This window comes from Pedobacter rhizosphaerae, from assembly GCF_900111155.1.
Taxonomy (GTDB): domain Bacteria; phylum Bacteroidota; class Bacteroidia; order Sphingobacteriales; family Sphingobacteriaceae; genus Pedobacter; species Pedobacter rhizosphaerae.
The window spans coordinates 1-40,962 of record NZ_FOGG01000042.1; the positions used below are offsets into that span (position 1 = coordinate 1).

Annotated in this window: 34 protein-coding genes and 1 pseudogene; 34 read left to right on the top strand and 1 reads right to left on the bottom strand. The window is 40.1% G+C overall.

Annotated elements, in window-relative coordinates; translation table 11 throughout:
• The 33 genes and pseudogenes from BMX11_RS21315 to BMX11_RS21485 all read left to right on the top strand — a co-directional run.
• Nucleotides 1-617: pseudogene (locus BMX11_RS21315) on the top strand (hypothetical protein); the annotation flags it as partial.
• A 19-nt stretch (nucleotides 618-636) separates the two neighbouring features.
• Nucleotides 637-810 carry a hypothetical protein gene (locus BMX11_RS24440; RefSeq protein WP_175474638.1) on the top strand — a complete coding sequence of 58 codons (174 nt, stop codon included), beginning with the start codon at nucleotides 637-639 and terminating at the stop codon, nucleotides 808-810.
• Between the two features lie 85 nt (nucleotides 811-895).
• Complete coding sequence (locus BMX11_RS21320) at nucleotides 896-1,588, top strand: hypothetical protein (RefSeq protein WP_090888632.1); 693 nt, start codon at nucleotides 896-898, stop codon at nucleotides 1,586-1,588.
• A 10-nt stretch (nucleotides 1,589-1,598) separates the two neighbouring features.
• A complete protein-coding gene (locus BMX11_RS21325; protein WP_090888635.1) occupies nucleotides 1,599-2,069 on the top strand; it encodes a hypothetical protein in 471 nt (156 codons plus the stop codon).
• Nucleotides 2,070-3,167: 1,098 nt separating this feature from the next.
• Nucleotides 3,168-4,172 carry a hypothetical protein gene (locus tag BMX11_RS21335; protein WP_090888640.1) on the top strand — a complete coding sequence of 335 codons (1,005 nt, stop codon included), beginning with the start codon at nucleotides 3,168-3,170 and terminating at the stop codon, nucleotides 4,170-4,172.
• Entirely contained in the window at nucleotides 4,172-5,341 is a 1,170-nt protein-coding gene (locus BMX11_RS21340; RefSeq protein ID WP_090888643.1) for a hypothetical protein, read from the top strand. Before BMX11_RS21335 ends, BMX11_RS21340 begins: the two co-directional genes overlap by 1 nt.
• Entirely contained in the window at nucleotides 5,342-6,253 is a 912-nt protein-coding gene (locus BMX11_RS21345; RefSeq protein WP_090888646.1) for a hypothetical protein, read from the top strand.
• Nucleotides 6,254-7,186, top strand: coding sequence for a hypothetical protein (locus tag BMX11_RS21350; RefSeq protein WP_090888649.1), 933 nt, complete (start codon nucleotides 6,254-6,256; stop codon nucleotides 7,184-7,186).
• 17 nt (nucleotides 7,187-7,203) lie between these two features.
• Complete coding sequence (locus BMX11_RS21355; RefSeq protein ID WP_090888652.1) at nucleotides 7,204-8,160, top strand: hypothetical protein; 957 nt, start codon at nucleotides 7,204-7,206, stop codon at nucleotides 8,158-8,160.
• Between the two features lies 1 nt (nucleotide 8,161).
• Nucleotides 8,162-8,902 (top strand): hypothetical protein, encoded by a 741-nt coding sequence (locus BMX11_RS21360; protein WP_090888655.1) that lies wholly within the window; start codon nucleotides 8,162-8,164, stop codon nucleotides 8,900-8,902.
• A 4-nt stretch (nucleotides 8,903-8,906) separates the two neighbouring features.
• Nucleotides 8,907-9,212: a hypothetical protein gene (locus BMX11_RS24580; RefSeq protein WP_217643895.1), complete on the top strand. Its 306-nt coding sequence runs from the start codon at nucleotides 8,907-8,909 to the stop codon at nucleotides 9,210-9,212.
• A 22-nt stretch (nucleotides 9,213-9,234) separates the two neighbouring features.
• Nucleotides 9,235-9,879, top strand: coding sequence for a hypothetical protein (locus tag BMX11_RS21365; RefSeq protein WP_217643896.1), 645 nt, complete (start codon nucleotides 9,235-9,237; stop codon nucleotides 9,877-9,879).
• 188 nt (nucleotides 9,880-10,067) lie between these two features.
• Nucleotides 10,068-11,042 (top strand): hypothetical protein, encoded by a 975-nt coding sequence (locus tag BMX11_RS21370; protein WP_090888658.1) that lies wholly within the window; start codon nucleotides 10,068-10,070, stop codon nucleotides 11,040-11,042.
• On the top strand, nucleotides 11,043-12,281 hold the full coding sequence (locus tag BMX11_RS21375) for a hypothetical protein (RefSeq protein ID WP_090888661.1): 1,239 nt from the start codon (nucleotides 11,043-11,045) through the stop codon (nucleotides 12,279-12,281).
• Nucleotides 12,281-12,634: a PulJ/GspJ family protein gene (locus BMX11_RS21380; RefSeq protein ID WP_139180248.1), complete on the top strand. Its 354-nt coding sequence runs from the start codon at nucleotides 12,281-12,283 to the stop codon at nucleotides 12,632-12,634. The genes BMX11_RS21375 and BMX11_RS21380 overlap by 1 nt, the downstream gene beginning before the upstream one ends.
• Complete coding sequence (locus tag BMX11_RS21385; protein ID WP_090888666.1) at nucleotides 12,624-13,091, top strand: hypothetical protein; 468 nt, start codon at nucleotides 12,624-12,626, stop codon at nucleotides 13,089-13,091. The genes BMX11_RS21380 and BMX11_RS21385 overlap by 11 nt, the downstream gene beginning before the upstream one ends.
• 2 nt (nucleotides 13,092-13,093) lie before the next feature.
• Nucleotides 13,094-14,233 carry a type II secretion system F family protein gene (locus tag BMX11_RS21390; RefSeq protein WP_090888669.1) on the top strand — a complete coding sequence of 380 codons (1,140 nt, stop codon included), beginning with the start codon at nucleotides 13,094-13,096 and terminating at the stop codon, nucleotides 14,231-14,233.
• Between the two features lie 512 nt (nucleotides 14,234-14,745).
• A complete protein-coding gene (locus tag BMX11_RS21400; RefSeq protein WP_139180249.1) occupies nucleotides 14,746-17,634 on the top strand; it encodes a hypothetical protein in 2,889 nt (962 codons plus the stop codon).
• Nucleotides 17,635-17,637: 3 nt separating this feature from the next.
• Nucleotides 17,638-17,964 carry a hypothetical protein gene (locus BMX11_RS21405; protein ID WP_090888679.1) on the top strand — a complete coding sequence of 109 codons (327 nt, stop codon included), beginning with the start codon at nucleotides 17,638-17,640 and terminating at the stop codon, nucleotides 17,962-17,964.
• Nucleotides 17,965-18,030: 66 nt separating this feature from the next.
• Complete coding sequence (locus BMX11_RS21410; protein WP_090888682.1) at nucleotides 18,031-21,483, top strand: DUF6443 domain-containing protein; 3,453 nt, start codon at nucleotides 18,031-18,033, stop codon at nucleotides 21,481-21,483.
• 9 nt (nucleotides 21,484-21,492) lie between these two features.
• Nucleotides 21,493-22,062 carry a hypothetical protein gene (locus tag BMX11_RS21415; RefSeq protein WP_217643897.1) on the top strand — a complete coding sequence of 190 codons (570 nt, stop codon included), beginning with the start codon at nucleotides 21,493-21,495 and terminating at the stop codon, nucleotides 22,060-22,062.
• A gap of 208 nt (nucleotides 22,063-22,270) precedes the next feature.
• Complete coding sequence (locus tag BMX11_RS21425; RefSeq protein WP_090888685.1) at nucleotides 22,271-22,603, top strand: hypothetical protein; 333 nt, start codon at nucleotides 22,271-22,273, stop codon at nucleotides 22,601-22,603.
• A gap of 826 nt (nucleotides 22,604-23,429) precedes the next feature.
• A complete protein-coding gene (locus BMX11_RS21430; RefSeq protein ID WP_090888687.1) occupies nucleotides 23,430-24,242 on the top strand; it encodes a hypothetical protein in 813 nt (270 codons plus the stop codon).
• 333 nt (nucleotides 24,243-24,575) lie between these two features.
• The gene (locus BMX11_RS21440; protein ID WP_090888692.1) at nucleotides 24,576-24,992 is read left to right on the top strand and encodes a type IV pilin protein; all 417 of its coding nucleotides are present in this window, start codon (nucleotides 24,576-24,578) and stop codon (nucleotides 24,990-24,992) included.
• Entirely contained in the window at nucleotides 24,992-25,513 is a 522-nt protein-coding gene (locus BMX11_RS21445; protein WP_090888695.1) for a hypothetical protein, read from the top strand. The genes BMX11_RS21440 and BMX11_RS21445 overlap by 1 nt, the downstream gene beginning before the upstream one ends.
• Before the next feature lies 1 nt (nucleotide 25,514).
• Complete coding sequence (locus tag BMX11_RS21450; protein ID WP_090888698.1) at nucleotides 25,515-26,936, top strand: GspE/PulE family protein; 1,422 nt, start codon at nucleotides 25,515-25,517, stop codon at nucleotides 26,934-26,936.
• The gene (locus BMX11_RS21455; protein ID WP_245738735.1) at nucleotides 26,937-28,889 is read left to right on the top strand and encodes a type II secretion system protein GspD; all 1,953 of its coding nucleotides are present in this window, start codon (nucleotides 26,937-26,939) and stop codon (nucleotides 28,887-28,889) included.
• Nucleotide 28,890: 1 nt separating this feature from the next.
• Nucleotides 28,891-30,081, top strand: coding sequence for a hypothetical protein (locus BMX11_RS21460; protein ID WP_090888700.1), 1,191 nt, complete (start codon nucleotides 28,891-28,893; stop codon nucleotides 30,079-30,081).
• The gene (locus BMX11_RS21465; protein WP_090888703.1) at nucleotides 30,081-30,620 is read left to right on the top strand and encodes a hypothetical protein; all 540 of its coding nucleotides are present in this window, start codon (nucleotides 30,081-30,083) and stop codon (nucleotides 30,618-30,620) included. Before BMX11_RS21460 ends, BMX11_RS21465 begins: the two co-directional genes overlap by 1 nt.
• A 332-nt stretch (nucleotides 30,621-30,952) precedes the next feature.
• Nucleotides 30,953-31,705 (top strand): hypothetical protein, encoded by a 753-nt coding sequence (locus BMX11_RS21470; protein WP_090888706.1) that lies wholly within the window; start codon nucleotides 30,953-30,955, stop codon nucleotides 31,703-31,705.
• Between the two features lie 133 nt (nucleotides 31,706-31,838).
• A complete protein-coding gene (locus BMX11_RS21475) occupies nucleotides 31,839-35,645 on the top strand; it encodes a DUF5977 domain-containing protein (RefSeq protein ID WP_090888708.1) in 3,807 nt (1,268 codons plus the stop codon).
• A 9-nt stretch (nucleotides 35,646-35,654) separates the two neighbouring features.
• Nucleotides 35,655-39,125: a DUF6443 domain-containing protein gene (locus tag BMX11_RS21480; protein WP_090888711.1), complete on the top strand. Its 3,471-nt coding sequence runs from the start codon at nucleotides 35,655-35,657 to the stop codon at nucleotides 39,123-39,125.
• Nucleotides 39,126-39,134: 9 nt separating this feature from the next.
• Entirely contained in the window at nucleotides 39,135-39,707 is a 573-nt protein-coding gene (locus BMX11_RS21485; protein ID WP_090888714.1) for a hypothetical protein, read from the top strand.
• Between the two features lie 49 nt (nucleotides 39,708-39,756).
• On the opposite strand, the gene BMX11_RS21490 is transcribed toward BMX11_RS21485, so the two are convergent.
• Nucleotides 39,757-40,092 carry a helix-turn-helix domain-containing protein gene (locus BMX11_RS21490; protein WP_090888716.1) on the bottom strand — a complete coding sequence of 112 codons (336 nt, stop codon included), beginning with the start codon at nucleotides 40,090-40,092 and terminating at the stop codon, nucleotides 39,757-39,759.
• Between the two features lie 147 nt (nucleotides 40,093-40,239).
• Here BMX11_RS21490 and BMX11_RS21495 point away from each other — a divergent pair.
• Nucleotides 40,240-40,962: hypothetical protein (locus BMX11_RS21495; protein ID WP_217643898.1), on the top strand; the 723-nt coding region annotated here is incomplete at its 3' end.

A 40,962-nucleotide genomic window follows, 5' to 3' on the forward strand; every position in this document is an offset into this window, starting at 1 on the left:
ATTATGGTTATGATAAGCTGAACCGTTTAAGCAATTCTGGTAAAACGACTGGAGCGATGACAGAGAATCTAAATTATGATGTGATGGGGAATATCTGGCAGTTGAAGCGTGACGGATCGGCTCTAAATCAATATCATTATTCGGGTAACCGCTTAAGCTCGGTAGATAATGTGGCTAACAATTACCAGTACGATACCAATGGCAATGCCACAACAGACGGCCGCAATGGTATGGTGTTAACCTATAATTATCTTAACCTTCCGGCTACAGCGAACGGTAATGGTACCAGTGTGGCTTATACATACGATGCCACAGGGCAGAAGCTGAATAAGAGCGCTCTTCGCAATGGAATTACTACCAGCCGTGATTATATTGAGGGGATTGAATATAAAAACAATGCGATTGAATTAATCCATACCGAAGAAGGTGTAGCACAAAGTAATGGGGATAACAGTTACACCTACCACTATAATCTTAGCGATCATCTCGGAAATGTGAGATATACGTTTGATATTTATGGTGGGATTGTGAGGCGTTTACAGGCTGATGATTATTCATTAGTATTCTATTGTTTTTTATTGGTATTCATGTGCTCGGCACAGCCTCGGTTACTATGAGTTTGGTAAAAAAGTTTCATTGGTTGCTGGGAATAATCAATATCTTTATAACGGCAAGGAGTTACAGGATGAGCTGGGTGAGCAGTATGACTATTCATCTGGACTTTATATTTTTAATGGTATTCATGAGCTCGGCGCAGCCTCGGTTATGGGGCTAGGTTCTATGATCCAGTTATTGGGAGGTGGAACGTAATAGATATGCTTGCTGAACTAGCACCAAGCCTAACTCCATTCAGATATTGTTTTAATAATCAGTTAATTACACCCATACTTTTGGGTTGTGGGAAAGAACTGCCAATGGTTACACTACAGATAATAAAGAAGATATAGAGCGATTTTTTGATATGATGCAAATAAAAAACCATTCTTTAAAAAATAACCCTAGTATGTCCCAGATGTCAAGTTTCATTGATGGAGAGATGAAGACTGGGGGATTGGGAACATTGAGCGATGGCAGTGAATTAGCAAAAGGGTTTACGATAACTGGTCAAAAAGACTTCTATGGAGGTAATCATTGGGTAACAGATCAAAAATCCTATTATAGCTTTTGGCATAGTGTTCAGGGAGATTTGACACCAGATGCACTTGATACTAGAACATTAAATCAACAATGGGGAGGATGGTTAGGTAAAATGTCCTATCCTGGTGGTGATAATCCGAAAAAATATAATGGAAAGGATGATTATTCTTATAAGCCTGGCAATATTGTAGAATATCCAGGTATGATGCATGATTTGAAATATGATAAAATGGGTATAACTGGATTTAAAGGGTTAGCGACAAGTACAAAGGCAATAAATGCCGATTATACATTTGTTGCACAAGAATTGGCATTGTCGTTAAGTCCAGGGCTAAGTCTAAAACAAAGAGCACGGGCTTATATTTTAGGTACGGGCTTGGGCTTGGTTGCCTTGCCTAAAACCTTAAATGCCTTAATGCCGCTAAAAGCCCTAACCTTATTACCTCGTTAATCTTTTACATATGAAATTTAAGATTTTTATTATAATTGCTATTCTTTTTTATTCCTGCAATATGATTGGTGCAGGCACGCATGGCTTATTAAAAGGATACCGTTATTCAATATCGAAAAAAGAATTGGAAACAGCTGTAATAAAGGTGATTGAAAAAAATCCAAACATTTATCGTGATACCATTGATAAAGATTATTATAATGATGGCATAACTTACCTGACAATAAAAATTAAAAATAAGGATATAGAAAATGAATATACCTTTAGATATTATGGAGACCAAGAAGATTGGAAAAATTCTACGTATTCGGAAATATTTATTTGTTATGCTTATGATAAGTATGGAAAAGGTGGTAGCGAGGGAAAGGGAAATTTTACTAAAGAACAAGAAAAAGGGTTGATTGATGCTTTTGAAATGTTCTTTATAGATCAATTAGATAGAGAGTTAAATCTTAACCATATTCAAGATACAGGCCAATAGCGGACTGTTCTCCCCCCTCTAGCACAATTATGTTCTAGCTCATAGCCTCCCGCTTGTGCTTAAAATAAACTCCAATCTGGTTGTAGCGTTTCCAATGCTATTAAGTTAAGCAAAATGGTGTCTGAGCTTCCCGATATGAAATCGGGACAAGTAGTCGAAGACCTTCGTAACAAGTCGAAAACTAAAATGAATTGCCCTTCGACAGGCTCAGGATGACAATCCATTTTATTTTTCTCCTTAAGTTAATAGCATTGGTAGCGTCTCGCTACGACCATTTTTATTTCTCTATTCCAAAATCTTCTTAGTTGAATAGTACTCCAACAGTCAAAATATTTAATACTGTTACGATAAGCTGAACCGTTTAAACACTTCTGGTAAAATCAATGGATCGATGACAGAGAACCTGAATTATGATGTGATGGGGAATATCTGGCAGTTGATGTGTTGGATCGAAACTAAATTAATTTCCCTGTTTTCAGTAGATCAAATCATCACCCACATTTTATCCACAGCCTTTAATACATATTATCCCAAACCTGGATTTGTCTATCAATTCGTATTGCGGGTTGTTTAAAAAAAAGTCCATAAAAAGTAGAACAAGAAAGATGGAAATGCCTAATTTTACGTCAGATATTGTTGGGAAAAGCAGCGTTCGTCCTGGAAAAATAACTGTTCATCAAAAAAACTTTTATTTATAAGATTAACACTGTAGATTAATTCCTGATTTATCTAAACCAAACGCAAAGAAATGAATACATTATTAACGCTCTTATCATCCATGCTATGCGCTATTATTTTTAGTAGCCGCAATATATTCGACCCTATTTCAAAGTATAGTGTAATAAGCGATTAGTCGCTACTTTAAACTACATCCCTAATTTAGAATAAGCCGTTGGTCATTATTCTTCAACACCATTATGTTTAAAATCTGTCTGATTCTTTGCCAATAAGATCAGTGCAGCTGAGTTTTATGATAGGAAGTATATCTCTTTCTTTTGAGCATCTATTGTATCAATTATAGTTGTTTTTAGGCAGAGTCAGATTATCATGACAGGATAAAGCACTATGAAAACGATAAAACTTTAAATAAAGAATATTATGAAAAAAATATTAACGCTATTAGTTTTAGCGGCGAGCTGCGGGATTGTATCTGCGCAGAATAAATTAGAATCGACAGGGAATGTGGGGATAGGGACGCTGACTCCAACCGCTAAGCTGAGTTTTAATAATTTAAATGACGGTTCCAACGGAGCTGATGGCATTACCTGGTATGATAATAATCCACTGATTTATGGGATTTATCGTACTCCTGGTGCCTGGGTGGCGCCAGGGTATCAGCAGCTTAAAATGAGTTGGGATACAGGGATTGTTTTAGATCCAGGAACACTTTATCAAAATAGCTACGTGGATATTCAGGGAAATGGCCTAAGAGTAACTAGCGGTAATGTGGGTATTGGTACTGCTAATCCTAACTCTACATTAGATGTTACAGGCGTTTTTCATGTAGTAAGCCCAGCACTTAGTCAATATACCGGAGGCCAAGGTACTTACATCGGTTGGAACAAATCCGGAGGAGGAGGTGAGGTTAACTTTGTTAATAGCATTGGGGGTGGAAACATCTCCGGTTTTGCTTTTGATGACACTAGTGACGGGGTAACTTTTAATAGGTTAATGACTATTCATGGAAATGGTAATGTGGGAATAGGTATTGCTGCACCCCAAGAGAAGCTGGCTGTTAACGGGCATATTAGAGCCCGGGAGATTAAAGTAGAAGCGACCAACTGGCCTGATTATGTTTTCAGACCTGAATACCAACTCCCAACTTTATCACAGATAGAACAGCAAATTAATGTTAATGGCCATTTACCCGACATGCCTTCTGCAAAAGAGGTGGAAAAGAATGGTGTGGCTTTGGGTGACATGAATAAACTTTTACTGAAAAAGGTAGAAGAATTAACGCTTCATCTCATTGTGAAGGAAAAAGTAATTAATCAGACTGGCAAACAATTAAAAGCTCAGGGTGATAAAATTGATAGGCTGGAGAAAGCACATGCTGCGCTACTCGATAAAATGGATTTATTAATCAAACTCCAAACCAAATAATGAAAAGAAATATTCTTATTGTAGGTGCTTTATTTATAAGTACTGTAGCTTTCTCTCAAACACCGGTTTTTAATTATAATGGTGCAGCCGATGTTATCTTTAGCTACCCACCAAGGGGATCTGGTGGAAGGGCATTTGTGCATGATGACAGCAACATTTTAACGCTCAATTATGGGGGTGATTTTACCGGTGGTGTGCGCATTGGTCCGAATTTTCATGTAGCTCCAGACGGTTCTTTAAGAGCGGGAAATGCACCGTATTCTGCCAACAGTAAAAACTCCTTTAATTCGTATAATTCCGGGCAAGGCGCAGGCCTGGCTACAGGTTGGATTACTGCAGATTTTGGAAGTGCTGATAATGCTTCCGACCGTCTGGTATTTGGGGTTGGATATGGTGGAAAAGCAGTGATCGGCACACATAACTACAATTTGAATTCCTGGGGTGGAGATCTCTTGATTTCTCCGGACGGAGGAAATGTTGGGATTGGAACTCATTCGGCCAGTTCTAAGTTATATGTTGCAGGACAAACAAGTAGTTTTAATTCTGCATTTGGCCAGATTGATCACATTACCAGTACTAAAAACTACGCTAATTTCAGCTCAAACAATCACGGAACATTACTGATTTCTTCTAACCTGTATTTTAAGGATAATGACGATTTAAAGATTGCTAATACGCACCCAACTATGGCAGGTGCCGGAATTCTTATTCCAGGAAATCAACGTGCTAATCAGGGTGGAATGATTTTCTATACCAGTATGCCAGCTTCGGTGATGGAGGATCAGGCATTTTCTGGTATTGCCGCTATGGCCATTAAACCCAGTGGTGATATAGGAATTGGTACGGTGACACCAAAAGAGAAGCTTTCTGTAAACGGCAAAATCCGTGCGCATGAAATTAAGGTAGAAACCGATAAATGGCCAGATTATGTGTTTATGCCGGAATACAAACTGCCAATTTTGTCTGAAGTAGAAAAACAGATAAAAGCCAATGGCCATTTACCCAATATGCCTTCTGCAAAAGAGGTAGAAACTAATGGATTGGCAGTAGGCGAAATGGTAAAGTTACAACAACAGAAAATAGAAGAACTCACGCTCTATCTTATCGAACAAAACAAGCAAATGACCGAAATGAAGAAGGAGATTGAGAAATTAAAAAAGCAGAAATAAATGAAATTAAGAATAATATGCGCACTGTTTTTAGGGCTGATATTTCTTCGGGTAGAAGCACAAACTGCTATTGCAATCTCGGTAGGTGGCGATGCCGATAAATTTTATCCGGTAACTTTTAGCGATCCGAACTGGAATTATAATAAACATACAACAATGAGCATAGGGCGTTCCAGTATACATGGAGATCAGATGTGGGTTGGAAGTATGATGGCTGACTTTACGTATCACACTTCTAACTGGGGTAATGTGTCTAATTTCTTAGATGTAAATCTTTATACTGTTTCGGGGAAGGAATTAATTGCAGGATGGGTAGACGCTACCAGCTCTAATGCATCGAACAATATTATAGTTTGGTTAAAGGGAGGAGGGCTAACTTATCACATCAGCAGCGCTGCTAATATCACCGCCACTGTTTATGATGGTGTTCAAAATGCCTTGCCATTTCAGGAAATCAATGGTCCTGCCAGAACTTACCTTACCGCAGTACAGGATTATGTAAACGTTTATGGATTAAATTATTCGGGGTCTGCTTTCTTTAATGGAGGGGGAAGCAATTTCATAAATGGCAATTTAGGGATTGGAATCCATAATCCCGCAGAAAAGCTAGCCGTTAATGGCAACATCAGGGCTAAGGAGGTTAAAGTAGAAGCTGCCAACTGGCCTGATTATGTGTTCAGGCCTGACTATGAACTGCCTTCGCTTTCTGTAATCGAAAAACAGATTAAAGCCAATGGGCATCTGTCAGAAATGCCTTCTGCGAAAGAGGTGGAAGCAAATGGCGTGAAGTTAGGTGAGTTGAATAAACTGTTGCTTAAGAAGGTAGAAGAACTTACACTTCATCTTATCGAACAAAACAAGCAAATGACCGAAATGAAGAAGGAGATTGAGAAATTAAAAAAGCAGAAATAAATGAAATTAAGAATAATATGCGCACTGTTTTTAGGGCTGATATTTCTTCGGGTAGAAGCACAAACTGCTATTGCAATCTCGGTAGGTGGCGATGCCGATAAGTTTTATCCGGTAACTTTTAGCGACCCAAACTGGGATCTTAATAAACCTACTACCATCAGTATTGGGCGATCGAATGTACACGAAGATCAGGTTTGGATTGGAAGTGTGATGGCGGATTTTACTTACCATACAAGTAACTGGGGGCATTCATCTGACTTTTTAGATGTCAATCTTTATACGGCTATCGGTGCGAGATTTGTTATTGCTGGATGGGCCAGGTCTTATACGATGCGCAATATTATAGTTTGGTTAAAGGGAGGGGGCTTAACTTATCATATCAACAGTCCTGCCAGCGTTGCCGTTACCGTTTACGATGGTGTTCAAAATGCTTTACCATTTCAGGAAATCAGTGGGCCAGCCAGAACTTACCTCACCGCAGTACAGGATTATGTAAACATATATGGATTAAACCATTCGGGTTCTGCGTACTTTATGGGTGGGGGAAGCAATTTCATAAATGGCAATTTAGGGATTGGAATCCAAAATCCCGCAGAAAAGCTAGCCGTTAATGGCAACATCAGGGCTAAGGAGGTTAGAGTAGAGGCTGCTAACTGGCCTGATTATGTGTTTCAGCCTGAATATGATTTACCCACACTTTCTGAGATCGAAAAACAGATTAAAGCCAATGGTCACCTTCCAGAAATGCCTTCTGCGAAAGAGGTAGAAACCAATGGTGTAGCATTGGGTGAAATGAACAAAATTTTACTTAAAAAAATTGAGGAACTGACTTTGCATTTAATAGAAAAAGATAAAGAAATGAAGCAGCAAACTGCAGCAATGATGGACCTTAAAAAAGATGTAGAAGCATTAAATCATCTCATCAGGAAGTAAAATAAGTTATAATTAAAATGAAAATCAAATTCTCACTCTCTGTACTGCTTTTTTTTCTGGCTACAGCATGCAGCAGGGCACAAATCATCTTTTTAGATGAAAATAAAAATTTAACCCGCGTTGCAGAAACGGTCTTACTTGCTGACCAAACCGCGCAAGATGGTCAATGTATATTCAGGCCTGCAAGTGCTGTCTCCAGTACCATGTGGTATGGGCCATATTTGCCTTTATCAGCCGGGCAATATCTGGTAAGCTTCAGGTTAAAAGTTGCCTCCAATGCTTCTACTGCTGCAGTGCTGAGTGTTGATATTGTATCGGCTTCGGGTGCTGAAACTTATGGAGGTATGTGGATAGCTCCAAATATGTTCAAAAATAGCAATAGCTGGGAGTTGTTCACCATTCCGGTTACGATACCAAATGGCATTACGAATCTGGAAGTACGCGGCATTACCTTCCAAACGGGCATAACAGATGTATCATTAGATTATGTGCAGATTAGTCCCGCAGGAATAAATGGTATTTACACTTCAGACTTTACTTTAACCAATAAAGGCGATTTGGGATTGGGAACAATGTCGCCTAAAGAAAAGCTATCTGTAAACGGTAAAATCCGTGCGCATGAGGTAAAAGTAGAAACGGCAAACTGGCCAGATTATGTGTTTAAGCCTGAATATGATTTACCCACACTTTCAGAAATCGAGAAGCTGATTAAAGCCATGGACCATCTTCCAGAAATACCTTCCGCTAAAGAGGTAGAAATCAATGGCGTAGCGTTGGGCGAAATGAATAAGCTATTGCTGAAAAAAGTAGAAGAGCTGACACTGCATTTAATTGAGAAAGACAAGCAACTTTCTTCGCTAAAATCAGAAGTAGCGGTAGCTAAACACACCGCTGCGGAAAACACCGCCATTCAAAATCAAAAAATAAAAGCACTTGCTGAGGCGATGAATCAATTAATGTTAAAATCTAAATAATATGATCTCAAAAAGAATGCTGCAGCTCTTTGTTGCAGGTTTGTTATTTTCCAGAGCAGCATTGGCACAACAACAGGAAGTCAATTTTGTAGACCAAAATATCAATTTTTCTGCAGCTCCCAGAACTACTATAAACCCCATGTCGATGAAGTTATGGGATAATTATCAGAACGGAGGCCCCGCTAATTTTGGTACGGTACTGGAAATTTATGGCAAATACGCCCATCAAACCAGTCAACTCCATTTTGGTGGCTGGGATAACTCTAAAATTCGCTATCGGGAGGCTTTTTATGCTCAAAATACCTGGTCTGATTGGATGACTTTACTGGATTCTAAAAATAACCTAGAATCTGCGGGACTTTTAATGATTTCCGGGCAGGGAAATCATTATATCAAAGAAGGTAATGTTGGGATTGGTACTATAACTCCTCGTGAAAAACTTTCTGTTAATGGTAAAATCCGTGCGCATGAAATTAAAGTGGAAGCCAGTGGCTGGCCGGATTATGTATTTCAGACTGATTATAAATTACCCACACTCATTGAGCTGGAAAAATACATTAAAAACAATAAACATTTGCCCGGTATGCCTACAGCGAAGCAAGTGGAAAGCGATGGTGCAGCATTAGGAGAAACAGTAAAGCAGTTGCTAAAAAATCAGGAACAGTTAACCCTATATATTATTGAGCAGCAAAAGCAAATAGAGGCTTTGAAGCAAATGCTAAACGAAAAAGATAAAAAATAACGCTATGAAAAGAAATAAATTTATCGCGATTGTTGGGATCGTATTGTGCTTTTTATCAGTAAATTTTTACGAAGCCGAAGCATCATCCTTCCCGGATGTTTATACTACTAGCGTTACTTTCCCGGCAGGATACAATATAGGTGATTACGTAGAGTTTGTGGCGGTGTCTCCAACCAATGCAGGTGCTTCTGGAAACTATGAGATTGCGATAAGCTATACGCGCCCGGATATAGCAGCCGCTGCGATTCATTTGGCAGCCGTTTCACACGCTAATCCCGACGGCTGGAAAGAGTTAGGAAGAAATAAATAATAACCAATACGTTGACGGTTATATGAATTTTACAGTGGATTGTAATCCCCAATACAACAGTGTGAAGTTTAGAATCAGAGCTATCGGAACAAGGGGTGTAACTACTATTCCATTAACGGTTAATATTGCCATTACCTCTAGAAACTTCAACTCAGGATTTGCCGCATTGAACAATTGGGGTAATGATACCTCAGTCACAAAATTTCTGCCAATGACTAACGATTGGGATTTATACGTTGGGGCACTTACTTCGCTTGATGGTGCTTCTTTAGCAATTAAAGCGCTCCAAAATGGAAATGTAGGTATCGGTACTGCTACACCTAAAGAGAAACTATCCGTAAACGGTAAAATCCGTGCGCATGAAGTGAAGGTGGAAACAGCAAACTGGCCCGATTATGTTTTTCAGCCGGGCTATGATTTACTTCCCCTTTTAGAGATAGAAAAGCAGGTTAAAGCCACTGGACACCTGCCTGATATGCCTTCAGCACGGGAGGTAGAAAACAATGGATTGGAATTAGGGGAGATGAATAAACTCCTGCTAAAAAAGATAGAAGAACTGACCTTGCATTTGATTGAGCTTAAAAAAGAAAATAACCTACAACAGCAACAATTAGAGCAGGTAAACAAAAATTATAAAGTCATACTTAAAGTTAATGGAAAGCATTAAGAATTAATTGCAACATATTAAACTTTAGATTTTCGTTGCTTTTAAACATTAAGGAGTTAAGGAACATTAAGTTTCAGGCTGGTTTGTCTTTCAGTTTTTAGCTGCCAAGGAGTAAAGGAAATTAAGGATAAAATGAATACTAAATCTCCTCTGATTTAAAGAGGAACGCTTACACCAAACAAAATAAAATGAAAAGGATTCTATTATTAATCGCGCTCAGCGTATCTACAGCAATGGCTTGGGCACAGGTAACCAATCTGGCACCTGGAGAGTATAAAAATGTAGTTGTACCCAATTATAATTACAATGGGGATTACACCCGCAATCTGATCTTGTTGCACGAAATGTACAATGACCAACTTCTGGGAGTAAATTATACCATTGGTACGTTAACGGCGTTGAGGGGATATGAAGCTGCATGGAATAGGTATAATGTGGCAACGATCAATACAGCTGCTTCCTATGCTTCTACATCAGGCAGTATATCATCGGTTTACAACAGTGAGGGTGCATGGAAATTAAAAACCTGCTTTTTCAATAGTAAAAAATATCTGGCTGTTGAAGTACCCTATCATCCATCGGTTCATAATCATGGCTATAAATTTACAGGCTGGACTACTTCGACAGGAGAAAATCTTCTGGCGGTTTCCTATGAAGTAAACGGGCAACCCACTAACCAGAATGTGCTAACCAACATCCAGGATTTTGTTCCAACGAATAATGAAACTCTCGCTGTGAACGAGTTTCATATCCTTGGCAATGTAGGAATAGGTACAACTACTCCTAAAGAAAAACTATCAGTGAACGGTAAAGTAAGAGCACATGAGGTTAAAGTGGAGATTGGCAACTGGCCGGATTATGTATTTAAACCTGAATATAAGCTCCAATCGCTTGCGGCGATAGAAAAGGAAATTAAAGCCAAGGGGCATCTTCCGGGAATGCCTTCGGCTGATGAAATTGAAAGTAACGGTTTGGCCTTGGGGGAAGTGGTAAAACTACAACAGGAAAAGATAGAAGAACTGACACTTCATTTAATTGAAAAGGAGAAGGAGATTGAACGCTTGAAGCAAATGGAGCAGCGTATAAATAAATTGGAATCCGCCTTAACAGGTGAGTATCCGTCAACGATTGAAAAAGCTCCAACAAAAAAGCAGAAAAAATAAATGCTCAAAGCAGGTGCACTATATTTTGCTATTGTAATGGCTTTTTTCATTGCGGTTATTTCTGCGGCCATAATTTTGCTCGCAGCACATTATCGCAATAGCTATTTAAAAGAGTTGCGGTTTAATCGTTTACAGCAGAACCGCGATTCGGCCATTCTGTATGCACTGAATACGCCCGCTCCTGTAGCTGGCGATACCTTGAAAATCGATTTGTATGCAGATGAAATGGATAGTGTAGAAATTAACCGGGAAAGCTGGGGAATTTTAAATTTAACGCAAGTGAAGGCTTTTATTGAGCAAGATACGTTAAAAAGTATTTTTTTCACCGGTACAGATACCCATAAAGATTCGCTGAGTTTATACCTTAGCGATGAAGACAGGCCGCTATCGGTAAGTGGAAAAACCAAAATTGTTGGTGATGTACAGGTGCCCAAAGCGGGCGTAAGACAATCGTACGCAGAAGGTAAGCCTTATGAGGGGGATCAACTGATTTATGGTAAAATAAGCGATAGTAAGCGTACGTTGGATGCTTTAGATGAAGCGCTGATTAAAAAGTTAACCACTCATTTAGAATTGCCTTTAGACGCTCTGCCGGTTTACCCGCGGCAAAATCTTCTGGTTTCTTTCGGGCAAGCCAGCCGGGCGTATAAACTGCCTGTAAATACACAACTTACACAACATTTGGTAGGTAAGATTATACTCTATGCCGATACCACCGTTACCATTACAGCACAGTCGCAGTTAAACGGCGTGATTATTTATGCGCCAGCTATTATGGTAGAGGAGGGGTTTGAAGGCAATTGTCAGTTGTTTGCTACCGATTCTATTATCGTTGCACCGAAAGTAAAGCTCCAGTATCCGTCTGTTTTGGGGCTAATTGCTTCGGAGAAAACAGTAGATCAGGCCAAAATCAGTATCGGGAAGGGAAGCCTGGTAAAAGGCATGGTTTTCAGTTCTGAAAAGAAACGCTCCGCAATGCAAACCCTCATAGCCCTTGGCGAAAAGACAAGGGTGGTAGGAGAGGTTTACAGTACAGGTTTGGTAAAGTTGGGTAAAGAGACACAGATTATTGGCAAAGTTTCCTGCAACCGTTTCATGATGCAAACGCCGGCCACCCTATACGAAAATTTTTTAATTGACGTACGGATAGACCGGAAGGCGAGAAGTAAATATTACCTCAGTTCGAAGCTGTTTAAGACTGAGCAGGCACAAAACCGGATTTTACAATGGCTAAATTAATGAAGAAGAAAATACCCGCTTCAACAGTGATTGAGGTGCTGATTGCGATGGTGATTATCCTGGTAGTTTTTGCCATTGCCATGGGGCTTTTTAGCAATGTGCTGAGCAGTGGGGTATCGTACAGAAAGGTACAGGCTCAAAACCAGCTTCAGGTACTCAGCCAGGAAGTGATTAACAAAGGTTATGTAGAAAATACAGCGGTGGTGGTAGATAGTATCGATTATCAGTTGAGTACCGAAACAACTGAAAACCCCAGTCTATCCAGCCTTAAAATTAAAGCCAGCCAACACGGGAAATTGCTGGGAGAGGTAAAATGTCTATTTAAAACTAAGGAGGGCACAAATGAAAATTAAGGCTTATACTTTGCTAGAGGTGACCATTGCCATGTTGCTGTCGGCCATATGCATTAGCGTATGTTTTACCGCTTACGGATTGATGAATGATTATTACAGCGTATTCAGGAAAAAGAACAAAGCTACCGATACTGCACTTACATTAAAACATGTGCTGGATAAAGATTTTTTGAAAGCCCGGTATGTGCTAAAAACACCCAATGGTTTAAGCCTGCAGCAGGATAGTTTGGAAATCAGCTATCAGTTTGATCCGCATGTAGTGCTGCGTAAGTTTAGCGATTTGCCTGCTGATAGTTTCCCTTTAGATACCCAGGATTTGTTATGTGCCTTTGAACAGCAGGACGTTGTTGAAGCCGATACGATCGATCTGCTTCAGTTTAAGGTTGCCATAGGCGATGGGGTAAAAGTTCCTTACCAGATCAATAAAGTTTACAGTGCTCAAGATCTTTTAAAATAATTATGTCTACAATCGATATTTCTTCCTATAAGCCGAAAAAGAAAAGCCCTGAAAAGGGGAGTGGTAAAACGGCTCTCGATTTTTTAAACCAGGATATTTCTTTTGGCGACGGGCAGCTGCCGGATAAAAAGAAGGAGAGCTTTTACAATGAGCTGGGTACCTTGATCCGTTCAGGCATTGATATTAAGAGTGCCCTTGAGCTTACGGCCAGTTCTTTTACTCAAACCAAGGATGTGGCGCTTTTTGCTTCCATCCAAAAGGAGGTTATTGCCGGGAAGTCTTTATCTGAAACGCTGGCTACCCAGGATAAATTTAGCCGTTATGAATATTACAGCATCCAGATTGGGGAAGAAACCGGGAAGCTGGGAGAAGTATTGGGCGAACTGGGTAAGTACTACAAAGCCAAAATCAGCCAACGGCGCAAAATTATCTCGGCCATTACTTACCCCATTTTAGTGCTTTCTACTTCTTTTGCGGCCATTTTCTTCATGATTAAATTTGTGGTACCCATGTTTGCCGATGTGTTTAAGCGCTTTGGCGGTAAACTGCCTTACATCACTTCATTAATCATCAGTTTCTCTGATTGGTTCGACCGCTACATTTACCTGTTGCTGGTTTTATTAATTGGGCTTATTACTTTTTACCTGCTCAGCAAAAAAACGCCCTGGTTTAAACGGGCCAGTGCCTTGGCACTGCTGAAGATCCCGTTGGTAGGTGATATTGCCAAAAAAATATACCTGGCCCGTTTTGCCAATACTATGCGCTTGCTTACCGAAACCAATACCCCTTTATTACAGGCTTTGGGCATGGTAAAGCAGATGATTACTTTTTATCCCATTGAGCAATCTTTGGCCCTGGCCGAGAAGGATATTTTATTGGGTAGCAGCCTTTCGGCCTCGCTGGCTAAGCATCCATTTTACCCGGCTAAATTTATCCAGATGATTAAAATTGCCGAAGAGGTTAATAAACTGGCCTATTTCTTCGAACAACTGGCCGATCAGTATACAGAAGAAGTAGAGTATAAAACTACGGCCATTAGCGGCATGCTGGAGCCACTAATCATTATCTTTTTGGGCTTAACCGTAGGCCTGATTTTGATTGCGATGTATTTACCGATGTTTCAGATGAGTAATACTTTTTAAGAAATAATAAGGAAACTGAGTATGAAAGTGGATTTATCACTATTAAAACGGATACAGGAAGGTATTTCACAAGAACGAACGGGTTCGCCCGATTTATTTGCTGAAAAGTTGGAAATATCGCGGAGACATTTGTATGTGAATATTGATTACCTGAAATCAGAATTCGATGCACCTATTGTGTATTCACGCGCTAGAGAGACATTCTACTTTACAGAGGAGTGGGAGTTTTATGTAGGAGATTTAAGTCGTATTAAGATAAGGCTTTCTAAAGTGATCTTGGAATCAATTAATAAGAATCTCAGTGCAATGTGAATTTATTGGAATTTTGTGCGGCTCTACTCTAGGTTTATGCACTAAGGTAATTTCCCTTTTTAGTTAAATCACCTTAGTGGTTGTTGTTAAAATGTTTTAGTAACCATGATAGGAAATTTCATTTTTTTTTGACTTTTTTATTCCGTGCAGATACTGTGCATGGAATTTTTTTAGATTACGAGAGAATTAACGTTCACTATATGCTAAAATATTTTCAACAATATTACCCAAATAAACGCCATTATTCTTTTATAACCAGTGTTTTGGTTCGTATATCATTAATCGCTTTTTTATACTGCGGCCCATTAATCGCTTTTGGCCAACAGGAACTTCCAGATCAAATTCCTCCATCGCCAATGACAATGCAATTTCAAAAATACGGTGATTATCCTGTAAGTCAGTATACTGGTATACCGGATATTAGAGTACCCATTTATACCATCCAGGAAGGAGATATTAACATCCCTATTTATTTAAGCTTCCATGCGTCTGGACTTGTTTTGGATGAGGGTCTTGGATTTGTGGGCACAGGTTGGACTCTTCAGACAGGAGGACTAATGTCTAGAACCATTAACGGTATACCTGATGATCTAGTGGGGATATATCCACTTCTTATCCCAGATTTTACTTGGGATTATGAGAGCAGACATGCGGAATTGAAAGATACATATGAAAACAGGTTGAATGATCATGAGCTAGATTTATATAGCTATAATGCATTGGGGCGTTCTGGGAAGTTTCTACCATCGGCAGGTTACTTGGATAGCACTATTGCATCTCAAGGTAACTCGTTTATGCTTCGAGAGGATAATATCAGATTGAGCACTATGGGTTTTACAGACGAAAATGGTATTTCCTGTTTGTTTGGTGGAAGTGGAAGAGAAGAATACCAAGATTGCATCATTCCCAGATGGCCGGGACCAACCTCTATGGTCTCAACCTGGCACCTCGCTTCTGTAACATCTTCAAGATATCCGGGTATGGGAGTGTCCTACCAGTATCAACGTGGCCCAGATCAATCAAACAGGGCTGGATGGGAATATAGGTTAGATGATCAATATATGCAAATGTATGATGGAGACTTCGCTGTTGATATCTCAAATTATTATCCTTATTCACTTCCTTCAAGTAACCATAGAATCCAGACATCTTCCTTCAGGCAGTATGAAACCCGAGTGCCTCAGAAAATTACTTTCTCATCTGGTTACTTACTTTTTTATGTTGATGGTGCCAGACAATTAACTAAGATAGAAATATATAATAAATACAACCAATTACAACGTACAGTAGAACTTGATGCGGTAAATTTCCCGAATAACTACAGAAGGAAATTAAGAGCTGTTATCTTCAAGGATGCTTTAGGATTGGAACAAGAGCGCTACAAATTTAATTATTTTGCAGAGAATTCAGGTATAGGGGGGGGGAAGGATCATTGGGGATTTTACAATGCTACTCCAGATAATGGTGACTATGTTATCGGTGTTCCGAATTTTGCTTATCAGTTCTATAGTCTAGGAAATTTCCATGGCGGAAACCTCTATTACTTCGGAGGCGGAGCTACACGAGAACCCAACCCATCCGCTGCACAAACCTACATGTTACAGCAGATTACTTTCCCCACTGGTGGTTTCACAAAGTTTGAGTATGAAGGAAATATTGATGCAGCATCACGTCCGGTTGGAGGTCTGAGAATAAAAAAAATATCAAGTTATATAGCAGAGGGGGAGATAGCACACCAAAAGATGTTTTCTTATGAACCTGGCCTTCCTGAGGTCTTAACAAACTCTGAACTCTATATGGAACATGCTGTAACTCTGCTAGGAGATAATTTTTACGAAGGGCGCAGAACTAAGCTCTACGAAGATGCTCCGGTTTCACTTTCTCCTAAAGGAGCACCTATCGGATATCCCCGCGTTACAGAAACAGAGGGAGATGTTATAACCAAGTATTATTTCGATAATGGAAGTGCCTACACCTACGAGAGAATGAATAATCCATATTTTTCTGTACCCGGAGAGTCGACACCATTATTTAAACTTATTGCAAACAATTATCAGCCTTGGAATTTTGGAAATTTGATTGGGAAAGATATTAGTTCACCTGGTTACGAACGAAAAGAATCTTATAATTATCAAGATTCTATTCGCAAGACTGTGCATGATCTTGTGATCAATCAACATATTTTCCCAATGTGGTATCCTGGTACCTCGGGTGCAAGTAATCAAAATACTTATGAAAATAGCTTTATCGCAAATCATTCAGCAAGTCTTTTCACCTTTGCCAACCGCTACCATCATTCGGCTATTAAGCGGCAAACTAGCATGAGCGTAAGTGAAAAATGGGCTAATGGTGCAGAGATAAAGTTTACCGAAGATTATGAGTATGGTAATCCTCAATATCCTTTACAGAAAACCGCAGTTATCAAGAAAGATAGCAGAGGTGATATTGTTAAGACGAATTACAAATATGCTTATGATTTTATCTCTGACCCAATCTATCAACAACTTGCTGATTATAATCGCATTGCTATACCCATTGAGGAAACCAATAAAAACGTGACGCAAAACAAAGAACTCAATAAGGTTAATAGAGATTTCGCACTTTTTAATGGAACTTCGTCAAATCCTGGAGTAGCTCAGCTGAGTGCCATCAGGCAATCTCATGCAGCAGCTCCATCTGTAAAAGAAATAACAGTTGATCGTTATGATAATCTTGGCCATATTCTTCAACAAACAGATAAGAGTGGTTTAATTACCAGCTTTATTTATGGTTATGACCAATTCTTGCCTGTTGCTAAAATAATTGGAGCAGACTATAATACCGCTATTGCACTGGTTAACCAAAGCCTTTTAAACAACAGCACAACATCGGAGACCGATATGCGTAATCACCTTTCCATTCTAAGAAATACACTTAGTGCTGCTCAGGTAAGCACTTACACTTACAAACCGGGAATTGGCATGGGAAGTTCGACTGATCCGCGCGGACAAACGGTTACTTACGAATATGATAATTACCAACGACTAAAGTTCATCAAAGATCATGATGGGAATATTGTCAAAGCTTTTGATTACCACATTAAACCATAACACATGAATAAAACGCTCGTTATAACGATACTTAGCTTCGTTTTTTACTTTGTTCATACCCATTCCGTTTCTGCACAAATCCCTGATTCGTTAAGGTATAGAGCACAGCAAGGACAATACCGTTTACTTCTCCGCACGGATATCCTCACGGCTCGTAAAGTTGCAGAAATTGAGGGGAGATACAGAGATAGTATCTCGCTTGTTTTAGAAAGATTGGATCTTGATGCTCCGGCAAAACACAGCTTAATGATAGGTTTAGATAGTATGCGGGTAGAAAAGCTAAAGCGCATATTAACCACAGCCCAACTTGGCCGGCTACTAAAAAACTAATTACATTTTTAACTAATCAGTTGAAATTAGAAGAATGATTGATGAGTTAAAGAACAATTACCTTTCATGAAAAGATATCTGAACAATTTATGCATCCCATTTATACTATTCAGTTTAATAGGCTTCCCGGCATCTGCCCAGCTAGTGCTAACTACTTATACCGGGCAAACCGAAATCACCGCTCCAACGAGTGTCACACTTCGCGACCCTATACATATTGTGCCAACACCTGGCACTTCAGTGCGTATTTATACCACTGGAGTGAATACTATTCCCTGTGCAGCTGTAATTAGTGGAGCCAGTAGTAACCAGAATTACATCAGTACAAAAGTATTCAAACGTGCAGGCTTTTTTTCTGCTGAAGAGGTGAACAAGACGGGGTTAAATGTATGCGAGGTAAACCAAACCATTCAATATTTTGATGGTCTTGGTCGGCCAGTACAGACTGTTCAAGTGCAAGGAAGTCCTGAATTTAATGATATCATCCTCCCCATAACTTATGATGCCTTTGGCCGGGAAGCAGTGAAGTATGATATTTATACTCAAAGTAGTAATGGAGGGGGATTTAGACCAAATGCTTTGACAGAACAAGATAATTTTTACGCTAGTCCACCGCAAGGAGTGAAGCAAAATGATTGGCCGCTTGCTATTAGTGAATTTGAAAATAGCCCTCTAAATAGAGTCAGACAACAAGGTTTTTCTGGAACAGATTGGCAAATAGGTAGTGGCCATACGGTCAGAACAATATATAGCACAAATGTGGTTTCAGAGGTTAAACTGTGGAGAACTAATACCGGTGGTGCTTCATCGGTTGAACATTACTCAGCTGGGAGGCTTTATAAAACTACAGTTCGCGATGAAAACTGGGTAGCAAGTGCACCTAAAACAGGAACAACAGAAGAGTTTAAAGATTTGGCTGGGCGTACTGTACTAAAGAAAATTTGGGAGAGTGAAACCAACAGTCTCAGTACCTATTATGTTTATGATGATTTAGGTAATTTGGCCTATGTGTTACCACCCGCGGTAAATGAGGGAACAGACCGACTGCCGAGCTTTATCAACAGTTTCACGGAAGCTGATGATGTTTTTAAAAATTTTATTTATGGATATCACTTTGACAATCGAAATAGGCCCGTTGAGAAAAAGGTACCAGGAAAAGATTGGGAATTTTTAGTCTATAATCATGCGGATCAAATAGTTCTGACTCAGGATAAAATCATGAGGAATTCTGGACAGTGGCAGTTTAGTAAATACGATGCCTTTGGCCGTGTAATTATTACTGGGCTTTACACTGATTCGAGAGCCCGTTTTACAATACAAAATGAAGTCAACGACCTTCCTAATGACCCATTATATAAAGCATGGGAGGTTCGCAATAATAATAACAGTACAGGTACTGGTACAGGTTATAGCAATACTGCTTTTCCTACCACAGCGACATATTATCATGGATTTAACTATTATGACGACTATTTCTTTTATAACAATACTTTTGGGCTTCCATCGCTGCCGCAGGTAGGAAGTGAGCGGACCAAAACGTTATTAACAGGGACCAGGACTACTGTACTGGGTACCGGCACAATGCTCCTCACAACAAACTACTATGATGCGGATGGTAGGATCATCCATTCGAAAAGCGAGAACCACCTGAACGGCACGAATGCGGGAACCGATGTTGTGAATAACGAGTGGAATTTTGATGGCAGCTTAAAAACCAGTAGTCGGGTACATGTGGCCAATGGTGTTTCTACTACCATTGCCAACGAATATGTTTATGACCATGTAGGGAGGAAAAAGGCGACGAAATCTAAAATCAATAGTGGTGATTGGGTAACGCTGAGTAATTTAAGCTACAATGAGATTGGTCAGTTAATTAGTAAAGGCCAGCACAGTACCGATGGCGTTAATTTCTTGCAAAGCATAGGCTATACTTATAATGAGCGGGGCTGGTTAACAGGACAAAACAGTGGATTGTTTAACTTCAGCTTGGGTTACAATAGTGGGAGTACTCCCCAATATAACGGGAACATTTCTACACAAAGCTATACCAATGGTGGTGCAGCTAATGCCTTCAGCTACAGTTACGATAAGTTGAACAGGCTAATAGTGTCAAGTGCCGGCAACGGATTAGGAGAGAACATCACCTATGATGTTATGGGTAACATTAAGAGTCTTTACAGGGACAATTGGGGTACTAATGATTATCACATCGATCAGTACCAGGGTAACCAGCTGAAGTCAATCAGCGGGTTTACCAACGGTAGTTATGTGTATAATGAAAACGGCAATTTAATCAGTGACGGGCCGAATGGCAATTCCATTAGTTACAACTACCTGAACCTTCCCCAACAGGTGAGTGGGAACCAGAATGTAACTTACACCTATGATGCAACGGGGAATAAACTGAAGAAAGTAAGTAGCAGTACAGGCACAACAGATTATGTAGGTGGGATTGTTTACCATGGTAGCGGAATCATCGATTTCATACAGACAGAAGAGGGGATAGCGCGTAATAGCGGTGGAGCTTATAGTTATGAATATAACCAAATGGATCATTTGGGGAATGTACGCCTAAGTTTTAAGAAGAATCCGGTATCTCAAGCTTTAGAGCCTTTGCAGCGTGATGATTACTATGCATTTGGGCTGAGAAAAGTTGCAATTGGGGGGACAAATAAATATCTTTACAATGGCAAGGAGTTGCAGGAGGAATTGGGTCAGTATGACTATGGCGCAAGGTTCTATGATCCGGTGATAGCTCGTTTTACAAGTGTGGATCCCCATGCAGCCAGCTATCCAAGTCTTTCGGGCTATAGTGCCTTTGCAAACAATCCTATTAATGTCATCGACCCGGATGGCCGGGATATCATAGGGGTTACAAAGAAAGACGCACAGAATTTCAGGGACGATGTCTATAAGGTTTTAGCGGATGATAGGTTTGCAGGGGTGCGGTCATTGATAAGCGTTAAGGGAAGCAAGTTCAATAAGGTAGATGGGGACGCCCTTGCTAAAGCAATGGGTGGCATTACTATGAGTGCTGATGAAAAGGCTTACGTTGATATGGTTACCAATACCATCAATTCAAAGACTATTCATAAGGTTGAATATATAAATATTTCGGATGATGTGTCTTTAGAAGGGGGGAATGCGGTTAGTGACCATTTTAAGAATAATAAATTCCCTTCTCCGTTAACACCTGACGGAACACTTAAAGCAGCAACGTTATCAATCTTTGGAGGAGAAGGCTTTAATGTCCCTACTGAAAAAGGTTCCCATTCTATGATTATATCTGGAGTTGCTGGGGGCAATACAGAAAGGGCTGTTACGTCTGGCCACGAAGTATTTGGACACGGTATCCCTTCGGCAAGGAGAGAAGGTAATGAAAACAACAATAATAATGCAATAAGAACTGACAACTTAATCCGAAGAATTTTAGGCCTGCCACAACGAGATGGTAAAGACCACGCAGGAGGTCCGCAGGGGCAGATAACTGACCCTCGAAAATTACCATATACCCAATAGCACTACGAGATGAAAGCAATATATTCAATAGTTTTAGTCCTATGCTTTTCAATTGTATGTAAAGCACAGCAAGATTGGAGGACAGTATCGGACAGTATGGGAATGGTTAGCAGGGCTAAGGCGGATAAAGTTCTGCAGCGTTTTGATACAATCCAGGCTCCAAAGCTATTATACTCTTTAGATGATAGATATTTTTACCTGATTATTAAAGGTACGCCCTGTTATAAAGAGTATTATGCTGTTTTGGATAGCTTAGGGGAGATAGCCTATTTGCGACTTGTAAAAGCTGAACAGAAAACCAGAAAGCAACAAAAGCAATACAGGAAGTTATTGTCAGAAGCAGAACCTATTTTTGACTTAAATAGGTATCGAACTAATTCTATGACGGAAATGCCTGATGCCCAATATACGAGTGGAAAATATTCTTATTTTGTAGTAAAAGATATAGATGGTAAAAGATATGGAGAGTATCGATTGCCGGCTGTCACGTCGCCAGCTCCGATTAACGGAAGCCTTTGGGTTTATTTAATCAGACGAATATCAGAAGAAGCTGCCAAGCAATATAAAGCCACCGATTAGATGGCTTTTGTTGTCTTACATAGTACCAATCTTGGCGGATTTGATAAAGTAGTCTACAGTTGTGAGGAGGCACTTCCTTTCTTTTTCTGGCAGTACGGAAATATCCTGGAAGCGCCTGAGCATTGCCGGGTCTTTAAATAAATTGGCCTGGTCATTCCCCCTCTAGCGCATAGTTAACAGTGGAAAAAGTGGTTTTGATTTCGGCGAGATGAGCAGAAACGCAGCTTATATCAGGGATGAATTTAATTCATTAATTGGCAGGTGTAAGGACGGTGCTTCACATAATCGTTTAAACAAACATTTAATTGAAGTATTTAAATCGATATCCTCAGCGCAAATGGGTATTAAAAGATTAATAGGTGGGGATATTTCTTTGATTAGCGGATTTGAATTTAATGGTGCTACTGCTGTTAAAGACTTGCTTTACATGTTGCCAACGATTAGCTTAACTGCTGGCGGTTTACAGCTCAGTTTGCCACGAAGAGAAATCGCAGTATGGTTTATGCGGCCCCCTCTGGCGCAAGTATGTTCTAGCGCATAGCGTCCCGCTTGTGCTTAAAATAAACTCCAATCTGATCGTAGCATCTCGCTACGACCATTTTTATTTCTTTATTTCAAAATTTTCTTAGTTGAAGACTTATTCCAACAGTCAAAATATTTAATACTGTTATGATAAGCTGAACCGTTTGAGCACTTCTGGTAAAACGACTGGAGCGGTGACAGACAACCTGAATTACGATTTGATGGGGAATATTAAAACTCTCTACAGGGATAATTGGGGGATTAATAATTATCCCCCTTCTAGCGCAAGCGTGCCGCTTGTGATTTAGTTAAATAATCGTTCAGCATATCATAAATGGTATGCTGAACTTTTTGTAAGCTAATTAGATTATTGTTGTATTTTGGTTTGCTATTTAGGCACAAGCGAGACGCTTGCGCCAGAGAGGGGCTTAGGAAAGGGCAGTTATGTTTGAACGGCAGTCAGCAAGGTGCCCCCCTCTACCGGCCGTCATTCCCTCGCAGGAGGGAATCTTAAAGCAGGGTAAAAAATGTCCCTTATATTGATTTGTATGAAATAAATTATTCCTCAGGTTTGACAATACATTTTAGGTTCTCCTTTTGCGATCAATATAATTACTGATACAATGGATAATGTATCTTATGGATTCAGTTAATATTATTGATCCATCAGTTATGGTGATTATCTCTACGGATTAAACCTGCACTTGATGTGGATATGACGTGGATTTGAGGTGGACTTGACCTGAAGATTACCAGAGGCTTAAATCTCATGGCTATTGGGGAATGTTATGGAAAAAACATATATTTAATCCATCATCCCAGACTTGCACTAATATACAAAAATTATGGCTACATCAAATGGGATTATTTCACTTTCAGGCAAGTTGGGCGACTTAATTTTTTATCAGACTGATAAAGGAGTGTTGGTTCGGCAGAAGCAAGCAAAACACAAGCTTTCTGATAACAGTAAAAAAAGCAGTACAGATTTCGGCGAGGCGAGCAAGAATGCTACTTATATTAGGAATGCATTAAAGCCTTTAATTACCTGGTATAAAGATGGTGCTGCACATAATCGTTTAAACAAGCGTTTAGTTGAAGTATTTAAAACGATATCCTCAGTGCAAATGGGTATTAAAAGATTAATAGGTGGGGATATTTCTTTGATTAGCGGATTTGAATTTAATGGTGCTACAACAGTTACAAACTTGCTATATAAGCTGCCAGCGATTAACTTAACAGCTGCTGGATTAAGGCTCAGTTTATCCCGAACAGAAATTGCTACATGGTGTAAGTATCCTCCAAAAGCTACCGGGCTGGTACTGCAATCTATGGTATTTCGTTTCCAATTGCGGGGTAGTAAATATGATGTATGGCAGATCCAGGATTTGTCGGTTTGTTTGGATAAATTAATCTATCCAGGTGCTGCATTAGATGTACCCATGGAGCATAGGGGTGAGTGGGCGTTATTTTTATGCTTAGGCGTATATTATAAAGAAGGTGAGCATAAAATCGCAGATCGGAGGTATTTTGCCTGTGGGATTACCCATGCCTGGCATGTAAAGGATGGCAAAAAGCTTTCGTTTACGCCTCGGGTTAAGGAAACTGTGGTTTGTAACCCAGCAACATCGGGTTTGACTTGGGAAGTTAATGCCGAATAGTTTGTATGTGTATTGAATTTGTTTTACTGGATAACCTTTCTGATTTATTCTTTTTTCCATGGCAACCATCAGTAATTTTAATTACCTCATTAACCGAGAAGGATGGCATTTGTAAAAACTCCAAACATAAAATCATTTCTTGGGAAACAATGAATCAACTAGAAGCCAAACTAGATCTACTGCTGAAGTAATGGGTTAAGTAGTTGGTGTTGAAGAAGAGACTGGGGAAAAAATGTTTAAAAAAATCAAGTAACATGCTATGTGAACTTGTGTAAAATGTAGTAAACTTGTAAAGCCAAAAATACCTGGCGAATCCAAACAAATACGCTTTCAATGAAAAAAAGTCTACGTTACGGGGTAGCGGCCTATACGCTTACCGAAGTGCTGATTGTAATGGTTATTATAGGCATTTTAATTCTATTGGCACTTCCTAATTTAATGCCGTTAATTACCAAGGCCAAAACTACCGAAGCGAAGTTACAGTTAGAACATTTAGGGAAACTGGAGCAGAGCTATTTCTACGAGCATTCTAAATACAGTAATGATTTAGTTGAGTTGGGTTTTATTCAGGAGAAATTAACCACAGATGGCAAGGATGGAAAGGCCAATTATAAAGTAGAAATTACTACGGCTACCAATACTACCTTTACGGCTAAGGCAACTGCGGTTACCGATTTTGACGGAGATGGAACTTATAATGTTTGGCAGATTGATCAGGATAAAAACCTGAAGGAAATTGTAGCCGACTAATGTGGATTATCGGTTTTGTCGTGATGGTATTGCTTGGATTTACCGGATATCAGGATTTTAAATTCAGGGCGGTATACTGGTGGATTTTTCCACTGCTTTTAATGGGATTGAGCTGCCTGGCCATCCAAACTATCGGTTGGAACGCCGTTTTTCGTCACAGCTATCAAAACCTGGCTTTCCTGTTAATTCAGATGCTGTTTTTAACGGTGTATTTTTCGCTGAAAAACAAGGCGTTGCTGAATATTTTTGATGGATATTTAGGATTAGGTGATTTATTGTTCCTGCTGTGTATTTCAGTCTACTTCTCGTTTGGGAATTACATCGTTTTTTATATACTGAGCTTATTGGTGGTTATCTTGTTTAGCTTGGCAGCCAGGCAGGTTTTTAAGGTAACAGAACAGAAAATTCCTTTGGCGGGTTATCAGGCTATACTACTCTTCATCCTCTTGTTAGCGGATCAATTCAGTCCGGCTTTTAGCCTGGTATCTGATGAGTGGTTGATAAGTTATATAGGGGCTTAGGATGGAAATAAAGACTGAAATATTACATGTTGTTCCTAAAGATACTGCCTTGCACTATCGCATTATCCCTTTTGCTAAAAATGAGCAGGGCCTGGAATTGTATTGTGATGTGGATACGGATGATGAGCAGTTAAGCGACGAATTACAGGTGGTGCTGGGTTATGAGGTTAACCTGCATAAGAAAGATAATGCAGAAATTAGCAGATTGCTTTCTACCTATTACCTTGGAGATGCCCATGTTGATCAATCGGAAACAGTAGTATCTGAAATTTCTTCAGGGGGTGATTTTTTAAATACTTTGATTGAAGAAGCGAAGAAGTTAAAAAGTAGTGATATTCATATCGAAACTTTCGAGCAGAAATCCAGGGTACGGATTCGGATTGATGGTATGATGATTGAACGTTACCAGATCATTAAGGAAGATTATCCTTCATTGGTGAATAAGATCAAGATTATGGCCAACCTGGACATTGCCGAAAAGCGCCTGCCCCAAGACGGTAGGATTCAGTACCGATCGGCCAAGCAGAGCGCTTTCGATATCAGGGTTTCGGTTTTGCCTACCCTACATGGAGAAAAGATTGTGCTTCGTTTGTTAAATAACAACAGCACAGATATTGACCTGAATACTTTGGGGCTTTCTGAGGAGGATATGTTTAATTATATGCAGGGTGTTCAAAGACCCAATGGCATTATTCTCATCAGCGGACCAACAGGATCTGGAAAAACGACTACTTTATACGCAACCCTAAAGCTGTTAAATAAAAGTACACGGAACATTTTAACGATTGAGGATCCAATTGAATATACCTTAGAAGGGATAAACCAGGTACAACTGAAAGAGAGTATTGGTTTAGGCTTTGCCTCTGCCCTGCGTACTTTTTTACGTCAGGATCCGGATGTGATTATGGTGGGGGAGATCAGGGATCCAGAGACGGCTAACATGGCTATCAGGGCTGCTTTAACAGGTCACCTGGTGCTATCTACTATTCATACCAATTCTGCCTGGGGTACGGTATCCAGGTTAATGGATATGGGGATTCCGAGTTTTCTGGTTGCCAATACCTTGAATACTTCCGTTGCGCAACGATTGGTAAGGCTACTTTGCCCAGCTTGTAAGGAGGCTGTTTCCTTTAATTCAAATCAATATCCAAAACAATTTCGGGCACCTGTAGCGCTTAGTCAGCATTATATTGCTAAAGGATGTAGCCAGTGTTTTTACACTGGTTATAAAGGCCGAAAAGCTGTTTATGAAGTGATACCCATTGATGCAGATCTATCGCAAGAGATTAGAAATGGGAATATGACCATTGGAAATATACTAAAAGAAAAAAATATAAACACCCTTTCTGGGAATGCATTTGCTTTATTCGCAGATGGATTGACCTCCCTGGAAGAAATTTACCCTTTACTGTTAACCATTTAAATGAAGAACAAAATTATTCGCTCATCCCTCATCTGTTTATTAATCTGTTTCACTTTCATCATCAGTTTGAGGGCTCAAATGCCTGTTTCTACCCGGCTGGCTGCTATTGAGGAGCGATTGCGAAACCTCTCTGTTACCGTTCCCGGGCTAAATGAAAAGGTACAACTCTCGATGTCGGGCGCTTCTGCACAGGAGTTTTTAAGGGCATTGGCCCAGTCTAATAATCTGAATATCAATATTGATCCTCAGCTTAACTTTAAGGTTTACACGAACTTTAGAAATGAATCGGCATTGAACGTAATCTTGTTTATGGCCAAAGAGTATGATCTGGATGTGAACCTGATTGGCTCTATTATGTCGATTACCAAAGCGACTGTACCCAAAACGGCTATTCTGCCCAAAGATTTTAAGGTGAATTACAATTCTTCCAATGACTATCTGGGCTTCGAACTCAATAATGATACCTTGAGTATTGTAGCCAAGAAAATCAGTCAGCTTTCCCAGAAGAATGTTGTGGTACCGGTTAACCTGCTCAGTAAAAAGGTAAGTGCTTTTATAGCTGCTGCACCCTTTGAAACGGCCTTAGAGAAAATGGCTTATGCCAACGAAATGAAGTTGACGCATACCAATGATGGGGTATATCTTTTTCAGCCTTTAGGCGAAGGGGAAGAGCTGTATGTAAATGGCGATAATGCTACAGCGGTTAAGCGCAACAACAAACCTAGCGGCGCTGCCGGAGGACAGGGCGGAGGTGCAGGTAATTTTAACCTTTCGGGGAAGAGAGATGCCCAGGGCAAACGCAGCATTAGCATTGATGCCTTGAATACGCCAATTATTGATTTGGTTAAATCTGCTTCGGCAGAGGTAGGTGCCAATTATTTTATCTATTCGGATATTAAGGGGGCGGTGACCACACGGTTGAGCAATATTGATTACGATACTTTTCTTTCGGCCTTGCTACAGGGAACAGAATATACTTATAAGAAAGACAACGGGGTTTATTTGATAGGAGATAGGAGGTTAGAAGGTTTGCGTTCTAACCGCATTATAAAATTACAGCACCGTTCTTTAGACACCATTCAAATGATGATTCCGAATGAGTGGAAAAAGGGGGTGGAAGTTAAAGAATTCAGGGAGCAGAACACGATTTTGCTTTCGGGTTCGGCGCCGCAAATTGCTGAAATTGAAAACTTTATTAACCAGATTGACCGTGTAGTGCCCATGGTACTGATAGAGGTAACCCTGGTAGATGTACGTAAAGGCAAAAGTGTTAAAACGGGGATTACGGCCGGAGTTTCTGATAGTGTAAAAACAGGAGGGACTATATTGCCCGGTATCGATTATACCTTTGGTGCCAACTCTATTAATAATTTTCTTTCTAAACTCGGGCGGAACAATTCTGTTAACCTGGGGCGCGTTACGCCTAATTTTTATGTGAGGTTAAGTGCATTGGAAAATAACAATAACGTAGATATCCGTTCGGTACCCAAGCTGTCTACCCTAAACGGGCATTCTGCCAATTTGAGTATTGGTAGCTCCAGGTATTACAGCCAGCGTACGCAAAATGTGATCCCTTCTTTAAATGCTCAAACGGTAGTAACCGAACAGTTTACCGAGGTGAATGCCAACCTGGAGATCGACATTAAACCCATTGTTTCTGGTGATGATCAGGTAACCTTGAATATTAAAGTGAATATCTCTGATTTTATAGGTAATCCACCGCTAAATGCACCACCGCCAAAATCGACCAGCAAGTTTAGCTCCATGATTCGTGCCCATAATGAGGATATGATTGTACTGGGCGGATTGGAACGTACTGAAAGCAGTGAGTCGGGATCAGGCATACCTATATTATCGCGTATTCCGGTGCTGAAGTGGTTGTTTAGCAGTCGTGAAAAATCGAATAACAAAGTAGTTACCCTGGTTTTCATTAAGCCTACCATTCTCTATTAACATGCTTTTTGAAGAACTCCATACGGTACTTGGTGTAGAAATCAAATTCTTATCAGATGGTAAGTACAGCTGCCGCTATGCCCTTTTGCAAAAAAAGGGAAATGCCATAACCCTGGATAAGCATAAGGTAGTAGAAGGGAATTTAAAAACGATATTAGAAAGTCTGCCCAAAAATTATCCAGTAGCCTTAACAATTACGGGGAAGGGAATTGTGAATAAATCCTTAGCTGTACAAGAAAACCACACCGTTGAAGAAATTTTTGCTGCGGCTTTTCCGGCCATTGAAAAGAAGGATTTCTTTATTCAGGCCTTTAGGGAGGCAGGTTTTGCCTGGATAAGCTTGCTGCGGAAAACGCAGCTTGAGCCTTTACTGGAAACGCTGAAACAGGCGGGATTGAAAATACAGGTGGTAAGTTTAGGTGCTGCGGTGGTATTGCAGCTGGTAGACCAGCTGGAAATTGAGCAGCAGCTTTTGGCTTTTGACGGGCATTTTATTCAGTTCGGTCAGGATAAATCATTAGCAGGTTATCGTTACCAGGTGATAGAGGGTATCCAAAAAATTAAAATAGGGGGAAAGCAAATACCTGAAGCTATTTTAATTGCTTATGCAGCCGCTTTCCAGTTAATGCTGCATGATCGTTTAGCTTTAATACAGGCAGATGTTATGCAAATTACAGCTGATTTTCATGTGTTTGTTGAGCATGCTAAACTGAAGAAAAAGGCTGGGATAGTATTGTTCGCTTTGTTTGCCTCGCTCTTACTCAGTTTTATTTTGTTCTCTTACTATAATGGAGAAAATGCCAAATTAATGGAAAAGGTAGGGCATTTATCTTCCTCTGCAGATCAGTTAGCGCAACAGCAGGATAATATTGCTGGTAACCTGGCTTTATTGAAGCAACTGAACTGGAACGGTGGTTATAACTATGGATTCTTGCTTAATGAGATCGGGAAGACCCGTCCTCGTCAACTTTGGCTAACCGAGATTGCCATGAATGATTATAAAACTGATCAGGAAAAAAGCGAGCGAAAGCCTTCTATTAAAATTGCAGGTGAAACTGATAACCTTACTGCGGTTAATAACTGGATTTTTATTTTAAAGGAAAGGGAATGGGTAAAATCGGTTAAGCTGAGTAAATATCAGGAAGACCCTCAAACAGGGGTTTATATTTTTAACCTTTTAATCGAATACTAATGCTCAGGAAATTAGATTCAAAGCAGAAAAACTTACTTTTTTGGGCAGCAGTGCTGGTGCTGGTTTATGTGGCTTATATCTGCTCTTTTAAGCCCACGCTGCAAGCGATGTTGTTGCACCATCAACTGGAAAGCGATAACCGTGCAGAAAGCTTTTCGGAATCTTCGTTTGCACAAACGGCACATCAGAACCAGTTTTATCAGGAAGTGCTGAAAGGGTACCGGATAAAAGCTGCCGATTATGAAAACAGGATCTGGCAATCGCTTTCTGGCATGGCACTGAATAAGGGAGTTGATATTGGTTTTACACCTAATCTCCAAGCGACTGCTCCCGATACAACAGCACTAAACAAAGGTATTATTACCCAACAATTTAATTTTAAGGGCAGTTATTTTGGCTTAGTGAAATTATTAGACACCTTGGGCAGAACTACAGGGGTTGGTAAGGTAGCTGATTTAAAACTTTCTGCTAAAACGGCGCAACAACCTGATGCTAAAACGGGCAGGCTTTATTTGCAGGTAACCTTGAAGGGGAATTAATCGTTTAATCCGGTATTTCGTTATAATAATTTTGATATTAAATTATTACAAAGTAGATTTACAGCTACAATAATATGCCTGAATACTCTGATGCATTTATAATTGTTAAACCATTATCTATGAAAAATTACGCACTCTCAAAAATTAGTTTCTTCCTTGTGCTTTTATGGCCTTGTTGCCCTTGTAGGAATCTTACATAGGCTTTTTACCCTTATATCATCCCAAATTTATTGTCATTGATCAGGAGCTTTTTTTAAAGAACTCTTGTTTAATCGCGTATTTTTTTAATCCTAGACTTTGGCGTGGGGAATATTTTTATTTAAACATATAGCATGAAATTAAAATCTTTATTAGCGCTCCTTATCCTGGGGATAACCCAGCAGGTTAATGCGCAAAATACTTTCCCTGGTGATGGGAATGTAGGTGTGGGAACGGGTAATCCGGCGTATAAATTCCAAATAGCTGCAGGGCATGGTAATACTCACATGAACCTACATTTTGCTAATGCCAATCTTGTTCAGGATGCCCACCTTAGCCTATGGGCAAGCGAACCGGGCTGGACCTGGACAGGCGCTGGTATTGGTAACAATGTTTTTAACAGTGCTACAGCCCCTGGTATAGTTCGGATTAACGATTTGCGTGGAGCATCTTACATCCGGCTTTTGGATCAGGAAATTAGGTTGAATGTAATTAAAGCAGATGGTACTGATTTATCTGCATTGGCTGTAGATGCTCAAGGCAATATTGGTATGGGTACTTTAACACCTAAAGAAAAACTTTCTGTAAATGGTAACATCCGCGCCAAAGAAGTAAAAGTAGAGGCCGGCAACTGGCCCGATTTTGTTTTTGAAGCCAATTATAAGATTACTTCACTAGCTGAATTAGAAAAATACATTAAAGCCCACAAGCACTTACCTGATATGCCTAGCGCAAAGGAAGTAAGCGAACAAGGAATTGAGTTGGGAGAACTGAATAAAAAGCTTTTGCAGAAAATGGAGGAGTTAACTTTACATCTGATTGAAAAGGAAAAACAGATTGATGCGCTTCAAAATCTGGTAGAAAAGCAAAGGGGAAATATTAAATAGTATACAGAAGAAAATAAAATGAAACAAACTTTTACGAAACAACGGTTAAACCAACCAAATTGGCCAAAACTGATAATTGAGCCATAATGCAATATATAATACAGTTCTCCTACAAGATTTTACAACAATTAATATGAATTTAAAATACGCTTTTCTCAATGCAAGGTTCTTATGTGTATTGATGTTTTACCTGATTCTCGCTAATAACGGTTTTGGACAAAAGGATAATTTGAACATTATTCCTTTGAGCCCCAATGCAGCGGAAATGACTCGTTACGGAGAAATTCCGGTTAGTAATTTTACCGGGATCCCTAATATTGGAATTCCCATTTACACCATTACTTCTGGCGAATTATCTTTACCTATTTCTTTAAGTTATCATGCCGGTGGTAATAAAGTAGAGTCTATTGCCTCTTGGACCGGGCTATCCTGGTCATTAGGTTCACTGCCTTCCATATCCCGAGCGGTAAATGGTATGCCTGATGATGGAGCCAATGGCTTTTTTTCCAAGTTTCAAGGTAAAAGTATCCGGCAATACATGGAAAACTATACTGGTGGTTATGATCCGGCAGTAGATCAATTTATGGATTATGTAAAAACAGAGCATATTGATACCGAACCAGACGCGTTTAATTTTAGTATCAATGGTAAAAGTGGAAAATTCTACTATAACCAGGATGTAAATAAATTCGTTTGCAGCCCATATTCAAATATTAAAATAGCTTATGTTGGTCAATCATTTACCATTACCGACGATGATGGTACACAATATTTCTTTGAAGACAGAGAAACATCAGCTGTAAGTGGATTATCGTCCGGCCCTCCGGTAGCTACTTCCTGGGTAATTACAAGGATTGTAAGTGCAACGCAAAAAAACACCATATTCTTTGATTATGTAGTAGAAAATCAAATGACTCAATCGCTTACAGCGGCTATTAAATATCTCTTTACCGAAAATAGTTACTGCAATATTTTACCAACTAATGTAAGCGGAGGGCAACTTACGTCCATTGTGGCGAAAACGCTTAGCTCCATCAGGTTTCAGGGCGGTCACTTAGACTTTATAAAAAAAGATACACAACGCGAGGATTTGTATGGCGGATATGCCTTAGATAAAATTAAACTGTTTAATGCGAGTGAAAACCTGATCAGGCAATTCGGTTTTAATTATAAATACTTAACTGGCGCAGGAGGTATTGGTTGTTTGGTCAACGACAATTATCGAAGTAATAAATGGATGTTTTTGACTGATTTTAGTGAAATGGCTGTAGACAACTCCATTGGCCAAAAATACACTTTTACTTATAATGAACTTAATATTCCGCCTTGCCGTAACAGCCCGGCGCAAGATTTTTGGGGATATTATAATGGTAAGCTTTCGAATATGGACTTGGTGCCCACAGTTAATGTCCCAAATACAAATCTGGTTATTGCCGGGGCTGATCGTTATGTTGATCCAGGCTATACCCAGTTTGGGATTTTAAAGCAAATTAATTATCCCACAGGAGGATATACTGTTTTCGAATATGAAAATAATGATTCATACAATCCGAATTCGCCAAAAAGTTATGTAACCGAAGCCCCTTTTATAGCACACGGCGAACCTGTTTTAGATGGTGAAGAACTTCCGGTATTTAAAGAATATGAAACTGCTTTTGTAATCAATAATCCACCAGATAGGCATCTTAATAACGAAAATCCGAATGGAGGAGCTTTTGTTTCGGGCGAACTCCAACATCTTGGTGTATCCTTTGGATCATCTGGTGCCAGTATAATTATCAGACGTACCAATCCCGCTGCGCCCATTGTTCAGTTGGTGCCCTCAGGCAATTTTCAAAATTATTATTTACCCAATGGTACATATAGTTTAAAGGCCTCATTTAATCAAAACCCGCCTAATTACCAGAACTTTTGGGTTATGCTTAGATATGATAAGATTGATAGTACAAAAATCAATTCCTATCTGGGTGGTTTGAGGGTTAAAAAAGTTCAGAGTTATGCTGGGGGGGCTGCTTTACCCCTAGTAAACAAATACGCATATGTAAATGATTACGGTGAGGATAAATCTTCAGGAGTGAGTTTCCTGAGGCCTTTATTTAATTATGGCTACCAACATGTTTATGGTCCTGGTAACTGTTTAAGTATGTTATTTACCGTAAAGTCATATAGTAACCAAAGCCAGGTGAGCAGTTCGGGCTCCTATGCCGGTTATAGAAAAGTATTTGTTGAAAGTAACGCGGCAAACCAAACCGGGCTAACTGCTTATGCGTACAGTACACAACAAGATGAACTTTACAATCAAAACTGGCCCTTCCCGCCACCACAAAGCATGGAAGCTTTTAGGGGTCAGTTGTTGGAGAATTCGCAATACAAGTGGGTTGATAATGGTTTCAGCATTGTAAGAAGATCGAGAATGGATTACGAGAATTCGCTTTTGGATGCACCGCGTAATTTTGCAATGAAGGTGAGTACGGAGTTCTTAGGTTTGGGCGGCGAAGACAATAGCAGGCCAAAAGGTGTTACTTATGAGTTTGCACTCGAATGGTCGGCTTTGTCTAAACAAACCGATCGTGTATACAACCCGGCAGATACCACGAAATATGTAGAAACGATAACAGATTTTACCTATGATGAACCATATAAACAACTGGTAAAAAAAATGGTTACCGGCAGCAATGCTAAAACTACTGTTCTTAATAACTACTATCCATATAACCTTAGTTTAATCGGAACTGCAGAGGATGCCCGTCAATGGTTGGTTACGAACAATAGTTTATCTACCGTTCTTAAGCAAGAAACATTAGTTGATAATCAGTTAACGGATGCTTCTATTACCAACTATAAAAAAATAGATGGATCAAACCTAGTTGAAGCGCATGAGACCATTACCTTTTTAAATACAACCGATAGTAAGAAAAGCATTTTTAAAGATTATGAAACGACCTATGGTAATTTAGTAGAGTTTTATCAAAAAAATGGGCCTAAAACGAGCTACCTGTGGGGATATAAAGGTAAATACCCTGTTATCGAAGTAAAGAATGCATCTTATACAACGGTAACCGGCACCTTGTCTGGTACAGATCTAAGCAGTTTAGACGCAATTAACCCAACTAAAACTACTGTAGATGCTGTGGTTGCTAAATTGAAAACAGCCTTACCTTATGCACAAATTAGTAGCTACGTATATAAACCACTTATCGGAGTTGAATCTACTACCGATGTTAAAGGGCTAAGTACCTATTATGAATACGATAACTTTCAAAGATTATTTCGCATAAGAGATCGCGAAAATAATATTGTGAAACAGTATAACTATAATTATAGCCCTGACTTATCTGTACCAACACCAACAACTTATTATAGTATTGCAAAATCGGGGCTTTTTATGAAAAATAGTTGTGGCGCAGGCTATAATGGTTCTGCGGTAACTTATCAGATACAGGCCGGGAAATATGCCTCCACGATTTCGCAGGCAGATGCCGACCAAAAGGCACAGGATGATCTCGAAGCCAATGGACAGAATTACGCAAATCAAAACGGAACGTGTATCAGCAATATGCCAACCATTTATGCCAGATTGGAATTTGAGAATATAACCAATGTTGTTTATGGTAATATTCAAAACTTTATGGGTGATTTGTTTATCAGATTCTATAGCGATGCTAACTGCAGTGTACCCTATACACTAACCAGCAATATGGATGTGAAAGTAAATGATCATTTAATATTTGATATTGATGAGTATGATTATGAAAGTACTTACACAGCTTTATCAGGTAATGCCCAGCTGGCATTGGGTAATATGTATTTAAGAGATAAAATTCTGTACTATGATCCCAACGGAGAAAGCACTAATATTTGGCATTTGTTTTCGCTGCTTAACTTCAACGGAAGCAACTATGTGATTAAACCAACCATCGGAGATAATTATCTAAACTAATAACGCCTCATGAAGAAACTGAAATATCTATTGACCGGAGCGGCCATGTTGCTGTTTTTTGGTCGTTCTGATGCACAAAAAAGTGTGTCTGTCTATAATGGGGAGAGCGAGATCAGTGATCCTATGAGCGTAACCCTTACCGATGGTTTCCATGCTACAGGGAATGTACGCATTTTCATCAGTGGAGTAAGCTATATTCAGTGCCGCGATTTTCTTTCTGCACCGAGTGCTAACCAAAATTATATCAGCACCAAAGTATTTAAAAGGCCAGGGATAACCGAGCTTAATATGAACCAGGCGCTGAGTACCTGTGAGGTGAACCAAACAATCCAATACTTTGATGGCCTTGGTCGCCCCCTGCAAACTGTACAGGTGCAGGCAAGTCCGGGTTTTAAGGATATTGTGCAGCCTGTGGCCTATGATGCCTTTGGACGTGAAGCGGTTAAATACCTGCCTTATGCCGAGAATGAGAGTGCCAACGGGAGTTACCAGGCAACTGCGCTGGTGAAACAGGCCGATTTCTACCGCCCCGTTGCAGGCTGGGATGCGGCGGTTAACAAGACCGAAAAGCCTTTCAGTGTAACGGTATTTGAGCCTAGCCCATTGAACCGGGTGCAGAAACAGGGTTTCCCTGGCTTAGACTGGCAACCTGCATTAACGGGCGATGACCACACGGTAAAAACGGTTTACGGGACCAATGTGGCCAATGAAGTAAAACTCTGGACAGTGAGCGGCAACACCGCATCGGCTACAACTTATCCTGCAGGCAAGCTTTATAAAACGATATTAAAAGATGAGAACTGGAAAGAAGTAGATGGGAAGGCGGGTACCACCGAAGAGTTTAAAGATTTTGAAGGCCGGGTGGTACTGAAAAGGGTTTGGGAAACCAATGCCAAAAGCCTGAGCACTTACTATGTTTACGACGATTTAGGAAATTTGCGTTATGTGCTTCCACCGGCAGTGAACGAAAACAGTGACCGCGCTACAGAAATCAATAGTTTTGATGAGAGCCTGCCGGTATTTAATGATTTTATTTATGGCTACCATTATGATGGCCGCAGACGAATAACCGAGAAAAAGATTCCTGGCAAAGGCTGGGAATATCTGGTTTACAATAAACTCGATCAGGTTACCCACACTCAAGATGCCGTTCAACGGGAAAAGCAGCAGTGGAGCTGGACGAAGTATGATGCTTTTGGCCGGGTTGTGCTTACGGGAATAGAGAACAACCAGGGTATCGATCGTACAGGCATGCAGAACTTTAACGATGGGGTTGTACCGCAATGGGAAGAGCGCAGTGAGGCTACAGCAGAAGGTTATTCGCGAAACACCCATCCTTCGGCAGGAGAAGATAACCCCAATATTATTTTCCATACCATTAATTATTATGATGATTATGCCTTTCCTGGGATTGGCACAGACCAACCGGTTAGCGGGCAGGCAGATGGACAACGGGTAAAGGGGCTGCTTACGGGCAGTAAGGTTAGAAATCTGGGTAACGGAACGATGCAGCTCACGATTAACTACTATGATCTGGAAGGCCGTGTGGTACAAACCAAAAGTGAAAACCACCGGGGTGGAAAGGATATTGTGGATAATACCTATAGCTTTATTGGGGAGCTTACAGCGAGTACGCGCAGCCACACCGGGGCAGGGAACGGAACGCCAACTACCATTGCCAATCGATACGAGTATGACCATATGGGCAGGAAGATTGCCACATTTGAAAACATCAACAGTCAGGGTGAGGTTGCATTGAGCCATTTGGAGTACAACGAGATCGGGCAGTTAAGAAGTAAGCATTTGCATAACGATACGCAGCACACGGCATTTGCTTATAATGAGCGTGGCTGGATGACGAATAGTATTAGTGACCAGTTCAGTATGAAATTGGGCTATCAAAATGGTGTTGAAGGCTTTAACGGTAACATTACTGCCCAAAACTGGGATTGGGCAAACAGCCTGAACCCAACGGCTAATATATTTAATTATAGTTATGATAAGCTGAACCGTTTGAGCACTTCTGGTAAAACCACTGGGGCGATGACAGAGAACCTGAATTACGATGTGATGGGGAATATCTGGCAGTTGAAACGTGACGGATCGGCTCTAAATCAATATCATTATTTGGGTAACCGCTTAAGCTCGGTAGATAATATTGCTAACACTTACCAGTACGATGCCAATGGCAATGCCACCACAGATGGGCGCAATGGTATGGTGTTAATTTATAATTATCTTAATCTTCCGGCTACAGCCAATGGAAATGGTACAAGTGTGGCTTATACATACGATGCCACAGGGCAGAAGCTGAATAAGAGCGCTCTTCGCAATGGGCTTACTACCAGCCATGATTATATTTCGGGAATTGAATATAAAAACAATGTAATCGACCTTATCCATACCGAAGAAGGTGTAGCGCAAAGTAATGGAGATAATAGTTACACCTACCACTATAATCTGAACGATCATTTGGGGAATGTTAGATATACCTTTGACATCTATGAAGGGGTTGCGAGGCGTTTACAGGCAGATGATTACTACGCTTTTGGAAAAAGATTATCTATAGCTCCAGTTTCAGAAAATAATAAATATCTTTACAATGGTAAGGAAGTTCAGGATGAGTTAGGGGAACAGTATGATTACGGCGCGAGGTTCTATGATCCGGTGATTGGGCGTTTTAATGTGATAGATAGGTTTGCGGAGAAGTATTATCATTTATCTTCATATAGCTATGCAGCTAATAATCCAATTAATTTAATTGACATTAACGGAGATTCTCTTTGGGTATCTTATGCTGGTAATAAAATTCTTTACAACAATGGGGGCTTTTATAATAAGGATGGTTCAGCTTATACTGGCAAAGGTGTGAAGACGGACAAGAATGGTAATGTGACCGGCTATAAGGGATTTTTAGGGAAAGCGCATACTGCTTTAGGAGCAATTGGAGGCACTCAGGAAGGAGGTTCCCTCTTAAATGAGTTACAGTCATCTACTAATAGCTTCACAATTCAAAACAGCTCTACTAATGAGTTTGTTGTAGATCCGAGTCAGCGTGTTGCAGGATATGCTAATCAATTACAAACAGATCCACAATATGCCGGCCAGTTAGCAAATACAGCTGCTTCTGCAATGTTAGGAGGTGCAGGTGGTACAATCAATTGGAACCCGAGCGGAGCAAATGTATGGGTACTTGGAGGGGGGCAAAATAATAATGCTGCATCTAATTTAGGGCATGAGTTATTTCATGGAAGAGACTCTAATCGAGGCTTGTTAGATTCTAGAACTAATCAAGGTCTGAAATACGATGAATGGCAAGCAACATTTAAAGAAAATCAATTAAGGTCACAAATGGGGCTGCCGCTAAGGGAGTTTTATAAATCGCAAAGCAATAATGGCGTTTTAAGCCCATTAGCCCCAAGAATGTTAAATGGAAGTAATCAACCGGTGCGACCTACTTGGGTTCCTGGAAATTGGTAATTAATAGTTATGAAAAAATATTTTAGTGGTGTAATATTCTGTTTGTTTCTTACCTCTTGTTTGGCACAGAATCGGCCCAATAATTCCAGCCTTTTGGTAAACCAAATTTATGAGAGTCAGTTGGCTTATTATAATGCTAATATTGCCGACAAAGACAATTATTTAAGCATTATCAATTTTGCTAAAACAGAACGATCTACCCTCTTTAAGAGGATTGGAAGTGTAGTTCAATCAGATAGTTTCATTATTCTAGAGGGGTTCAGTCCAGGATGGGGGAACTTTGTTGGATTAGTCTGGAACAGGGAACTTGCCTACTCATATAAGAAATTATCGACTGATAAAAAACTGCAGATTACCAAGACGAATCTCAGTGGTAATAATGTAAAGCATAATACGAGTATAGATCCATTTATTATTAAGAAAATATCTGAATGGGATGTAAACTATATTCGAAATATCAAGAATAAAATAGGAATGGGGGTTTCTGATGGTCATTACTTTATCGCAACTAAGGTTACAAAAGGCAAAACTGACCACGATTATATAATAGAGAACATTGCTTTTGAGCAGTTTGCGGAATAAATTTATTCAGTCTATGACAAAGCCCATCAGAAATGTTGGGCTTTGTTGTTTAAGATGCGTAAGCCTTTTGTGCTTTGGTGTCCCTGAGGACGGTATCAATAAAGAAGAACAGCTTTTCCTTGATGGCTGGGCTTAAGCTTTCTATTTCCTGCATTCGCTCTACGGTCTTTTTATCGAACGAGGCGTTCACGCCTTCACCGGCCAGGTAATCCAGGGATACCTGAAAAGCCTGTGCGATCTTCATGGCTGCCTCAATGGATGGCACGGCCTCATCCCGCTCATACTTGCCGATCATCACCCTTGAAATGCCGCTTTTAGTGGCCAGGTCACTTTGTGACCAGTCCTTCTGACTTCTTAACTCTGCTATGATCTTACCTGTATTCATCTCTTAAAAGATACTTTTATGCTTGATTGCAACCGTGTATAACAAAAATAAGTAAATAAAAGGGATAAAAAAATCTGATAGGTTGTTGTGAAATGCAAATGATAAGATATATTTGTATCTGATAGTTATCTAAAACTTTTTTTCAATATGTCAAAACTGGTGACTGACAACCCTGAATTACTGCTCTACCTGGAAGGCAAGTTGCACATTACCGTCCTGGGCGGGATCAAACTGACCGGACTTGACCGGTTGAAAGTAACACTGAAACTGATCCGGACGGACGATAAAAGCAATGCCTTCCGCCATAACCTTGACCTGTATAACAGTATGCAGACTGAGCAGCTAATAGAAAAGGCATCCGAGGCACTGGATATCAGCAGCAGTGAAACCAGCGCAGTGGTTAACAACCTGATCACTGCTTTGGAAAACTACCGGTCGGAACGCCTGGAATCCATGAAGCCGAAACAACCGGAGAAAAGAACGTTAAGCGAGGCCGAGCGCAAAGCTGCCATCACTTTTCTGAAATCCCCGAACCTGTTAGGGCGCACCAAACAGGTCATTGCCGATAGCGGGCTGATCGGGGAAGAAAACAATAGCCTGATCGCTTACCTGACCTATACGAGCCGTAAACGGCATACGCCTTTGCACCTGATGTGCCTGGGTGCCTCCGGCACCGGCAAGACCTGGCTTCAGGAGAAAGTATCAGAACTGATGCCCGAGGAGGATAAACTGGAAATTACTTCACTGTCCAGCAATGCTTTTTATTACTTCGGCAGGGAAGAATTGAAACACAAGTTGTTATTGATCGAAGATCTGGACGGGGCGGAAAGCGTATTGTATCCCTTACGGGAGCTGCAAAGCAAGCGTAAG

What these genes read in the sequence shown, in the direction of transcription:
- BMX11_RS21450 (WP_090888698.1), top strand. Translation starts at nt 25,515, where the DNA reads ATGGAAATAAAGACTGAAATATTACATGTTGTTCCTAAAGATACTGCC.
- BMX11_RS21430 (WP_090888687.1), top strand. Translation starts at nt 23,430, where the DNA reads ATGGCTACATCAAATGGGATTATTTCACTTTCAGGCAAGTTGGGCGAC.
- BMX11_RS21375 (WP_090888661.1), top strand. Translation starts at nt 11,043, where the DNA reads ATGCTCAAAGCAGGTGCACTATATTTTGCTATTGTAATGGCTTTTTTC.
- BMX11_RS21335 (WP_090888640.1), top strand. Translation starts at nt 3,168, where the DNA reads ATGAAAAAAATATTAACGCTATTAGTTTTAGCGGCGAGCTGCGGGATT.
- BMX11_RS21405 (WP_090888679.1), top strand. Translation starts at nt 17,638, where the DNA reads ATGAATAAAACGCTCGTTATAACGATACTTAGCTTCGTTTTTTACTTT.
- BMX11_RS21360 (WP_090888655.1), top strand. Translation starts at nt 8,162, where the DNA reads ATGATCTCAAAAAGAATGCTGCAGCTCTTTGTTGCAGGTTTGTTATTT.
- BMX11_RS21460 (WP_090888700.1), top strand. Translation starts at nt 28,891, where the DNA reads ATGCTTTTTGAAGAACTCCATACGGTACTTGGTGTAGAAATCAAATTC.
- BMX11_RS21385 (WP_090888666.1), top strand. Translation starts at nt 12,624, where the DNA reads ATGAAAATTAAGGCTTATACTTTGCTAGAGGTGACCATTGCCATGTTG.
- BMX11_RS21485 (WP_090888714.1), top strand. Translation starts at nt 39,135, where the DNA reads ATGAAAAAATATTTTAGTGGTGTAATATTCTGTTTGTTTCTTACCTCT.
- BMX11_RS21340 (WP_090888643.1), top strand. Translation starts at nt 4,172, where the DNA reads ATGAAAAGAAATATTCTTATTGTAGGTGCTTTATTTATAAGTACTGTA.
- BMX11_RS21345 (WP_090888646.1), top strand. Translation starts at nt 5,342, where the DNA reads ATGAAATTAAGAATAATATGCGCACTGTTTTTAGGGCTGATATTTCTT.
- BMX11_RS21365 (WP_217643896.1), top strand. Translation starts at nt 9,235, where the DNA reads ATGAATTTTACAGTGGATTGTAATCCCCAATACAACAGTGTGAAGTTT.
- BMX11_RS21445 (WP_090888695.1), top strand. Translation starts at nt 24,992, where the DNA reads ATGTGGATTATCGGTTTTGTCGTGATGGTATTGCTTGGATTTACCGGA.
- BMX11_RS21355 (WP_090888652.1), top strand. Translation starts at nt 7,204, where the DNA reads ATGAAAATCAAATTCTCACTCTCTGTACTGCTTTTTTTTCTGGCTACA.
- BMX11_RS21455 (WP_245738735.1), top strand. Translation starts at nt 26,937, where the DNA reads ATGAAGAACAAAATTATTCGCTCATCCCTCATCTGTTTATTAATCTGT.
- BMX11_RS21415 (WP_217643897.1), top strand. Translation starts at nt 21,493, where the DNA reads ATGAAAGCAATATATTCAATAGTTTTAGTCCTATGCTTTTCAATTGTA.
- BMX11_RS21350 (WP_090888649.1), top strand. Translation starts at nt 6,254, where the DNA reads ATGAAATTAAGAATAATATGCGCACTGTTTTTAGGGCTGATATTTCTT.
- BMX11_RS21425 (WP_090888685.1), top strand. Translation starts at nt 22,271, where the DNA reads ATGAGCAGAAACGCAGCTTATATCAGGGATGAATTTAATTCATTAATT.
- BMX11_RS21380 (WP_139180248.1), top strand. Translation starts at nt 12,281, where the DNA reads ATGAAGAAGAAAATACCCGCTTCAACAGTGATTGAGGTGCTGATTGCG.
- BMX11_RS24580 (WP_217643895.1), top strand. Translation starts at nt 8,907, where the DNA reads ATGAAAAGAAATAAATTTATCGCGATTGTTGGGATCGTATTGTGCTTT.
- BMX11_RS21490 (WP_090888716.1), bottom strand. Translation starts at nt 40,092, where the DNA reads ATGAATACAGGTAAGATCATAGCAGAGTTAAGAAGTCAGAAGGACTGG.
- BMX11_RS21370 (WP_090888658.1), top strand. Translation starts at nt 10,068, where the DNA reads ATGAAAAGGATTCTATTATTAATCGCGCTCAGCGTATCTACAGCAATG.
- BMX11_RS21440 (WP_090888692.1), top strand. Translation starts at nt 24,576, where the DNA reads ATGAAAAAAAGTCTACGTTACGGGGTAGCGGCCTATACGCTTACCGAA.
- BMX11_RS21325 (WP_090888635.1), top strand. Translation starts at nt 1,599, where the DNA reads ATGAAATTTAAGATTTTTATTATAATTGCTATTCTTTTTTATTCCTGC.
- BMX11_RS21465 (WP_090888703.1), top strand. Translation starts at nt 30,081, where the DNA reads ATGCTCAGGAAATTAGATTCAAAGCAGAAAAACTTACTTTTTTGGGCA.
- BMX11_RS21470 (WP_090888706.1), top strand. Translation starts at nt 30,953, where the DNA reads ATGAAATTAAAATCTTTATTAGCGCTCCTTATCCTGGGGATAACCCAG.
- BMX11_RS21390 (WP_090888669.1), top strand. Translation starts at nt 13,094, where the DNA reads ATGTCTACAATCGATATTTCTTCCTATAAGCCGAAAAAGAAAAGCCCT.
- BMX11_RS21475 (WP_090888708.1), top strand. Translation starts at nt 31,839, where the DNA reads ATGAATTTAAAATACGCTTTTCTCAATGCAAGGTTCTTATGTGTATTG.
- BMX11_RS21410 (WP_090888682.1), top strand. Translation starts at nt 18,031, where the DNA reads ATGAAAAGATATCTGAACAATTTATGCATCCCATTTATACTATTCAGT.
- BMX11_RS21400 (WP_139180249.1), top strand. Translation starts at nt 14,746, where the DNA reads ATGCTAAAATATTTTCAACAATATTACCCAAATAAACGCCATTATTCT.
- BMX11_RS21480 (WP_090888711.1), top strand. Translation starts at nt 35,655, where the DNA reads ATGAAGAAACTGAAATATCTATTGACCGGAGCGGCCATGTTGCTGTTT.